56 protein-coding genes and 1 pseudogene (2 of these 57 only partly in view) are annotated in these 57,470 nt (G+C 64.4%); 33 read left to right on the top strand and 24 right to left on the bottom strand.

All coding sequences use genetic code 11. From position 1 onward, the window contains the following. Window positions 1–109 carry the 5' portion of a DUF485 domain-containing protein gene (locus CH283_RS24435; RefSeq protein ID WP_032378306.1) on the bottom strand. It extends 191 nt beyond the left edge of the window, so the window shows 109 of its 300 coding nt (coding positions 1–109); its start codon is at window positions 107–109; its stop codon lies off the left edge, out of view. Window positions 110–327: 218 nt separating this feature from the next. Continuing rightward, window positions 328–2,070, bottom strand: coding sequence for a sodium/solute symporter (locus CH283_RS24430; RefSeq protein WP_068283549.1), 1,743 nt, complete (start codon window positions 2,068–2,070; stop codon window positions 328–330). A 20-nt stretch (window positions 2,071–2,090) separates the two neighbouring features. Here CH283_RS24430 and CH283_RS24425 point away from each other — a divergent pair, with 20 nt between their 5' ends. After that, window positions 2,091–2,858, top strand: a complete 768-nt coding sequence (locus CH283_RS24425; RefSeq protein WP_094639504.1) for a GAP family protein — start codon at window positions 2,091–2,093, stop codon at window positions 2,856–2,858. Window positions 2,859–2,871: 13 nt separating this feature from the next. On the opposite strand, the gene CH283_RS24420 is transcribed toward CH283_RS24425, so the two are convergent. The 8 genes from CH283_RS24420 to CH283_RS24385 all read right to left on the bottom strand — a co-directional run bounded on the left by CH283_RS24420 (window position 2,872) and on the right by CH283_RS24385 (window position 11,910). After that, the gene (locus CH283_RS24420; RefSeq protein WP_231893895.1) at window positions 2,872–3,177 is read right to left on the bottom strand and encodes a hypothetical protein; all 306 of its coding nucleotides are present in this window, start codon (window positions 3,175–3,177) and stop codon (window positions 2,872–2,874) included. Between the two features lie 67 nt (window positions 3,178–3,244). After that, complete coding sequence (locus CH283_RS24415; protein WP_094639503.1) at window positions 3,245–4,054, bottom strand: LytR/AlgR family response regulator transcription factor; 810 nt, start codon at window positions 4,052–4,054, stop codon at window positions 3,245–3,247. Beyond that, window positions 4,051–5,223, bottom strand: a complete 1,173-nt coding sequence (locus CH283_RS24410; protein WP_094639800.1) for a sensor histidine kinase — start codon at window positions 5,221–5,223, stop codon at window positions 4,051–4,053. The genes CH283_RS24415 and CH283_RS24410 overlap by 4 nt, the downstream gene beginning before the upstream one ends. Further along, complete coding sequence (locus tag CH283_RS24405; RefSeq protein ID WP_255183326.1) at window positions 5,220–6,413, bottom strand: alpha/beta hydrolase; 1,194 nt, start codon at window positions 6,411–6,413, stop codon at window positions 5,220–5,222. Before CH283_RS24405 ends, CH283_RS24410 begins: the two co-directional genes overlap by 4 nt. A 28-nt stretch (window positions 6,414–6,441) precedes the next feature. Continuing rightward, the gene (locus tag CH283_RS24400; protein ID WP_094639501.1) at window positions 6,442–8,070 is read right to left on the bottom strand and encodes a Na+/H+ antiporter; all 1,629 of its coding nucleotides are present in this window, start codon (window positions 8,068–8,070) and stop codon (window positions 6,442–6,444) included. Window positions 8,071–8,147: 77 nt separating this feature from the next. Beyond that, window positions 8,148–8,336 carry an antitoxin gene (locus tag CH283_RS24395; RefSeq protein WP_068051116.1) on the bottom strand — a complete coding sequence of 63 codons (189 nt, stop codon included), beginning with the start codon at window positions 8,334–8,336 and terminating at the stop codon, window positions 8,148–8,150. A gap of 42 nt (window positions 8,337–8,378) precedes the next feature. Further along, entirely contained in the window at window positions 8,379–10,775 is a 2,397-nt protein-coding gene (locus CH283_RS24390) for an HAD-IC family P-type ATPase (protein WP_094639500.1), read from the bottom strand. A 19-nt stretch (window positions 10,776–10,794) separates the two neighbouring features. Beyond that, on the bottom strand, window positions 10,795–11,910 hold the full coding sequence (locus CH283_RS24385) for an MBL fold metallo-hydrolase (RefSeq protein WP_094639799.1): 1,116 nt from the start codon (window positions 11,908–11,910) through the stop codon (window positions 10,795–10,797). A gap of 94 nt (window positions 11,911–12,004) precedes the next feature. Between CH283_RS24385 and htpG the strand changes: the two genes are divergently transcribed. Together htpG and CH283_RS24375 are read left to right on the top strand one after the other, a co-directional pair. Further along, on the top strand, window positions 12,005–13,930 hold the full coding sequence (htpG, locus tag CH283_RS24380) for a molecular chaperone HtpG (protein ID WP_094639499.1): 1,926 nt from the start codon (window positions 12,005–12,007) through the stop codon (window positions 13,928–13,930). A gap of 81 nt (window positions 13,931–14,011) precedes the next feature. Further along, window positions 14,012–14,812: a crotonase/enoyl-CoA hydratase family protein gene (locus CH283_RS24375; protein ID WP_094639498.1), complete on the top strand. Its 801-nt coding sequence runs from the start codon at window positions 14,012–14,014 to the stop codon at window positions 14,810–14,812. Between the two features lie 62 nt (window positions 14,813–14,874). On the opposite strand, the gene CH283_RS24370 is transcribed toward CH283_RS24375, so the two are convergent. Together CH283_RS24370 and shbA are read right to left on the bottom strand one after the other, a co-directional pair. Continuing rightward, window positions 14,875–16,521: a purine-cytosine permease family protein gene (locus CH283_RS24370; RefSeq protein ID WP_094639497.1), complete on the bottom strand. Its 1,647-nt coding sequence runs from the start codon at window positions 16,519–16,521 to the stop codon at window positions 14,875–14,877. Between the two features lie 114 nt (window positions 16,522–16,635). Next, entirely contained in the window at window positions 16,636–17,217 is a 582-nt protein-coding gene (gene shbA, locus CH283_RS24365; RefSeq protein ID WP_094639496.1) for an RNA polymerase sigma factor ShbA, read from the bottom strand. Window positions 17,218–17,418: 201 nt separating this feature from the next. Here shbA and CH283_RS24360 point away from each other — a divergent pair, with 201 nt between their 5' ends. After that, entirely contained in the window at window positions 17,419–18,378 is a 960-nt protein-coding gene (locus CH283_RS24360; protein WP_094639495.1) for an alpha/beta fold hydrolase, read from the top strand. Window positions 18,379–18,451: 73 nt separating this feature from the next. Here the strand turns inward: CH283_RS24360 and CH283_RS24355 are convergent, their stop codons facing one another. The 3 genes from CH283_RS24355 to CH283_RS24345 all read right to left on the bottom strand — a co-directional run bounded on the left by CH283_RS24355 (window position 18,452) and on the right by CH283_RS24345 (window position 21,380). Next, window positions 18,452–19,126, bottom strand: a complete 675-nt coding sequence (locus tag CH283_RS24355) for a hypothetical protein (protein WP_094639494.1) — start codon at window positions 19,124–19,126, stop codon at window positions 18,452–18,454. A 191-nt stretch (window positions 19,127–19,317) separates the two neighbouring features. Beyond that, entirely contained in the window at window positions 19,318–20,652 is a 1,335-nt protein-coding gene (locus tag CH283_RS24350; RefSeq protein ID WP_068051099.1) for an ammonium transporter, read from the bottom strand. Continuing rightward, window positions 20,649–21,380 carry an enoyl-CoA hydratase gene (locus CH283_RS24345; RefSeq protein ID WP_068051097.1) on the bottom strand — a complete coding sequence of 244 codons (732 nt, stop codon included), beginning with the start codon at window positions 21,378–21,380 and terminating at the stop codon, window positions 20,649–20,651. The genes CH283_RS24350 and CH283_RS24345 overlap by 4 nt, the downstream gene beginning before the upstream one ends. Window positions 21,381–21,442: 62 nt before the next feature. On the opposite strand from CH283_RS24345, the gene CH283_RS24340 reads away from it, so the two are divergent. Beyond that, window positions 21,443–22,510 (top strand): NAD(P)-binding domain-containing protein, encoded by a 1,068-nt coding sequence (locus CH283_RS24340; protein ID WP_094639493.1) that lies wholly within the window; start codon window positions 21,443–21,445, stop codon window positions 22,508–22,510. Here the strand turns inward: CH283_RS24340 and CH283_RS24335 are convergent. Next, a complete protein-coding gene (locus CH283_RS24335; protein WP_094639492.1) occupies window positions 22,507–23,328 on the bottom strand; it encodes a uroporphyrinogen-III synthase in 822 nt (273 codons plus the stop codon). The two genes, CH283_RS24340 and CH283_RS24335, sit on opposite strands and share 4 nt — an antisense overlap. A 23-nt stretch (window positions 23,329–23,351) precedes the next feature. Next, window positions 23,352–24,200 carry an aldo/keto reductase gene (locus CH283_RS24330; RefSeq protein ID WP_094639491.1) on the bottom strand — a complete coding sequence of 283 codons (849 nt, stop codon included), beginning with the start codon at window positions 24,198–24,200 and terminating at the stop codon, window positions 23,352–23,354. 89 nt (window positions 24,201–24,289) lie between these two features. On the opposite strand from CH283_RS24330, the gene CH283_RS24325 reads away from it, so the two are divergent. Next, window positions 24,290–25,921: an ABC-F family ATP-binding cassette domain-containing protein gene (locus tag CH283_RS24325; protein WP_094639490.1), complete on the top strand. Its 1,632-nt coding sequence runs from the start codon at window positions 24,290–24,292 to the stop codon at window positions 25,919–25,921. 60 nt (window positions 25,922–25,981) lie between these two features. Here the strand turns inward: CH283_RS24325 and CH283_RS24320 are convergent, their stop codons facing one another. Then, window positions 25,982–26,812: an alpha/beta fold hydrolase gene (locus CH283_RS24320; RefSeq protein WP_094639489.1), complete on the bottom strand. Its 831-nt coding sequence runs from the start codon at window positions 26,810–26,812 to the stop codon at window positions 25,982–25,984. Between the two features lie 81 nt (window positions 26,813–26,893). On the opposite strand from CH283_RS24320, the gene CH283_RS24315 reads away from it, so the two are divergent. The 7 genes from CH283_RS24315 (at window position 26,894) to CH283_RS24285 (ending at window position 33,031) form a co-directional block, all read left to right on the top strand. Beyond that, complete coding sequence (locus CH283_RS24315; RefSeq protein ID WP_094639798.1) at window positions 26,894–27,349, top strand: MarR family winged helix-turn-helix transcriptional regulator; 456 nt, start codon at window positions 26,894–26,896, stop codon at window positions 27,347–27,349. A 64-nt stretch (window positions 27,350–27,413) separates the two neighbouring features. Further along, window positions 27,414–27,686, top strand: coding sequence for a helix-turn-helix transcriptional regulator (locus CH283_RS24310; protein ID WP_032372936.1), 273 nt, complete (start codon window positions 27,414–27,416; stop codon window positions 27,684–27,686). Continuing rightward, on the top strand, window positions 27,683–28,234 hold the full coding sequence (locus CH283_RS24305; protein ID WP_094639488.1) for a hypothetical protein: 552 nt from the start codon (window positions 27,683–27,685) through the stop codon (window positions 28,232–28,234). The genes CH283_RS24310 and CH283_RS24305 overlap by 4 nt, the downstream gene beginning before the upstream one ends. A gap of 16 nt (window positions 28,235–28,250) precedes the next feature. Then, window positions 28,251–29,144 carry an ABC transporter ATP-binding protein gene (locus CH283_RS24300; protein ID WP_094639487.1) on the top strand — a complete coding sequence of 298 codons (894 nt, stop codon included), beginning with the start codon at window positions 28,251–28,253 and terminating at the stop codon, window positions 29,142–29,144. Beyond that, a complete protein-coding gene (locus CH283_RS24295; RefSeq protein ID WP_068051078.1) occupies window positions 29,141–30,340 on the top strand; it encodes an ABC transporter permease in 1,200 nt (399 codons plus the stop codon). The genes CH283_RS24300 and CH283_RS24295 overlap by 4 nt, the downstream gene beginning before the upstream one ends. 24 nt (window positions 30,341–30,364) lie before the next feature. Further along, the gene (locus CH283_RS24290) at window positions 30,365–31,849 is read left to right on the top strand and encodes a carboxyl transferase domain-containing protein (protein WP_094639486.1); all 1,485 of its coding nucleotides are present in this window, start codon (window positions 30,365–30,367) and stop codon (window positions 31,847–31,849) included. A gap of 99 nt (window positions 31,850–31,948) precedes the next feature. Beyond that, on the top strand, window positions 31,949–33,031 hold the full coding sequence (locus CH283_RS24285) for an IS110 family transposase (protein ID WP_426374983.1): 1,083 nt from the start codon (window positions 31,949–31,951) through the stop codon (window positions 33,029–33,031). 248 nt (window positions 33,032–33,279) lie between these two features. Here CH283_RS24285 and CH283_RS24280 read toward each other — a convergent pair whose 3' ends face one another. Further along, window positions 33,280–34,137: an ArdC-like ssDNA-binding domain-containing protein gene (locus CH283_RS24280; RefSeq protein ID WP_255183325.1), complete on the bottom strand. Its 858-nt coding sequence runs from the start codon at window positions 34,135–34,137 to the stop codon at window positions 33,280–33,282. A gap of 145 nt (window positions 34,138–34,282) precedes the next feature. Between CH283_RS24280 and CH283_RS24275 the strand changes: the two genes are divergently transcribed. From CH283_RS24275 to CH283_RS24255, 6 genes are all read left to right on the top strand, one after another. After that, window positions 34,283–34,606: a hypothetical protein gene (locus CH283_RS24275; protein WP_037190622.1), complete on the top strand. Its 324-nt coding sequence runs from the start codon at window positions 34,283–34,285 to the stop codon at window positions 34,604–34,606. A 148-nt stretch (window positions 34,607–34,754) separates the two neighbouring features. Further along, window positions 34,755–35,219 carry a VOC family protein gene (locus CH283_RS24270; protein ID WP_052047650.1) on the top strand — a complete coding sequence of 155 codons (465 nt, stop codon included), beginning with the start codon at window positions 34,755–34,757 and terminating at the stop codon, window positions 35,217–35,219. Between the two features lie 77 nt (window positions 35,220–35,296). Then, window positions 35,297–35,890: a hypothetical protein gene (locus tag CH283_RS28920; RefSeq protein WP_230593440.1), complete on the top strand. Its 594-nt coding sequence runs from the start codon at window positions 35,297–35,299 to the stop codon at window positions 35,888–35,890. Further along, a complete protein-coding gene (locus CH283_RS28915; RefSeq protein WP_255183324.1) occupies window positions 35,887–36,429 on the top strand; it encodes a tyrosine-type recombinase/integrase in 543 nt (180 codons plus the stop codon). Before CH283_RS28920 ends, CH283_RS28915 begins: the two co-directional genes overlap by 4 nt. Then, window positions 36,429–36,776, top strand: a complete 348-nt coding sequence (locus CH283_RS24260) for a helix-turn-helix domain-containing protein (protein WP_032400201.1) — start codon at window positions 36,429–36,431, stop codon at window positions 36,774–36,776. The genes CH283_RS28915 and CH283_RS24260 overlap by 1 nt, the downstream gene beginning before the upstream one ends. A 125-nt stretch (window positions 36,777–36,901) precedes the next feature. Then, a complete protein-coding gene (locus CH283_RS24255; RefSeq protein WP_141215153.1) occupies window positions 36,902–38,176 on the top strand; it encodes a hypothetical protein in 1,275 nt (424 codons plus the stop codon). Here CH283_RS24255 and CH283_RS24250 read toward each other — a convergent pair. After that, window positions 38,152–38,379, bottom strand: a complete 228-nt coding sequence (locus tag CH283_RS24250; RefSeq protein WP_032400203.1) for a hypothetical protein — start codon at window positions 38,377–38,379, stop codon at window positions 38,152–38,154. The two genes, CH283_RS24255 and CH283_RS24250, sit on opposite strands and share 25 nt — an antisense overlap. A 648-nt stretch (window positions 38,380–39,027) precedes the next feature. Here CH283_RS24250 and CH283_RS24245 point away from each other — a divergent pair. Next, a complete protein-coding gene (locus CH283_RS24245) occupies window positions 39,028–39,672 on the top strand; it encodes a hypothetical protein (protein WP_094639485.1) in 645 nt (214 codons plus the stop codon). Between the two features lie 134 nt (window positions 39,673–39,806). Next, window positions 39,807–40,838 carry a hypothetical protein gene (locus CH283_RS24240; RefSeq protein ID WP_032400205.1) on the top strand — a complete coding sequence of 344 codons (1,032 nt, stop codon included), beginning with the start codon at window positions 39,807–39,809 and terminating at the stop codon, window positions 40,836–40,838. Window positions 40,839–41,971: 1,133 nt separating this feature from the next. Here the strand turns inward: CH283_RS24240 and CH283_RS24235 are convergent. After that, window positions 41,972–42,409 (bottom strand): DUF6924 domain-containing protein, encoded by a 438-nt coding sequence (locus CH283_RS24235; protein ID WP_052061463.1) that lies wholly within the window; start codon window positions 42,407–42,409, stop codon window positions 41,972–41,974. 14 nt (window positions 42,410–42,423) lie between these two features. Beyond that, on the bottom strand, window positions 42,424–43,008 hold the full coding sequence (locus tag CH283_RS24230; protein ID WP_094639484.1) for a recombinase family protein: 585 nt from the start codon (window positions 43,006–43,008) through the stop codon (window positions 42,424–42,426). Between the two features lie 103 nt (window positions 43,009–43,111). On the opposite strand from CH283_RS24230, the gene CH283_RS24225 reads away from it, so the two are divergent. The 5 genes from CH283_RS24225 to CH283_RS24205 all read left to right on the top strand — a co-directional run bounded on the left by CH283_RS24225 (window position 43,112) and on the right by CH283_RS24205 (window position 49,471). After that, window positions 43,112–44,794 carry a Mu transposase C-terminal domain-containing protein gene (locus CH283_RS24225; RefSeq protein WP_032389201.1) on the top strand — a complete coding sequence of 561 codons (1,683 nt, stop codon included), beginning with the start codon at window positions 43,112–43,114 and terminating at the stop codon, window positions 44,792–44,794. Between the two features lie 4 nt (window positions 44,795–44,798). Next, the gene (locus CH283_RS24220; protein WP_230074848.1) at window positions 44,799–45,764 is read left to right on the top strand and encodes a TniB family NTP-binding protein; all 966 of its coding nucleotides are present in this window, start codon (window positions 44,799–44,801) and stop codon (window positions 45,762–45,764) included. Further along, the gene (locus tag CH283_RS24215; protein ID WP_052047645.1) at window positions 45,761–47,002 is read left to right on the top strand and encodes a TniQ family protein; all 1,242 of its coding nucleotides are present in this window, start codon (window positions 45,761–45,763) and stop codon (window positions 47,000–47,002) included. The genes CH283_RS24220 and CH283_RS24215 overlap by 4 nt, the downstream gene beginning before the upstream one ends. 190 nt (window positions 47,003–47,192) lie before the next feature. Further along, window positions 47,193–48,359 (top strand): site-specific integrase, encoded by a 1,167-nt coding sequence (locus CH283_RS24210; RefSeq protein WP_032364181.1) that lies wholly within the window; start codon window positions 47,193–47,195, stop codon window positions 48,357–48,359. 368 nt (window positions 48,360–48,727) lie between these two features. Beyond that, window positions 48,728–49,471: a recombinase gene (locus CH283_RS24205; RefSeq protein ID WP_230591063.1), complete on the top strand. Its 744-nt coding sequence runs from the start codon at window positions 48,728–48,730 to the stop codon at window positions 49,469–49,471. A gap of 137 nt (window positions 49,472–49,608) precedes the next feature. Here the strand turns inward: CH283_RS24205 and CH283_RS24200 are convergent, their stop codons facing one another. Continuing rightward, complete coding sequence (locus CH283_RS24200) at window positions 49,609–50,637, bottom strand: helix-turn-helix domain-containing protein (RefSeq protein WP_052047647.1); 1,029 nt, start codon at window positions 50,635–50,637, stop codon at window positions 49,609–49,611. Between the two features lie 109 nt (window positions 50,638–50,746). Between CH283_RS24200 and CH283_RS24195 the strand changes: the two genes are divergently transcribed. The 6 genes from CH283_RS24195 (at window position 50,747) to CH283_RS24170 (ending at window position 56,839) form a co-directional block, all read left to right on the top strand. Continuing rightward, window positions 50,747–51,067: a 2Fe-2S iron-sulfur cluster-binding protein gene (locus CH283_RS24195; RefSeq protein ID WP_024793405.1), complete on the top strand. Its 321-nt coding sequence runs from the start codon at window positions 50,747–50,749 to the stop codon at window positions 51,065–51,067. Window positions 51,068–51,091: 24 nt separating this feature from the next. Continuing rightward, window positions 51,092–52,480 carry a cytochrome P450 gene (locus tag CH283_RS24190; protein WP_032364182.1) on the top strand — a complete coding sequence of 463 codons (1,389 nt, stop codon included), beginning with the start codon at window positions 51,092–51,094 and terminating at the stop codon, window positions 52,478–52,480. Beyond that, window positions 52,477–53,685, top strand: coding sequence for an NAD(P)/FAD-dependent oxidoreductase (locus CH283_RS24185; RefSeq protein ID WP_032370840.1), 1,209 nt, complete (start codon window positions 52,477–52,479; stop codon window positions 53,683–53,685). The genes CH283_RS24190 and CH283_RS24185 overlap by 4 nt, the downstream gene beginning before the upstream one ends. Window positions 53,686–53,754: 69 nt before the next feature. Continuing rightward, window positions 53,755–54,495, top strand: coding sequence for a transglutaminase-like domain-containing protein (locus CH283_RS24180; protein ID WP_032370982.1), 741 nt, complete (start codon window positions 53,755–53,757; stop codon window positions 54,493–54,495). Window positions 54,496–54,891: 396 nt separating this feature from the next. Further along, the gene (locus CH283_RS24175; protein ID WP_032364247.1) at window positions 54,892–55,728 is read left to right on the top strand and encodes an SDR family oxidoreductase; all 837 of its coding nucleotides are present in this window, start codon (window positions 54,892–54,894) and stop codon (window positions 55,726–55,728) included. Between the two features lie 46 nt (window positions 55,729–55,774). Next, the gene (locus CH283_RS24170; protein WP_032382558.1) at window positions 55,775–56,839 is read left to right on the top strand and encodes a BtrH N-terminal domain-containing protein; all 1,065 of its coding nucleotides are present in this window, start codon (window positions 55,775–55,777) and stop codon (window positions 56,837–56,839) included. A 55-nt stretch (window positions 56,840–56,894) separates the two neighbouring features. Here CH283_RS24170 and CH283_RS28910 read toward each other — a convergent pair. Further along, window positions 56,895–57,014, bottom strand: a pseudogene (locus CH283_RS28910) (transposase); the annotation flags it as partial. A gap of 242 nt (window positions 57,015–57,256) precedes the next feature. Between CH283_RS28910 and CH283_RS24160 the strand changes: the two are divergent. Beyond that, window positions 57,257–57,470, top strand: partial view of a PaaI family thioesterase gene (locus CH283_RS24160; RefSeq protein ID WP_032364186.1) — the 5' end (the start) only. The gene runs 341 nt beyond the window's last position; 214 of the gene's 555 nt are visible here — the first part of the coding sequence; it begins with the start codon at window positions 57,257–57,259; its stop codon lies beyond the right edge, outside the window.

Raw genomic sequence — 57,470 nt, 5'->3', positions numbered from 1 at the left:
TGCTCAGCAGCACGTAGATGACGTACCAGACCAGGAAGAACCCGGCCATCGGGAACACGAAGCTACGCAGACGACGCCGAAGTTCCTGGAACTCTGGACTGGCCTGCATGTCGACGAACGCTTGCGCGTCCGGTGGCGAATTGGTTTCCGGTGCGGTCACCTTGGACTCCTGAAGTAGATGTGAGCTGTAGCTGACTCGGAACAGTAATGAGAGTCAGGTCACAAAATCAGGAGGTGGTGTCGATCACACGATGGGAAGCGGGAGTGTGCGACAAGCGGTCGAGAATGGCAGTTGAGCGGTGGAGCCTGCGGAATGACCCAGCGGTCTCAGAGCTCGCGCTCGCGATCTTTGCCCATGTCGAGGCCTTCGGGCAGGTGCAGTCGCGCGAAGATGCGGGAGATGTCGGGCGGGACGGTTTTTCGGGTGGCGAGGCTGACGGCGATCATCGCGGCGAAGGCGACGGGCACGCTGACGGCGGCGGGGTAGCCGAGAATCGCTGCTGCCCAGCCGCCGAGGACGCCGTCGGAGATGGGGGTGACGACGGAGATCGACGCAGCGACGAGAGAGATGCCGCCGCCGAGGAACAGTCCGGCTGCCGCTCCCGCCGCGGTGAGTCCGCGCCACCAGATGCCCAGTACCAGCAGGGGGCACAGGGTGGATGCGGCGACGGCGAAGACGAGCCCGACGGTGCGCGAGAGGTCAAGGGAGACAACGCCGATCGACAGCGCCAACGGAACGGCGCCGGCGAGAATCGCGGCGACGCGGAAGTCTCGGACCTTGCCCGAGAGGACGTCGGTACTGAGCACCCCGGCGATGCTGACCAGCAGACCGGATGAGGTCGACAGGAAGGCCGCGATGGCACCGGCGGCCACCAGCGCGGCCAGCAGTTGGCCCGGTATTCCGGACAGCACCGAGCCGGGCAGCAGCAGCACTGCGGCGTCGGATGCTCCGGTGATCAGCAGTTGCGGCACGTACAGGCGGGCGAAGACGCCGAGCACCGTCGGGAACAGGTAGAACATGCCGAGCAACGCCAGGACGGTGAGCGAGGTCAACCGCGCCGCTCGGCCGTCCGGGTTGGTGTAGAACCGCACCAGCACGTGCGGCAGGCCGAGGGTTCCGAGGAACGTGGCCAGAATCAGCGAGTAGACCTGATAGAGGGGATGCGCTCCGCCCAGTCCCCCGCCGGGCATCGCCCACGCTCGGTCGGTGGTCGGCGCGCCTGCGACGACGGGAACAGGCGATCCGGCGTCGAGCGTCAGCAACGTGCCCGAGCCCAACCGGTGTTCACCTGCGTCCAGTAGCACTCGCCCGTCGACGCTCTCGTCGTCGAGGGTTCCCACCACCGACACGACGATCGGCGAATCGACCTGCACGAGAACGTCGGTGGTGATGTCGACGACGGTCTGCTCGGACACGGTCGGCGGGGCGGGGCTGCCGACGCTACGGTCGTCGGCGAAGAAGTGCACGGCCAGCACCAGTGCCGGGATGGCGATCGCGGTCAGTTTGAGCCAGTACTGGAAGGCCTGGACGAAGGTGATCGAACGCATGCCACCGCCGACGACGTTCGCGATGACGATGAGTCCCACCGCCAGGGCCCCGACCCACCCCGGCACCCCCAACAGAATGTTCAGCGTCAGGCCTGCGCCTTGGAACTGCGGCACCAGGTACAGCGCGCAGATGACCACGACCACGAGCATCGCCACGGTGCGCAACCATGGTGCGCCGAGCCGGAATTCGACGAAATCGGGCACCGTGTACGCGCCGCTTCGACGCAGCGGTGCGGCGACGAACAGCAGCAGACCCAGGTAGCCGGCGGTGAACCCTACCGGGTACCACAGCGCATCGGCTCCGTACTTCGCGATGAGCCCCGCAACCCCGAGGAACGATGCAGCAGAGAGGTATTCACCACTGATGGCGGCGGCGTTCCAGCGTGGACCGACGCTTCGCGAGGCGACCAGGAAGTCGGAGGTGGTGCGTGCCAACCGAACTCCGTAGATACCGATGCCCACGGTGGCCACGGCGGCCGCCAGCAGCGCGATCACCGTCGCGATCGGAATGGACCCGTTCACCGAATCCGCCCCTTCTCGCCATGCCCTGCACGGGAACGGCGCACTTCGCGGACCGTAGCGAAATCGACGACATCTCGGGTCGTGCAGTGGGACGATCTACCGATGCAGTGGACGAGCGCCACCTGATGTCCGTGACGGCAGCCGTCTCTGCGTGTCTTCCGTTGGCGGCCGGGGCGCTGATCGCGCACCTGCCCACCACGGCGATGGCTGCTGCCCTGGCCACACTCAACACCGGTTCCGTACTCGCTCGGTTCACCGCCGGATGGCTGGTCGGCGTCACGGTCGTCGGGACGGCAGGCTTGGTGGTCGTGGACACCGCGGTGGTGGCCGCGGACTCGTCCGCCTGGGTGCGGTGGTTGAGAATCGCGCTCGGCGTCGCTCTGCTGATCCTGGGTGCCCGCACACTGATCGGGCGCGTACGACACGGCCCGGCCCGCGAGGAACCGGGATGGGTGGACAGAGCACGTCGCCTCGACGGTGGCAGGGCATTCGCGACCGCGTTCCTCCTCGGATCGGTCAATCCGAAGAGTGTGGTCATCGCACTGTCGGCCGTGGCGGTGATCGTGGACGCGTCCTCGGCCGTGGCCGTCCAGGCGGCGGCTCTCGTGGTGTTCGTGGTGGTGTCCAGCCTCGGCGTCGCGGCACCCGCACTCGCGTTGCTCGGCTTCCGCGACCGTGCCCGCCGGCCACTGAACGCGATCGTCGACGGATTCATCGCGCACAGTGGCCTCGTTCTGGCCGTGATCCTGTTGGGCCTCGGCACGTACATGACACTGAACGCCCTCTGATCCCTCGGCGACGTCAATCATCGGTCAAGGCGGTGAAGTCCTGCTCGTTGCGTTCGGCTCGACGCGTGTACACCCAGCCGACACCGAACAGCAATGGATAGATCGCCACCCCCAGCACCAACCACGGCAGACCGATACCGAACGGCGCGACGTCGGTGAAGCGGGCGAGGAGCATGCCCAGCAACGGAATTGCGAACAGAATCGACAGCGTCATCACCGCCAGGCGCACCGACAGCAACAGCTGCGCGCGAACCAGGCTACGAACCAGAGCGTCGCCGACCTCGGTCTGCTCCTGCACTTCGACGCGGGTGCGCACCATCCGTGCGCCGCGACGTTGCGAGAGCACCACCCGCTGTCGGTGCGGCTGGCTCACTGCCGATCCCTCGTCACCGAGACGACCACGATTGCAACGGACCGCGGACCAGTCTGTCCTTGAGTTCTCTGGCGTGCCGTCGGCTCACCGGCAGTTCGCAGGCAGCGAGGTTCCCGCTGGCCCGCAGGCACACCACCAGACCCGAACCGACGCTGCGGATCCCCGTGACCAACCGCAGCGAGACCAGGTAGGAGCGATGCACGCGCAGGAATCCGGCATCGGCCCAACGACTTTCGAGGGCCGAGATGGGTATGCGCACCAGGTGTGAGCCGTTGGAGGTGTGCAGTCTCGCGTAGTCGCCATCGGCTTCGACCCACGCGACCGACGACCGATGCACCAGGGTGGTGGTTCCGCCGAGTTCGACGGGAATGACCTCGTCGGCCGAGGTGTCCGCGGACTCGGCTGGTCGACGCCGCGCGAGCAGCACCCGGCGCAGCGCCTCGGTGAGCCGATCCTCCCGCAACGGCTTGAGCAGATAGTCGACGGCACCGAGATCGAAGGCAGCCAGTGCCCGGTCGTCGTGGGCGGTGACGAACACGACCGCGGGTGGCCGCGCGAATGCCGACAGGATGCCGGCCAGTTCGAGACCGTCGAGCCCGGGCATGTTGATGTCGAGGAAGACCGCGTCCACCACTGGTTGCCCCGGGGCGGCGGTGTTCTGGATCTGCCGCAGGGCAGTGGTGGCGTCCTGCGCTGTGAACACCTCGGCGACGGTCTCCTGCTGGCGCAGCAGGAAGGCGAGTTCGTCCAGCGCCGGGCGCTCGTCGTCGACGGCGAGGACGACCAATCCGCGGCCGGGGTTGTCTTTGGCAGCCTGCGTCATGCCCGCACTCCCGGCCTGAATTTGGGCACCCGCATGCTGACTTTGGTGCCTGCGCCCGGTGCGGTGTCCACTACGAGACCGTAGTCGTTTCCGAAGGCTGCCCGCAGCCGATCGTCCACGTTCGCCAATCCGACATGGGCCGCGTCCTCGGTGTGCAGGCTTCCCGAGCGCAACACCTCGGGGTCCATCCCCACACCGTCGTCCTCGATACTGATCACTGCGTCGGTGCCCTCGTCGGCGGCGATGATCGTCACGCGGCCGCCGTCGGCCTTACCGGACAGGCCGTGCCGGACGGCGTTCTCGACGAGCGGCTGCAGCGCGAGAAACGGCAGTGCGACGCCCAACACCTCGGGCGCGACCTGCAACGTGACTTGCAGGGAGTCGCCGAAACGGGCGCGTTCGAGCGTCAGGTACCGATCGATGTTGCGTAGCTCGTCCGCGAGCACTGTGAACTCTCCTGCGTTGCGAAACGAGTATCGGGTGAAGTCGGCGAACTCGAGCACCAGCTCCCGCGCCCGATCCGGGTCGGTGCGCACGAACGACGCGATCGTGCCCAATGCGTTGTAGATGAAGTGCGGGCTGATCTGTGCGCGCAGGGCCCGAACCTCGGCTCGGTCCAACCGCGCTCTCGACGCATCGAGTTCGGCGAGCTCGATCTGCCCGCACGCATAGCGAGCGACCTCGGCGATGGCACCGAGCATGCCCGGTCCTGGCTCGGCCACGACAGCGGCTCCCAACACCCCGACCACCGGAGATTCGTCGACGACCAACGGCTGCACCACGAGCGCTCTCACCTCGTGGATCGACCCGAGCGGCAGACGCACCAGGACGCGCCGCTGCCCGTCCACCGCCCGCTTCGCCGCCTCGACGAATGCCGGTGTCAGCTCGTCCCACGGCCCGTCCCAGGCCAGCAGCGAACCGTCGGGATCGCAGATGCCCAGAGCATCCGCACCCGTCAACACCCGCAGATGCGGCGCGGCGGCGGCGGCCGAACGAGCGTCGAGACCGTCGCGCAACGGCTTGGCCGCCAGCGAGGCGGTGTGCAGGGTGGCGTGGACGGCCCGCTCGGCAGGTGTGGTGAGGTCACGTCGACCGCGCAGGCTGATCACGGCGATCACCGAGACGATCACGGCCACGATCACCGCCAGTGCCGCCAGTGCCGCGGTCATCGCGCGCACGTGGTCGAGGTGGGCACGTTCAGGAAGCGTTCGACGAGCCAGTCGACTCCGATGCCGTTGGCGGCCAGTTCGGCATGGCCCTGCTCCGGTTCGGAGCGAAGCTCGACATCGTCGCCGAGTGCGCAGGCCCGCGCTACCGCGTCGCGGGTCCACCGGGGATCGATGAGGTCGTCGCGTTCGCCGACCAGGACCATCAGCGGTACCCCGGTGCGAGTGGTCGGTAGCGCCTCCGATTCGAGCCACCGCGTCATCCGATTCGAAGCCTCCTCGGAGTCCGGGAGGGCATCGGCCGGATCGAGGACGGCTCCGGCGTCGGCCTTGGAGAAGCCGAGCAGATCACTGCAGGCGGTCAGGGCAGTCACGTTGTCGGCGAACGTGCCGCGGATGTAGTCGGAGCGTTCGGCACTCGGATCCGCGGTGCGCAGACCCTCGTAGAGATACGGCACCAGCAGCTGACGCGGCACACTCTGCTCGGTCTCGGGCGCGAAGAAACGCGTCAGATCGGCCGTGGGCGAGAGCGCCGCGGCTCCGACCAGTTGCAGACCGTCGCCGTAGTCGCCGTTGCGCTCGGCTGCCGCCCAGACTGCTTGTCCGCCTTGGGAGGTGCCCACCGCGCCCCACCTGGTGCCGACGTCGGGAACCACGTTGCGGGCCGCGCGGACCGCGTCGATCACGTCGTACGCTGCGGCGTCCCGGTCGAGGTAGGCGGGATCTCCGGCCGTTCCCAGGCCCTGGTAGTCCGTGACCACGACCACTGTGCCGCGTTCGAGGAAGGGCGTCACCAGGCCGATGGTGCCCAACAGGTTCGGGTACAGCGAGGGCGCACACTCGTCGGTGACACCGGTGGTTCCGTGCCCGACCGAGACGATCGGCCAGCCTCCCGGCGGCGCAGACCCCTTGGGCACGAACACCGTTCCCGAGGTCTCCGTGCCGCCTCCGGTGACCCCGTCGGTGGTGCGGTAGACGATTTTCGTGGCGGTCGCGCCGAGGTAGGCGACCCCGATGTCGACCTGACCCAACAGCATCGACGACACGATCTCACCGCGTTCGGAGCCCTCGGGTGCCGGAGCGGAGCCTGCGGACTGCACGGGGTCCGGGTCGACCGATTCGGCGGCGGGAGTGCTGCACGCGGCAAGGGCGAACACCAGTGCCGCGGCGACCACCGATCCGGTCGACCTCACTGTCTCTGCGCTCCTACATTGCGTTCGTCTACGTCGTGCGTCGTGCGATGCGGGCTTCCGCCGCAATTTCTTCCACGTCCAAACCATTCAACACTGCCCGCAGAGCTTCGTCCTCCAACTCCCCCGAGTCGCGGGCCGCGATGAGCGCCGCCCGCTGCGCGACCAGGACGTTGTGCCGCAGCGAATCGAACAACGCCCCTGCCGCCGCGATCCGCTTCTCGCGATCCTCGGTCTCGTCGGCATCCAATCGAGCGCGCACCGAGCGTCGGACGCGCTCGATCACCTCCGCGACACGTTCGCTGTCCACTCCTGCAATTCCGTCCTTCGCCGCACGCTGGAGATAGTCCTCCGCCGCGGTACGGGCGATGGCCTGCGAGAGCAGCCGCTGATTGTCGTTGCGCTGTTGCTCGAGTGGATCTGCGACGTCGAGTCGACGGATCAGCAGCGGAAGCGTCAACCCCTGCAGCAGCAACGTCCCGACCGCGACGACGAAGGCCACGGCCTGAATCACTGCGCGGCCGGGGAATTCGTCGCCGAGCACGGTGGTCAGCGGCACACCGGCCGCCGCAGCGAGCGTGACCACCCCACGCATGCCCGCCCACGAGAGCACGAGGTTCTGCTGCCACGTCAATCCCGCTTCACCGGTCGCAGATCGCCGAAACAGCTTACGAAGCAGTATGTCTCGACCGGAATTTGCGAAGATCCACGCTGGACGCACCGCTATGACCGCGACGAGCACCAGCAACGCATAGGCGAACACGTGGTGGACCGGCAACCCCTCACGCTGGACCTCTTCGATGACGAACTTCAGCTGTAAACCCATGTAGGCGAACACGAATGCTTCGAGCAGAAGATCCAGCGTGGGCCACACCTGCCGTTCCTGGACCCTCGTGGACACCGAGACGTCGGCAGTGACGCGGCCCAGAACGAAGCCTGCCGTGACGACGGCGAGCACACCGGAGGCATGAATTTCCTCGGCCGCCAGATAGGCCGCGAACGGTAGGACGAGTCCGAGCACAGTTTCCAGCGCCGAGTCCGCGATGCGATTGCGGACGAAACGAACGAGGCGCGAGAGGACGAATCCGACCAGAACACCGCCCACGATCTCGTACAGGAAGAACAGCACCGGTGAGCCCAGTTCGATTCGACTGCCCGTCACCGACGCGACGGCCAGGGTGAACAGAGTCAACGCGGCCGCGTCGTTCACCAAGGACTCGCCGGTCAAGATCGCCATCATCCGCGCGGGCAGACCGAGTTTGCGGCCGACGGCGACGGCGGACACCGCGTCGGGCGGGGCGACGACGGCACCGAGGACCAGAGCCGCACCCAAGGTCAGCTCCGGAATCAGCAGATTGGCGAACCAGCCGACGGCCACCGTCGTCACGATCACCATGACCAGTCCGAGCCGAAGGATCTGACCGAGATTTCGCCGGAAGGTGACGAACGAGAAATCCAGCGCGGCGGAGTACAGCAGCGGCGGAAGCACCACGCCGAGGATCAGCTGAGGCGACAGGCTGACGTGCGGGACCCCGGGAACGAACGAGGCAATGGATCCGACGGTGACCAGGACAAGCGGGACCTGCAGATCGATACGCCTGGCGAAACCGGCGACTGCGATCGCGAAGATGACTACGAGAAGAAGAATCGGTCCGTCCACCCCGACGATTGTGCCGTCAGCCGCACCCCGGGGTACGACCGACGGCCACGATCACCGATGCGGAAGACCGAAAGGTCCTACTTGTCCGGAATCGCCTTCTTGACTGCGTCCTGAACCTTGTCGACCTTGTCGGAGTACTTCCCGCCGGTCTTGTTGTCGATGAAGTCCCCAGCCTTCTCCACGACGTCGTCGATCTTGTCCGAGTTCTCGGCCGCAAGGTCCTTGCCCTTGTCGACCATGCCCTTCAAATTGTCTGCGAAGCCCATGAAACTCTCCTGCCGGTCGGGTGCAACGGAACACCCGGAAGCCTACGTTTCGTTCTGCCGATTGCGTAGTACCGATCCGAATCGATGAGCCACCTCGACGAGCGCGATACCGATGCCGCCGATGATCAACGCACTGGTGGTGGCTCCGACGTTCGACGGATCGAGCTTGAAGAAGGTGCGGCAGAACGGGATTGCGAACAGCAGCAGATAGCCACCGACCGACCCACCGAGCAGCAGGATCTTCCACCAGTTGTAGGGCCGCGCGACGACGGCCAACACCCACAGCGCGATCATGATCAACGTGATCAGCGCGGTGGTACTGGCCTGCGTCACCTGGGTCTCGCTGGCGTTGGGGCCCGCGTAGACCAGCAGGTAGGAGACGAACGTGCACGAGCCGACGATCAGACCGGACGGGACGGCCAGCCGCATCACCCGCGAGACGAATCCGCTGCGCGCCCGCTCGTTGTTGGGCGCGAGCGAGAGAACGAACGCCGGGATGCCGATGGTGAACCATGCCGCGATCGTCACGTGCCGGGGCAGGAACGGATACGGAATCGGCTCGAAGTGGAAGATCTGCGAGAGCACACCCGAGAGCCCGATCAGAAACGCCAGCAACACCGAGTACACGGTCTTGGTGAGGAACAGATTGGAGACACGCTCGATGTTGCCGATGACGCGTCGCCCCTCCCCCACGACGTAGGGCAACGTGGCGAACTTGTTGTCCAACAACACGATCTGCGCGACGGCTCGGGTGGCCGCACTCCCCGAACCCATCGAGACGCCGATATCGGCGTCCTTGAGTGCGAGCACGTCATTGACGCCGTCGCCGGTCATCGCGACCGTGTGGCCGCGAGATTGCAACGCGCCCACCATCGCCCGCTTCTGATCGGGCCGGACCCGACCGAACGTGGTGGAGGACGCCACGGCGTCGGCCAGCTTCTCGGAGTCCTCGGGCAGATCACGCGCATCGATCGGGGCGTCGCCGCCCGGCAGGCCGAGCGAACCCGCGACCGCACCGACCGAGACGGCATTGTCGCCGGAGATGACCTTGACCTCGACGTGCTGGCTTGCGAAGTACTCCAACGTGTCTCGGGCATCCTCGCGCACCTTCTGCTCGAGAATCACCAGCGCACGCGGTGTCACCACACCGGGTGCCTCGTCGTCGTCGACCGAGCGGTCCGAGCTGGCGAGCAACAACACCCGGAGTCCACGCGAGCCTGTTTCCTCGGCGCGACGAGCAATGTCGGAGGAGGCGTCGAGCAACACGTCCGGTGCACCGAGCAGCCAGTTCCCGTGGTCGCCGTAGGACAGTCCGCTCCACTTCTTGGCCGAGGAGAACGGGGCCACGGCGCTCTGCGTCCACCCGGGCGCGTCCGGATACGCTTCGCCGACGGCCTGCACGCTCGCATTCGGCCGCGGATCGTCGTGCGCCAGAGATGCGAGAGCCGCTGTGACTGAGTCGGAATCGTGCTCGTCCATCAGCATCAACTCGGACAGCCGCATACCGTTCTCGGTGAGGGTTCCGGTCTTGTCCGCACACACCACGTCGACGCGGGCGAGGCCTTCGATCGCAGGCAGCTCCTGGACCAGGCACTGCCGTTGACCGAGTCGGATCACACCCACCGCGAATGCGATGGACGTCATCAACACCAGGCCTTCGGGCACCATCGGAACGAGCGCGGCGACCATACCGTTGAGGGCCGGCTTCAAAGCCTGACCGCTGGAGAACAATTGGTTGTAGATGATCAGCGCGCCCGCCGGAATCATCAGGTACGTGATGAACTTCAGGATCTTGTCGATACCGCTGCGCAGCTCGGACTTGACCAGCGTGAACTTGCTCGCCTCCTCGGCGAGCTTGGCCGCGTACGCATCTCGGCCCACCTTCGTCGCACGGTACGCCCCACTGCCTGCGACCACGAAGCTTCCCGACAGCACCTGCGTCGCTTCGAGTTTGTGCACCGTGTCGGCCTCGCCGGTGAGCAACGACTCGTCGACCTCGAGGCTTGCGCTCTCGATCACCTCACCGTCGACGACGATCTGATCACCGGGACCGAGTTCGACGATGTCGCCGAGCACGACCTCGTCGGGGGGAATCTGCTTCGAGACGCCCTCGCGTCGAACCTGAGGCTTGTTCTGTCCGACGATGGCCAGCCGATCCAGCGTGCGCTTCGCGCGAATCTCCTGCACGATGCCGATGCCGCTGTTCGCGACGATCAACAGCCCGAACATGCCGTCGATCACCGAGCCCGTCGAGAGCACGATGATCAACAGCACACCGAGGATCGCGTTGATTCGGGTGAACACGTTGCCGCGGACGATGTCGCGAACCGACCGAGAAGCACGGGCCGGAACGTCGTTGGATTTTCCCTCGGCCCTGAGCCTGGCGACGTCCGCCTCGGTCAGCCCGGTGTCCCGCTGAGCATCGGCCTCGATAGACATGCGTGCAGCTTAAACCCGCTCAGCCGAGCCGAGACCACCAGCGATCGTCGTGCAGGGTTCGGGTGCCGTCGATGCGCTGGCCCGGCATCGGTACCGCCACCTGCACACCGACGTCCTGCGCAGCGGCATGCAGCCGCACGATCGGCTCGGACCACGGATGGAAGGCGAGGTTGAACGTGGCCCAGTGAATCGGAACGAAGATGCCCGACGCCGTCAGGTCGATGTGCGCCGTGACCGCTTCCTCGGGATTCATGTGGATGTCCGGCCACCGGGCGTCGTAGGCCCCGACGGGCAGCAGCGTCAGGTCGAAGGGGCCGTAGTTGCTGCCGATCTCGGCGAACTTCGGTGTGTAGCCGGTGTCGCCGCCGAAGAAGACGCGTCGAATCGGACCGGCGAAGGCCCAGGACGCCCACTGCGTCGAGTCCCGGGTCAGACCGCGGCCGGAGAAATGCCGAGCCTCGGTGCACGTGACAGTGAGGCCGCCGATGTTGGTCTGCTCGTCCCAGTCCAGCTCGATGATGCGCTCGTCGGGCACCCGCCACTTACGCAGGTGAGCGCCGATGCCGAGCGGCACGACGAACGGAGCCGACTGTGTACTCGCCAGCTTCTGCACCGTCGCCTTGTCGAGGTGGTCGTAATGATCGTGGGAGATCACGATGGCGTCGACCGTCGGTAGGTCGACCAACTCGACCGGCGTCGGATGCAGCCGTGCCGGGCCCACCACCGAGGACGGGGACACCCGGTTGCTCCACACCGGATCGGCGAGGACGCGATAGCCGTCGACCTCGACGAGCACACTCGAGTGGCCGTACCAGGTGACGGCCAGCTCGCCCGCGTCCACCGGCGCGATGGGCGGCGCCAACGGAATCGGGCGTTGCGGCCTGCCCTTGCCGCGTTCGGTGACGAGCGAGACGAACATGTTCTGCTGTCCCTTCTCGCCGCGCCCCGGTACGTAGCTCGAGCTCGGGTCGGAGTTGTGGAACCGGCGATCGCGGTATCGCGGAGACCCGGCGGCATACGGAGTGATGTGCACGCGTCGGGCACCGATGGCCGACGGCAGACCCCACAGCGCACGCGCCAACCAGGCCCCGCTCAGTGCTGCCGTTGCTCCCAGAACGAACTTCGTCTTCGTCACGGCCACCACAGTAGGCGGCGCCGACGTCTTCGCAGCTCACCCGTAGTCTTGCCGTAGAATATTCGCGTCGGTTTTGCTGCTAGAAGGGGAGACATTGAGTACCGAACAGCTCGAATTCCAGGCGGAGACGCGTCAGCTCCTGGATCTGATGGTGCACTCCATCTACTCCAACAAGGACAGCTTTCTCCGTGAACTGATCTCGAACTCCTCGGACGCGCTGGACAAGCTGCGCCTGGAGTCGTACCGCAACAAGGACCTGGACGTCGACGTCTCGGATCTGCACATCGAGATAGACATCGACGCTGCGGCCCGCACGCTGACCATCCGCGACAACGGCATCGGCATGTCGCGCGCCGAGGTCATCGACCTCATCGGCACGCTGGCCAAGTCCGGCACCGCCGAGGTTCGCAAGAAGCTCAAGGAAGCCAAGGACGCGGCCGCCTCCGAAGAACTGATCGGCCAGTTCGGCATCGGCTTCTACTCCACGTTCATGGTGGCCGAGAAGGTCACGCTGCTCACCCGCAAGGCGGGCGAGAGCACGGCCACCCAGTGGGAGTCCACCGGCGAGGGCACCTACGAGATCACCGACGTCGACGACGCCCCGCAGGGTTCGTCGGTGACGCTGGCCCTCAAGCCCGCCGACGAGGAGGACCACCTCCACGATTACGCGTCCGAGCGCAAGATCAAGGAACTGGTCAAGAAGTACTCCGACTTCATCGCCTGGCCCATTCGCATCGACGTCGAGAAGCGCGTCAAGAGTGAAGAAGAGGGCGGCGAGGACACCGTCACGATCGAGACGGAGACGATCAACTCTCAGAAGGCTCTGTGGACCCGCTCCAAGGACGAGGTGTCCGAGGAGGAGTACAAGGAGTTCTACAAGCACGTCAGCCACGCCTGGGACGAGCCGCTCGAGGTCATCCCGTTCAAGGCCGAGGGCACGTTCGAATACCAAGCGCTGCTGTTCATTCCGTCGCAGGCACCGTTCGACCTGTTCATGCGCGAGAGCCAGGCCGGCGTGCACCTGTACGTCAAGCGCGTGTTCATCATGGACGACTCGCAGGAACTGCTGCCCGAGTACCTGCGCTTCGTCAAGGGCGTAGTCGACGCAGCGGACCTCTCGCTCAACGTCTCTCGCGAGATCCTGCAGCAGGACCGGCAGATCCGTGCGATCCGTCGACGCCTGACCAAGAAGGTGCTCTCCACGGTCAAGGAACTGCAGAGCGAGCAGCCCGACAAGTACAAGACGCTGTGGTCGCAGTTCGGCACGGTCCTCAAGGAGGGCCTGATCTCCGACGCCGACAACCGCGAAACCCTCTTGGGCATCTCCTCGTTCGCGTCCACCAACTCCGAGGAGGGTGTGACCACCCTCGCCGAGTACGTGGACCGGATGAAGGACGGCCAACAGCAGATCTACTACATGACGGGTGAATCCCGTCAGCAGATCGAGAGCTCGCCGCACATGGAGGCCTTCAAGGCTCGCGGGCTCGAGGTGCTGCTGCTCACCGATTCGGTCGACGAGGTGTGGGTCGGCAACGTCACCGACTTCGACGGAAAGTCGTTCCAGTCCATCGCCAAGGGCGAGGTGGACCTCGACACCGAAGAGGAGAAGAAGGAGTCCGAGGCCAAGCGCGAGGAGCAGGACAAGGAGTTCGCCGACCTGCTCACGTGGCTGACCGAGACCCTCGGCGAGGACGTCAAGGAGGTGCGCCTGTCCACCAGGCTCACCACGTCCCCGGCCTGCGTCGTCGGCGACGAGTTCAGCTTCTCCCCGCAGCTCGAGAAGATGTACAAGGCGTCGGGACAGTTCGTGCCGACCTCCAAGAGGATCCTCGAACTCAACCCGACCCACGACCTGGTGACGGGACTGAAGAAAGCTCGCGAGGATCGCAGTGACGATCCGCACCTCGCCGAGACCGCCGAATTGCTCTATGCGACGGCCCTGTTGGCCGAAGGCACCGAGCTCAAGGACCCGGCGAAGTTCTCGCGTCTGCTGGCCGATCGATTGACCCGCACCATCTGAGTGCCTGCGGCAGTGGTGTGGTTGTGTGCCCCAGGCGGCACTCAACCGCGCCACTGCGGCCAAGCAACGAAAGGCCCGACCGTGAGAGAACCTGTTCTTACCGAACGACAAGGCGACGTGGTCGTCTGGACGTTGAACAACCCCCAGGCCCGTAATCCCATCTCCGAGATGGAGACCATCGACGCGCTCGAGGCCGCGATCGCCGACGCGAACGGGGATCCATCGATCAGGGTTGCCGTCCTGACCGGTGCCGGTTCGGCATTCTCGTCGGGCGGGAACGTCAAGCACATGCGGGACAAGCATGGAATGTTCGGTGGTAGCCCGGCCGAGTTGCGGCAGGGCTACCGCCACGGCATCCAACGAATCCCGAAGGCGTTGTATCACTGCGAGATTCCCACGATCGCCGCGGTCAACGGCCCTGCCATCGGAGCAGGCTGCGATCTGGCCTTGATGTGCGATCTCCGAATCGCCTCGACCACTGCGACATTCGCCGAGAGTTTCGCCAAGGTGGGCATCATTCCCGGAGACGGTGGGGCCTGGCTGCTCCCCCGGGCCATCGGTATGGCACGGGCGAGCGAAATGGCGTTCACCGGCGAGGCCATCGACGCCGCTACGGCATTGGAATGGGGCCTGGTCTCTCGGGTCGTCGAGCCCGAGGATCTGCTCGACGCTGCCCACGCACTGGCTCGGCGTGTGGCGGCCAACCCACCGCAGGTACTGCGTATGACGAAGAAGTTGTTGCGCGAGGGCCAGCAGCAGAGTCTGGAATCCTTGCTCGAACTCTCCGCTGCCTATCAGGCCATCGCACACCACACCGAGGATCATTCCGAGGCTGTCGACGCGATGCTCGAGCGTCGCGATCCCGAGTTCCGAGGACGCTGACTCGCCAGGTGAGTGGAAACTCGGGCCCCACTACGAGTTTCCACTCACCTGCGACGAAGTCGCTACTGCGGGGGCAGGATGTGCTCCCCCGTCTTGTCGGTGCTCAGCGACAGTGAACTGATGTACTGCTTCTCCCCGTTCGGCCCGGGCACGTTGGACGCGATCATGTCGGGTCGCTCGAATTCCATTCCGCTGACGTGGCACATCACGAGTGCGTCGGACGGGTTGCCGTGCTCGTCGAACATCGGCAGATCGATGCCGTCGTCGGTACGCCGCAGGTAGTACTTGCCCTTGGTTGCCACCGCCAGGATGGGCGGAAGTATCAGTGCCAGAACGAGAGCCACGATCGGCGAGTACGGTTTGATCGCCGGTCCGAATGCTCCGAAGAACACCAGAATCGACAGGATGGCCGACACCGCCATAGATCCGAAGCCGACCGGATTGATGTTGTAGAGCATGCCGCGTCGAAACTCGGGGACCTTGGGTGAGAGCTTCAGGATGTACTTGTTGAAGACGATGTCCGACGCCACCACGGCGATCCACGCGATACCGCAGTTGGCGTAGAAGCCGAGGATGTCGTTGAGGAAGCTGAACATGTTGGCTTCCATCAGGATCAGCGCGATCGCGAGATTGAAGAGCACGAAGACCATGCGCCCCGGGTAGGTCTTGGTGATGCGGGTGTAGGAGTTGGTCCACGCCAGCGACCCGGAATACGCGTTGGTGACGTTGATCTTGATCTGACTGATGACGACCAGGATCACCGCGAGGGTCATGGCGAGCCAGCCCGGCATGAAGTTCTCGTAGATCTCCAAGAACTGGTGCACCGGCTCGTTGGCGATGGTGGATCCGTCGACCACGTTGGCGATCAGGTACACGGCGAGGAACAGTCCGACGACCTGCTTGAGCGCACCGAAGATGACCCAGCCCGGACCGGCGAGAAGCACTGCGGTCCACCAGCGTCGGGAATTCTCGGGAGTCTTGGGCGGCATGAAACGCAGGTAGTCGATCTGCTCGGCGATCTGCGCGATGAGCGACAGACACACGCCGGCCGCGAGCATCACCGATCCGATGTTGACCCCCTTGCCGTCGGCACCGTCCTGACCGCCGTAGGCGAAGAACTCGCCGACCGAATCGGGATTGCTGAACACGAGGTAGACGAACGGCAGCACCATCAGCACCAGCCACAGCGGAGTGGTCCAGACCTGCAGCTTGGCAAGGGCTTTCATACCGTAGATGACCAGCGGGATGACCATGATCGTGGACACCGCGTAGCCGATGGGCAACGGAACGCCCAGGCCGAGTTCGAGTCCCTGCGCCATGATCGAGCCTTCGAGCGCGAAGAAGATGAACGTGAACGTCGCGAAGATGACGTTGGTGACAACCGATCCGTAGTATCCGAAACCGCTTCCCCGCGTGATCAAATCGAGGTCGATGTTGTAGCGGGCGGCATAGTAGGCGAGCGGAAGTCCCGTCAGGAAGATCACGACGGCGAACACCAGGATGCCCCAGAGCGCGTTGCCGGTTCCGTAGGAGATTCCGATGTTGGCACCGATGGCGAAGTCCGCGAGATACGCGATGCCGCCGAGGGCGGATGTCGCGACGACTCCGGTTCCCCACTTGCGGTAGCTACGCGGCGCGAAGCGCAGCGTGTAGTCCTCGAGCGTCTCTTTGAGCGCGGTGTCTGTCGGCGCAGGCTGTACGGCGGTCATGGGTCAACAACGTAGAACCGCCACGTTGCCGAAGTGTCTTGAGAACATGTAGCTCCGGTTACTCAGTCCGGCGATTCGGACATTCGTCCCCGTAGCCCTGCCCGCGAGGTGTTGTCAGGCGACTGCGCGCGCCGCCAGCAGCGAGAAATTCGACAGCTCGGCGCGCAGCATGTTCATCGCGCGATGCTGGGCCACTCGCACGGCTCCGGCCGTCATTCCGAGTGCTTCGCCGGTCTGCGGTGCCGTCATTCCCCACACGACTCGCATCAGGATGATCTTGCGGTACTTCGTCGGCAGGGTGTCCATCAATGCCTGGGTGTGGCTACGCAGTTCGTCGCCGAGCGCGAGCTGCTCCGGCCCGGCATCGGTGGACTGCTCCTCCGGCATCTCGTCGATCGAGAACGACTGCCGCAGTATCGATTTACGGCCCGCGTCGGCCAGCTTGTGCGCGGCGATCCCGTACACGAACGCCATGAAGGGCTTGCCCATGTCGCGGTACTTGGGGATGGCGGTGACCAGTGCGAGACAGACCTCTTGCACCACATCGTCCGCGGCGACGTCGAGATTCCCGATGCGAGCTGCGCAGTATCGACGAACCGGTGGCTGGATCAACACCAGCACCTGTTCGAGAGCGAGTCGATCTCCCGCAACGGCGCGGGGCACAACGTCCTCGAGCCTGTCCATGCCGAAACTCATGGCCGATCTCCTCACTGGCAACGCGCGTCCTCTCCTGAACGCTCACCAGTACTTCGGTGCCGATTCCCACCCGGCTTGGTCCGAGTGGGTACCACACCGAACAAAAATTGTGATTCAGGTAACACGGCGTGTCGACGAAGCGAAGTACCGGACGACACCGTCGTCGCAGCACGTGACACTCACACCCGCGGAGCGCCGCCCATGAATACCAACGAGATCACCAGCGAGCAGAGCCATCAGGTCGGTCGCCGCAGCACCGTCGCTGCCGGCGACGGCACCGCTCTGGCGGTTCGCGAGTTCGGGCATCCGAATGCGCCACTGACCGCGGTGTTCGTGCACGGACACTGCCTGCGGATGCAGTCGTGGACCGACCTGCGTGCACAGGTGGAACACGCCTGGGGAGACGACGTGCGGATCGTGATGTACGACCACCGCGGGCACGGGGAGTCGAGTGCGGCCGCGCCGGAGAGCTGCACCATCGATCAGCTCGGTGAGGACCTGGCGGACGTCATCCGTGCGATGGTCCCGTCGGGACCGTTCGTCGTCGTCGGCCATTCGATGGGGGGAATGACGGCGCTCTCCTACGCCCGTCAGAACCCGGAGGCCATCGGCACGCGCCTGGTCGGAGTCGGTTTGATCGCGACGTCGGCGGGTGGAATCACCGACGACGGACTCGGCAGTGCCCTCGCACATCCCGCGGTGTCGGTGTTCCAGGCCGCTGTTCGACGCGCCCCTCGACTGATGTCGGGTGCCAAGAGACTCAGTCGCGGCGTGTGGGCACCCATCGTCAGGACCGCGGGCTGCGGATCCCGAAGAGTCGGTCCGAGGGTGGTGACGCTGGCGACGGCAATGCTGGGCGAGACGTCCATCGTGACGTTGGCCGGCTTCCTCGGGGCATTCCGAGGTCTGGACGAGGTGGCCGGCCTGGCTGCGCTCGCCTCGATCCCCACCCTGGTGTTGTGCGGCTCGGACGACCTGATGACACCGATGCGTCACTCGGAAACCATTGCCGAACATCTGCCCGACGCTCGCCTGGTGTGCGTCGCGGAGGCCGGGCACATGGTGATCCTCGAACGAGCCCGCGAAGTGGCCGATGCCGTCGTCGAACTCGTGACGGCGGCTCGCCGTGCACACGTGCGAGATCTCGCCCTGGCTCGCTAGCGACAAGAACCTGCCGACGACTGTGGCCCGCAACGGAGGATCCGATGCGGGCCACAGCACTGCTGTACGAGAGTTACTTCTTGACGGCGGGAGGAGCGTTGAGGAGCTGGATGAACTGCCCTGCGTTGCCGGCGATGGCACCGAGACCACCGATTGCGGTTCCGGCGAGCGAAGCACCCGAGCCGAGAAGCAGTGCGCCGCCGACGCATCCGGCTACCGGTGCTGCACCGAAGAGCAGCAGGGCAGGCGCGGAGACGGTGCCGGCGGCGATGGCTCCGAGGAAGCAACCGGTGACCAGACCGGTTGCGGCTCCGAGGAATCCACCGACCGAAGCGGACAGGCTGATGTTGTCCTTGACGCCGGAGACCGCGGCGGGCAGGTCGACCTGCTGCAGACCCGGGAGAGAGGCGGAGACCGGCGTTGCCGCAGCAGGCGAGGCGTCGGCGGTCAGGGTGGCGCGGTTTCCGTCGATGACGGCGGCGACGGGGTGCGAGAAGCCGTCTGCGGCAATGGCCAACGGCACCGAGTCGACCAGCACACCGTTGGCGTCGCGCACGACGAGGTGGTTGTCCTCGTTGCTCAGGGTGCCGGCCGTCGTGTCGACGAGGACCTGGTTGCCGGCCTGGGTGACGTTCCACCCGACGGCAGCGGCGGGAGCCGGTGCCGGATCCGCACAGGCGGTGCCCATGGCGGTCGTCATCGCTGCAATGACCAATGCGGACGTTGCCGCGAATCGAGTCAGCTTCATGTTCCTCAGTCTTTCGTCGTGTCCATCACTCGATGCGAGCAGCGAAAAACTATGGGTGGAACACGCGGGTCAGGAGAACCGAAGATGAACGATCGGGGTCGAACCGAACAACGATTACACGCATCGACTCATAAGGGACAGAACGGGTTTCGAAGTCCAAACCGTTCGTAAACGACACGCGCGGGTTGTCTCTACTTACCGAAAAGACCCGGCTTGTTGCTGCCTCCGTGGCTCACCCCGAAGTCGTAGGCGGACTCGGCGTGCTCGTGCTCGTCGAGACCGTCGGCTTCGTGTTGCGCGTCGGCGCGCACTCCCATGACAGCCTTGATCGCGAACGCGATGCCGGTGGTGACGACGGCGCAGTAGGCGAACACCGCAGCCACCGCGACCGCCTGTACCCACAGCTGATGCAGCCCGCCGCCGTACAACAGACCGTCCACCCCTGCCGGCATCTTCGCACTGGCCACGAGTCCGATCATCAGCGTGCCGACGATGCCACCGACGAGGTGCACACCGACGACGTCGAGCGAATCGTCGTAGCCGAAGCGGTATTTGAGGCCGATGGCCAGAGCACACAACGCACCCGACGCGATGCCGATCGCCGCGGCACCGATCGGGGTGACCGCCGTGCACGAGGGTGTGATGGCCACCAACCCGGCCACGACGCCCGAGGCCGCGCCGAACGACGTCGCATGGCCGTCCCGCAGCTTCTCGACGACGAGCCACGCCGCCATGGACATCGCTCCTGCACCCATCGTGTTCACCAGAGCCACCGCGGCGACGCCGTCCGCGGCCAACGACGACCCCGCGTTGAACCCGAACCAACCGAACCACAGCAGCCCGGCTCCGAGCATGACGGCCGGAAGGTTGTGCGGGCGCATGGGATCTCGCGGCCAACCCCGCCGCTTGCCGACCACGAGCGCGAGAACGAGGCCGGCGACGCCTGCGTTGATCTCCACCGCAGTTCCGCCGGCGAAGTCGATGGCACCGAGCTTGTTGGTGATCCACCCACCGAACTCACTGGTGAGCCCGTCGAGCGAGAACACCCAGTGCGCCACCGGAAAGTAGACGAGTGTGGACCACAGCGCCGCGAACAGCACCCAGGGTACGAATCGCATTCGGTCTGCGACGGCGCCGGAGATCAGCGCCACCGTCACCATCGCGAAACCTGCCTGGAACGCCGCGAACACCAGCGCTGGAACGGTTCCCACCAACGGAATCGATACCGTCCCTGCGGCCGAGGTGTACACCCCGCCCAGCAGACCCTCGAAACCGGCGTACTGCAACGGGTTTCCGATCCACCCGCCGATCACGTTGTCGCCGAACACCATCGAGAATCCGAACGCCAACCACAGCAGCCACACCACTGCGATCGCCGACAAACTCATCATCATCATGTTCAGCACACTCTTCGAGCGCACCATGCCGCCGTAGAAGAAGGCCAGGCCGGGAGTCATCAACAGCACCAGCGCGGTACTGGTCAGCAGCCACGCCGTATCGCCCGCATCGGGCGCGCCGACGATCACCTGCCCACGAACTTCGGCTTGCGCTTCTCGGATCGTGCGCGGCGCGCTTCTTTCATGTCCTCGCTGCTCCACGCGGCCTCGAACGCAGCGACCTGCTCCGGCGTCGGAACATCCTGTGCTCCATCGTCGTTGAAGACGAGCTTGAGGTGACGCAACGCCAAGGGAGCGAGTTCGGTGATCGACTGCGCCCACTGTGTCGCGACGTCCAGGTCGCCGAGCTTGTTCGCCAGCCCGCAGGTGAACGCCTGCTCGGTGTACACCCGCTCACCGCCGAGCAGGATGGTGCGCGCAACACCTCCGCCCGCGAGCGAGGCCAACCGCCGGATGGTCCAGTTGCTCACCGCGATACCGAGCCGGGTCGACGGTATCTCGAAGAAACTGCCCGGCGCAACGACTCGCAGATCGCACGCGACGGCCAACTGCGTGCCGGCACCGACAGCCGGTCCGTTCACCGCGGCCACGACCGGAATCGAGGCCCGCTGGATTGCCGTCAGCATCTCTTCGAGGATCTGCCCGAAATGCTCGGGAAACGCGTCCCCCGTCAGGTCTGCACCCGCACAGAAGCTGGTGCCCTGGCCGGTGACGACCACGACCCGCGCGCCGTCACGCTCGGCTTGTTCGACTCCGCGATGCACCGCCAGGCACAACTCGGAGTTCAACGCGTTCCGCCGATCCGGCCGCTGCAGTTCGAGGGTGACGACGTCGCCGTCACGAGAGAGTCCGATCACGAGAGCAGAGGTTACCCACCAGTACAGAAAATGACAGTGCGGGGCCTGATCTACTGGTCTCCATGATCGACACTCGGGTCGCCGTCATCGGCGCCGGCCAAGCCGGACTCTCGGCCGGTTATCACCTGCACCGCACCGGACTCACCGCAGGCGAGGGCTTCGTGATGCTGGATCGCTCCCCCGGGCCGGGCGGCGCATGGCAGTTCCGCTGGCCCTCGCTGACGCTGAGCACCGTCAACGGCGTCCACGACCTGCCCGGTATGGCCTTCGCGGACACGCTCGGAGACGAGCCGGCCGAGACCATCGCCGCCGCCGACGCCGTCCCCCGGTACTACCGCGAGTACGAGGAACGCTTCGAACTGCATGTTCGACGCCCCGTCACGGTGACCGTCGTGTGCGATCGGGAACCCCGATTCCGTGTCGAAGCCGGCGAGACCGTCGTCATGGCCGAGGGGCTGATCAACGCAACCGGCACGTGGGAGAAGCCGTTCGTTCCGCACTACGACGGAGCCGAGACGTTCGCAGGCAGGCAACTGCACACCAAGGACTATCGGACGGCCGACGAGTTCGCAGGCAAGCACGTCGTCGTGGTGGGCGGCGGCATCTCGGCCGTCCAACTGCTCGACGAGATCTCGCAGGTCACGTCCACGACATGGGTGACGCGTCGACCACCGGTGTTTCGGGACAGCGAATTCGATCACGATGCCGGCCGCAAAGCCGTCGCCATGGTCGAGGAACGTGTGCGGGCGGGCCTGCCACCCGGCTCGGTCGTCTCGGTGACCGGACTGCTGCTGACTCCGTCGTTGGCTGCCGCCCGCGAGCGCGGGGCTCTCGAACGCAAGCCGATGTTCTCGTCGATCACCGCCGATTCCGTGGTGTGGGAGGACGGGTCGAGTCAGCACGCCGATGTGATTCTGTGGGCCACCGGTTTTCGGAGCGCCCTCGACCACCTCGCGCCGCTGCGCCTGCGCGGACACGGCGGCGGAATCGTCATGGACGGCAGGCTCACCACCCGCGTGGCCGCGAACCATCGCGTCCACCTGCTCGGCTACGGGCCGTCCGCCAGCACCATCGGGGCGAACCGAGCCGGGCGAGCCGCGGTGACGGAGTTGCTGGAAACTCTGGGCTAGGAGAGCTGCTCGGTCACGAATTTCGCCAGCGCGCCCAGTCGCGCCCGGCTCGGCATCGAGGTCGGAACGCCCAACGCGTCCAACGGTGCCGACGTCACCGGCCCGACGCAGATCGCGGCGACAGGTCCTCGAAGCGCGTCGAGGAAGGCGTCGAGCAGGCCGTTGTCCTTGGCGGTCGAGAGCAGGGACGCGACCGCGGGGGCGCTGGTGAACGTCACCGCGTCCACCCGATGGTCGATGATCTGTTCCAACAGGTCGACCAGTGGAGCCTGATCCGCGGGGCGAATCCAGCGGTACACCGGGATCGGTCGGACATGCGCGCCGAGTTCGGTCAGCGCATCACTGAGGTGAATGGTCGGCTCCCACTCGGTGATCACCCCGTGCAGCTGAACTGCGATGTCTACCCCGGCAACACCCTCGGCCTCGAGATGGTCGGAGACTTCCTGTGAGGCCTCGGTGGCCGGCGACCACTCCTCGCGGAGCCCCGTGCCACGAATTGCCCCGCGCGCCTTGGGACCTCGCGCAAGGATTCGCGTGTGCCCCAGCGCTGTCACGAGTTCTTCGCGCATACCCCAGTCGGCGGCCGCGTCGAGCCAGCCCCGAAAACCGATGCCGGTACTGATCACGACGATCTGCGGTGGGCGTTGGACGATGCCCTCGGTGGCGGACCTCAGATCGGAGTCGTCGATCAGGGGCAGAACGTGAATCGCCGCGGCGTGAACGATGTTCGCGCCGCGGCGTTCGAGCATGGTGGCCAGTTCGTCTGCACGTCGCTCGGCAGTGAGGGCAACGGTCTTGCCTGCGAGCGAATCGGACATGCGTACAGACTAGGCCCCCGGTGTCAGCTGCTGAACTTGTCCGGGTCCGGGCCGGTGCGGCCGTCGGCGGAGTCCAGCGCGTTGATCTGCTGGATCTCGTCGTTGCTGAGCTCGAAGCCGAACACGTCGAAGTTGCTGGCGATGCGCTTCGGGGTCACCGACTTGGGGATCACCACGTTGCCGAGCTGAATGTGCCAGCGCAGGATGACCTGGGCCGGAGTGACGCCGTGCGCGTCGCCGATCTTCGCGAACACCGGCTCGTCGAGGATGGTGCCCGAGCCGAGCGGACTCCAGGCCTCGGTGGCAATGCCCTTCGAGGTGTGGAACGCGCGCAGCTCCTCCTGGATCAGCCGCGGATGCAGCTCGATCTGGTTGACCGACGGTGTCTCGCCTACCGCGTCGATGAGCTTCTCCAGGGTGGGGATGGTGAAGTTGGAGACGCCGATGGAGCCGATGCGGCCGTCTGCCTTGAGCTTCTGAAATGCCTTGAACGTGTCGATGTACTTGTCGCGGTCGAGCTGCTGCCAGTGAATGAGGTACAGGTCGAGGTACTCGAGTCCGAGGCGATCCATGCTCGCGTCGAATGCCTTCAGAGTGGAGTCGTAGCCCTGATCGTCGTTCCACAGCTTGGTGGTGATGAACAGCTCGTCACGGGCGATGCCGGACTCTGCGATTGCGCGGCCGGTGCCGGTCTCGTTCTCGTACACCTTGGCGGTGTCGATGCTGCGGTAGCCGACCTCGAGCGCCTCGGTCACTGCGGCCTGGGCACCGTCGTCGGGCACCTGCCACACACCGAACCCCAACTGGGGAATGGACGTGCCGTCGTTGAGCACGATGGTCGGGACAGTACTGGTCTCGGCTGAATACGTCATACGAATGGCAACGGCGGGTGGGGTGGTGTTGTTCCCGGGCAGGAGTGGAGCCTGCGGAACGACCAGAAGTCGCAGCTTAGAGTTTCGGTGTGACCGCAACGCTTCGTATCGATGATCTCGCCGCTTTCCACGGCGATCGAACCCTGTTCTCCGGACTCGATCTGACGGTTGCCGAGGGTGATGTGATCGGGCTCGTCGGAGCGAACGGTGCAGGCAAGTCGACGTTGTTGACCCTGCTCGCGGGTGTGGGGACGGCCGATCACGAGGGTGAGATCTACACCAGCCCGCCCGACGCGACCGTCGGATATCTGGCGCAGGAGCCCGAGCGGATCGCCGGGGAGACGGTGTTGGACTTCCTCGGTCGGCGCACCGGGGTGACCGAGGCCGAACTCTCCATGAACGCCGCCGCCGAGGCGTTGGGGTCGAGTGATGACGACCTCTACACCCCGGCGCTGGAGAAGTGGCTGGCACTCGGCGGCGCGGATCTGGCGGAGCGCACGGCGAAGGTGCTTGCCGATCTCGGTCTGGATGTCGACGGGTCTGCGCTGATGACGGCGCTGTCCGGTGGGCAGGCTGCCCGAGCGGGGCTCGCCGCGATTCTGCTCGCTCGCTACGACATCCTGCTGCTCGACGAGCCCACCAACGACCTCGATCTGGCGGGACTCGAGCAACTGGAGCAGTTCGTCGTCGCGACGCGGGCGGCGATCGTCGTCGTCAGTCACGATCGCGAATTCCTGGCGCGGACGGTGACGGGCGTCGTCGAGCTCGATCGGGCGCAGCGTCGTATCGATGTGTACGACGGCAGCTACCAGTCCTATCTGGCGGAGCGCGAAATTGCGCGCCAGCACGCCAGGGAAAAGTACGACGAGTTCGCAGACACCAAGTCCGCGTTGGAGTCTCGCGCGCAGATGCAGCGAAACTGGATGGAGTCGGGGGTGCGTAATGCGCGCCGGAAGGCCACCGACAACGACAAGATCGCCCGCAAGACCCGCGCCGAGTCGACCGAGAAACAAGCCGCGAAAGCTCGTCAGACCCAGCGACGCATCGAGCGACTCGAGGTGGTCGAGGAGCCTCGCAAGGAGTGGGAGCTGCGGATGGAGATTGCGGCGGCTCCACGCAGTGGCACTGTCGTCGCAGTTCTGGGCGGTGCCATTGTCCGGCGATCCGGGTTCACCTTCGGACCGGTGACGACGCAGATCGAGTGGGGCGATCGGATTCTGATCACCGGACCGAACGGCTCCGGCAAGACGACGTTGTTGTCGGTACTACTGGGCCGGTTGGACCCGGACGAGGGCTCGGCATCGTTGGGTTCGGGTGTGGCGGTCGGTGAAATCGACCAGGCGCGAGCATATTTCGTCGGCGAGGGCACAGTGTCCGACGCCTTGAGCGCAGCGGTTCCCGACTGGCCCGACGCCGAAGTCCGTACCCTGCTGGCCAAGTTCGGCCTCCGCGGCGACGATGCACTGCGGCCGGCGTCGTCTCTCTCGCCCGGTGAGCGAACCCGCGCGGCACTCGCGCTGCTGCAGGCCCGCGGAGTCAACCTGCTGGTACTCGACGAGCCGACCAACCACCTCGATCTACCTGCCATCGAACAACTCGAACGTGCGATGGAGAACTTCGAGGGAACACTGCTGCTGGTCACCCACGACCGCAGAATGCTCGACACTGTTCGCAGCACTCGCCACTGGACGATGAACGCTGGACAGCTGAGCGAGAAGTAGATCGCACTGAATCGGGTGCAGCTGACCGCGGTGAGCGCGGTCAGCTGCACCCGATTCACATCAACTGAGGAGAATGTCGTTGACCTCGGCGGCAGGGTGCATCGGCAGCCCGTGGTGGGTGGCTGCGTCGAGTATCGAGATTCGCGCGTCAGGTAACACGGCTCGGACTGCCGCTTCGATGTGAGACGCTCTGTGCACCTTGCCTTCACCCGCCAACACGACTGTGGTGTCGATGTCGAAATCAGCGAACGCAGCGGGCTTCGGCCGCTTCGGAACAATGGTCTTTGCCGTCGGGAAATGTGCGGCTCCGAGCGCGAGGACGTCGAGCCAGTCGGGATCCAAAGCCAGGCCATCGGTCTCCCACCCTATGAAGCGTCGCTGCCGGTTTTCGTTGGGCCGCAGCAGCATCGGTAGCGCATGCATCAGGTACCGCGGACTCATGGAGCCGAAGCAGGCATTGGGATCGAGCAGAGTGAGCGCATCGACGCGGCCTTCGTTGCGCAAAGCGAACGCCAGGGCGATCATCGCGCCGTATGAATGTCCGCAGAGTGCCGCAGTTCGGAGGTCCAGTGCATCGAGAACCGCCGTCACCCAGTTCAGCAGCTCGTCCACGGAGTCGATGGACCGGTCACCTGGAACGCTGCGTCCGACGTCGCCCATGAGGTCGACCCCGTACAGCCGATATCGCTGCGAGAGTGCCTCGACGTTGGCGAACCACACGGTGGACGTGGCACCCGCCCCGGGGAGCAGCACCAGCGCCGGGCCGCCGACGGGTCCGCAGACGTTGATTCGTGTGGTGCCGTGCACCGTGTTCACGTCGATGGCTTGGGTATCGGCCGGCCACTTCTGCAGCACCCGGTCGTAGGCGGAGAAGAATTCGTCCAGCGACATTGCAACCCTCCATTCTCTCGATCATCGAGATAGTAGACAATGGAGAGACCGCTCGTCCAGCATCTTCCGAGGGATCAGCACATGACCGAACCTGTCGCCGCCGTGCATCAGCTGCGAGCACTCACCGTCGAGCTCGATCTCCTCGGCGCAGACTTCGCCCAGGAGCACTCACTTCACCCGACCGACATCCGCGCGCTGATCTGCCTGCTGGATGCGGACCGAGCCGGAACGCGTGCCACACCCGGCTGGCTCGGCGCGCAACTGGGTCTGGAATCGGCGTCTGTCACCGCCCTGATCGATCGAATGACCAAGCGAGACTTGGTGCTACGCGAACCCGACCCATCCGATCGCCGGCGAGTACTGCTGCGTGTGACCGCGCATGCGTCGGAACTCGGCACGACGTTCTTCGGCCCCGTCATCGGTCGGGCCGTCGACGAACTCGCGCGCTTCACCCCCGATCAGCGGGCAACGATCGACGAGTTTCTGACGACAATGCGCGCCATCGTTGCCGACACCCGGGACCAACAGGCAACGTAGTCAACGGAAGCAATCTGTTATTAAATGTTGACAGATCGTTGGGTTTATACAACACTTCATTGTCATGAGCCCCGTCAAGCGCGGTACCGCGCTCCCGATCTTCAACAGGGTGGGTGTTCTGCGGGCAGAACGGAAGATGAGCCGCGCGCAACTGGCCGAACTCGTCGAAGTGAATCCCCAGACGGTGGGTGCCCTCGAACGAGGCGACCACTACCCGAGCCTCGACCTCGCGATGCGCATCTGCGACGTCTTCGATCTGCCGATCGAAGCAGTGTTCTCGCGCACCGAACTCGGACCACTCTCGGCCGAACTCTTCCGAAGGGAGAAGGATCGATGAACACGCCCAGCTCCGACCTCCTCACCCGCTACCAGGCGTATCGAACTCGACGATTCCTGGAGCACGACGCGAAAACCCGTCACTGGCTTCCGAACTGGCGCACCCAGAAACGTCGACGCGTACTCGCAGTCTCCGTGATGGCGTCCTTGCTCATCCTGCTGGTAGTTGCCGTGTGGTCACTGTTCTCCCGGTGGGCACCGATCGCATGGATCCCGGCCACTGTGATGTTTCTCGTCACGTGGACGATGTTGCAAACAGTGTCACGTCGGCACAGCGATGCACCGATGGGTGCACTCGACGAATGGGAAGTGCAGCAGCGCAACGAAGCACGCTCGATCGGTCTCACCGTCACTCAGGCCCTGGTGATGGTGGCAGTTCTGGTCCTGATCGTGCTGTCGGGAACGTATGACAACGAGAACCTGGCTTACGCCGGAGCTTTGTGGACGCTCGCTGCTCTGTTGGCCGGCGGATGCGCACCGGCAGCGATTCTCGCCTGGATCACCCCCGACCCCGAACTCGAAGACACCGAAGATTTCGACCCGAAGTAACGACCGAAAGGGCACCATGAGCACCCTCACGATCGACTCCGTCTCCAAGAGATACGGCGACAAGATCGCCCTGGACAACCTGAGTTTCGACGTCCGCCCGGGCGAGCTGTTCGGCTTCGTCGGCAGCAACGGCGCAGGCAAGACCACCACGATGCGCATCGCGCTGGGAGTCCTGTCGGCAGATTCCGGCCAGGTTCTGTTGGGCGGTAAGCCCGTCGACCTCGACGTCCGCCGCACCATCGGTTATATGCCCGAGGAGCGCGGCCTCTATCCCAAGATGAAGGTGGGCCCGCAGTTGGCCTACATGGCCGAGCTGCACGGCCTGTCGTCCAAGGACGCCAAGGCCGCGGTGATCCGCTGGACCGAACGACTCGGCATCGACCAGCGCGTCAACGACACCGTCGACGCATTGAGCCTGGGTAACCAGCAGCGCGTGCAGTTGGCGGCCGCGCTGGTGCACGACCCCGCGGTGCTGGTCCTGGACGAGCCGTTCTCCGGCCTCGACCCGATCGCTGTCGACGTCATGAGTGAGGTACTGCGCGAAAAGGCCGCTGCCGGAGTGCCGGTGGTGTTCTCAAGCCACCAGCTCGATCTGGTGCAACGCCTGTGCGATCGCGTCGGCATCATCGCCGCGGGCTCGATGAAGGCCGTCGGCACCGTCGACGAGCTACGCGGATCGGGAGATGCGCAACTGCGCGTCCATGCACCCCACGCCGCACCCGGATGGGCGTCGGGCATCGCTGGGGTGAGCACCCTCGGCCACAGCGACGGCGTCACCGTCCTGGGCTTGGCACCCGGGGCCGACGATCAAGAAGTCCTCCGAGCCGCACTGGCGACCGGTCCGGTACACGACTTCTCCATCCAGAAACCTTCCCTGAGCGACCTGTTCCGAGAGGCGGTAGTGTCATGAGCTCCCAACTGAACTCCTTCAGCGCAGTGTCCCTGATAGCCAAGCGCGAGTTCACCGTTCAGGTGATGAAGAAGAGCTTCGTCATCAGCAACGCGATCATTCTCGCCGTCATCGTCGGCGGCATCATCGCGTTCTCGATCTTCTCCGGCAGCGGCGACGAAGAGCGCGACGTCGTCGGCGTCGCCGGAGACCAGTCCATCGCAGCCGTGGTGGAAGCAACCGGGGACGCCGTCGGATCCCCGGTCGAGGTGCGCGAAGTCGCCGACGCGGCAGCCGCACGCAGCGGCGTCGAATCCGGGGATCTCGACGTGGCGCTGGTTCCGGACGGAACCGCGGGTGCGTACACCGCCGTCACCGAGTCCGATCTGACCGGAACGTTGAGAGCCGTCGTCGAAGGCAGTGTCGCGACGCAGGCAACGAATACTGCACTGGCGCAACAGGGTGTCGATCAGAACGAACTCGGGGCAGCGACGAGTGCCGCGACGGTCACCGTCGACGCAATCGATCCACCGGATCCCGAGGCCGGTCAGCGTACGGCTCTTGCCCTGTCCGCAGTGTTCCTGCTGTACGCACAGATCATCGGCTTCGGCATGTATGTCGCGATGGGCGTCGTCGAGGAAAAGTCCTCGCGTGTGGTCGAACTGTTGCTCTCCACCGTCCGCCCCCTGCAGTTGCTGTGGGGAAAGATCCTCGGTATCGGCGCGGTCGGCATCCTGCAGCTTGCTCTGTACGGAATAGCCGGTGTGGGAGCAGGATTGGGCACGGGGGTACTCACGATCACCGGTGCCGCGGTGAGCGTCTTCGCGGCAACGCTGGCGTGGTTCATCCTGGGGTTCGCCTTCTTCGCGGTGCTCTACGCCGCCGGCGGCTCGATGGTCTCGCGCCAAGAGGACGTCAACTCGACGACCATGCCGCTACTCATCCTGATCATGGCGATGTTCTTCGCGGCCTTCTATTCCGTCAGCGATCCGGAGAGCACCCTGGCCAACACCTTGAGCTGGATCCCCCCGTTCTCCGCCATCATGATGCCGCTGCGCATCGCTGCCGGGGTGACCTCACCGGTACAGATCGTCGGTTCGGCAGTCCTGATGGTGATCACCACCGCGATCCTGGCGATGGGCGCAGCGAAGATCTACCAGCGTTCCATTCTTCGGATCGGCAAGACCGTCTCGTGGAAGGAAGCGTTTGCTCGCTAGGGTTCGCTGCGTAGGCTCCCCGACATGAGCCCACGAACATCCGCCGCCGAGATTCTCGATTCCGTTCTCGACGGCGGATCGTTCGTGTCCTGGGACTCCACGCCGGTCGACGTTCACCCCAACGACTCCTATCAGCGCGACCTCACGAAGGCGCGGGAGAAGAGCGGGGTCGACGAGTCGGTGCTCACGGGCGAGGGCACCATCGACGGCCGGCGAGTGGTGATGATCGCGTGCGAGTTCGCTTTTCTCGCCGGTTCGATCGGCGTTGCTGCGGCCGAGCGCATCACCTCGGCCATCGAGCGCGCCACCGCGGAGGGCCTGCCGCTCATCGCCTCCCCCACCTCCGGCGGCACGCGCATGCAGGAGGGAACATTGGCTTTTGTGCAGATGGTCAAGATCGCCTCCGCCGTCACCGCACACAAGGCGGCGCACCTGCCGTACCTGGTGTATCTGCGCAACCCCACGACCGGTGGGGTGTTCGCGTCCTGGGGATCGTTGGCGCACGTCACCGTCGCCGAACCCGGTGCGCTCATCGGATTTCTCGGTCCGCGGGTCTATCAGGCGTTGTACGACAAGCCCTTTCCGGACGGAGTGCAGACCGCCGAGAATCTCTACCAGCACGGCGTCATCGATGGCGTGGTGCCGTTGGATCACCTGCGCCACCTACTGATTCGCACACTTCGAGTAATCCTCGACGCCACCGTGTGGCCCGATCTCACCGACGACGTACAGGCCGAGATACCGGAGCAGTCTGCCTGGCATTCGGTGCAGTCGTCGCGTCGCGCGGACCGGCCCGGCATTCGGCAACTCATCGAACACGCTGCCAGCGAACACGTTCCACTGAGCGGCACCGGTCAGGGCGAGGCCGACACGTCGACCCTGCTGTCGCTGTGCCGAATCCGAGGGATCTCTTGCGTCCTGTTCGGCAACGACCGAAGCAGCAGCACCGCCACCGCCACCATGGGTCCGGCGGCACTGCGAGAAGCGCGACGCGGCATGCGCCTCGCCGAGGAACTGCGCCTACCACTGGTGCTGGTGATCGATACCTTCGGCGCGGCACTGTCCAAGGAAGCCGAAGAAGGCGGCCTGGCACCCGAGATAGCGCGCTCGATCTCCGATCTCGTCACCGTCGATACCCCGACCGTCTCGGTTCTGCTCGGCCAGGGCACCGGCGGTGGAGCGCTCGCGCTTCTCCCCGCCGACCGGGTGCTGTGCGCCCAGAACGCCTGGCTAGCACCGCTTCCGCCCGAGGGTGCCAGTGCCATCGTGCACCGCGACACCGCCCACGCCCCGGACATGGCCGAGGCCCAAGGCATCAGGTCGGTCGACCTCGTGCGCGACGGCATCGTCGACGCCGTCGTCCCCGAACTCCCCGACGCCGCCGATGAACCGGCTGCGTTCTCCGGCCGCATCGCCGACGCCATCGTCCGGGAACTGCATGCGCTGTCGATCGTCGATCCCGCCACCCGGACTCGAAACCGACTCGGCCGCTACCGCAATCTCGGATAGACGGTATGGAGGTCTTGGCTGGGGCCCCTCCGCATGTAAGCGTGGGTTGCCGACAGGAGTGGGTCCTGGCCGGTAGAGCCACAGATGTGGGAGGCCCCAGTGAAGAATCATCGTACGAGTGTTGGTTTGGATGTGCACGCACGATCGGTGGTGGCGTGCGGTTTGGATGGCGAGACGGGCGAGTTGTTCGAGCGTCGCATGTCGCCTGATCACAAAGAAATCCTGGAGTGGATTCGTTCGCTGCCAGGACTGGTGCATGTCGTCTACGAGGCGGGCCCGACCGGTTTCGGTCTGGCCCGTTTTCTGTTGGCCGCCGGTGTCGATTGTGTGGTGGCGGCACCGTCGAAAATTCAGCGTCCCCCTGGTGACCGCATCAAGACCGATGCCCGTGATGCCCGGCATTTGGCTCGGTTGCTTCATTTGAGTTCTATTGTGCCGGTTCTGATTCCGAGTACCGAGCAGGAGTCCGCTCGTGATCTGGTGCGAGCAAGGGAGGACTGCCGCGGCGATCTGGTGTCCGCACAGCATCGCCTGACACATGTGCTGCTGCGTCAAGGGATCATCTACAGCGGCGGCAAACCCTGGACCGCAGCCCACGATCTGTGGTTACGTCGCCAGCGGTTCGATTCACGTGCACTGCAGATCACCTACGACACCGCCTACGAGACCGTCATCGCCACCACCGAACGCCGGAATCGTCTCGATACCGCCATCGCGGACATGGCTGCGCATTCGTCGTTCACTCCGGTGGTGACCCGGCTGGGGTGCCTTCGTGGGGTGGCGACGTTGACAGCGTTCGGTTTGGCGACGGAGATCGGTGAGTGGGACCGGTTGACCGGCCGCTCGATCGGTGCGTTCGTCGGGTTGATCCCGACCGAGCATTCTTCCGGTGAATCCCGGTCGCAGGGCGGTGTCAGCAAAACCGGCAATGCTCACGTACGCCGACTGCTGGTCGAGGCTGCCTGGCATCATCGCAAGCCGTATCGGCCGGGGCGTGAACTGGTGGCACGGTGGAAGGCGTCGACTCCCAAAGCCAAAGCGCGAGGACATCAAGCGAACCGGCGGCTGCACGCACGGTGGGAACATTTCGACGAACGCGGTAAACGTGCGGTGGTCGCCAATGCCGGGATCGCACGAGAGCTGGCCGGCTGGTGCTGGTCGTTGGCCACGCTCGAGGAATGACTGAAGCTCCGACGCCGAAGTAGCGATCTGCGTCGGGATAGATGTCCGGAATGAACGGTCGACGACGATGTGGGATGTGGCCGAGCGTCTGGGAGTGACCCGCTAGCCGCCTATGAGCAATCCTCAACTGCGCGTTGGGATCACGCTCGACTCATAGACTTGCGATCCACTCCAGCCGAAACAGTCCGTCCTGCGGTAACCAACCCGCGTATATGAGAGTTGACGACGCGTCGAACACTACGACACGCTCACCTCCCACTCGCATCGATCACCATCCCGGCAACAGGAAGCGGTGGCACACACGACGGTGCGTGCCACCGCTTCACCATGCCGTCGTTGACAGGCCGACCTCCATATGAGGCGGCTGCCCCGGTCCCGGTGTCCTCGCCGTCGTCCGACTCGGCGTCGGCAGGATCGAGGGCGTCGGCCAGATCGTGGACTGCGGTCAGTACTGCTTTCGCGGTGGCAGTGACCTGCTCGAGGTCTCCTGCGGCCCATCCGGCGATGTAGCCGACGCTGTAGGCGCTGGTGTCGAGTCGGAGCATCCCGGCCAGCACGTAGGCGACGGATTCGGCTTCGACCTCCATCCGGCCGCGATGCAGGTCCTTTCGGGCTTCGGGTCCGATGAGGTCGGGTGCGTGCATGATCGCGTGCGCTGCCTCGTGGATCATCGTTTTCGCGGCCGCTGCGGGTTCGAGGGCTGCGTCGACGACGATCCGGTGGGAGCCGTCGGTGGTGGTGTAGCCGTTCGCGCTGCTGGGGATCGCCTCGCGGGTGACGGTCCAGCCTCGGCCGGTCATGACCGCTGCCACGCGGTCGTAGATCGCATCCGGATCGGCGCCGGTGAGCAGCTGGGCGATTTCCTCGGGCTGCGGGTGTCCCTCGATCGGGTCGGTCTGGGAGTGGTCGAACACCGACAGAATCGGGAACGTGGGCACCTTGCGGGTCTCTTCGTCGCCGGTGTCGGGATCGGTCTCGGTGACGATGCGGGAGCTGTAGCCGTAGATCCGGATCGCCCTCTGCCCCTTGCGAACCTGCCGCCCGCGCTGTTGCCAGGCACGGAATCCGGCGACCTGCGTTGCCTCGGGCTTCTGGGCGAGGATCAACAGGACATTATTGAAAAAGGATGCGGAATAGCATCAGATGCACGATCGCCGCCCCGCCCGTTGCAGCCGACACGATCTCACCATGAACCGACGCCCGTTGTGGCCGCACCGGCACGCCATCCGATTCGAGGGCAGACTCGCTCGTATGAAGGTGGAAATCTTGTACTTCGACGGGTGCCCGAACTGGCAGGAAGCTGCGGACCGGGTTCGCGCTGCGGCCAGCCTGATCGGACAGTCGGACATCGAGATCGGTCACCGGCTGATCTCGTCCGACGCCGAGGCAGCGGCGTCGGCCTTCGCCGGCTCACCGACCATCCTTGTCGACGGCGTCGATGCCTTCGACGATGCCGTGCAACTGACCGAACTCGCCTGCCGCGTCTACTCGACCGACCGCGGCCTGGCGGGTCTGCCGACCGTCGACCAACTCGCCGCGTCGCTGCAATCGAAAGGCGAAGCGCTGCAACGATGAACGCAGCGAAGGGTCGCGTCCCGCCGCCCCGGTCGAACACTGAGCGGTAGCGCCCGCGCGGCGACCAGTGAACCTCGACCTGCACGCACTCCCCTAAGGCACGGCAGCGTTCACTCCCTCGTGGCGTTCGCCGGCGTTAGTGTTGCCCATGGCTATGTCCAGAGCGGTCCCCGCGCTGCCGGTACGGCACATCGAGACCGCGATCGCCGTCTACACCCGCGCCTTCGGCTTCACGGCGCAGTACTCCGATCCCACCTTCGCCAAGCTCACTCGAGACGACGTCGAGATCCACCTGTGGGCCTCCGACGACGACAGCTGGACCACCCGCACCGACCCTGCGCCGTGGCCGGTGTGCAGCGGAGCGGAGACCTTCCTCGCCGGAACGGCCAGTTGCCGCATCACCGTCGACGAGATCACGGAACTGTACGACGAACTCTCGCGCGCGGGCGTTCTGCACCCGGCAGACGCCGGCCACCCCGTCGCGACGGACTGGGGGACGACGGAATTCGCGACCGTCGACGGCGATGGGAACCTGCTCACGTTCTCCACGAACACTATTCGGACCGAAAGCCCGGTCGTCGACGGTGACGGTGACGCTGTCACCACTTCCTGACCGGCGGAGCCGTTGATCACCACGCATCCATCGGCGTCATCACGAAACTTGCATTGGATGCATGATACGTTCATGCGATGTCGGCCATGGATACCGTCGGGTCCGGCGCTTCTCGCGCCGGGGGGTCGGCAGATCACCTGATGCGAGACGGTCTGTCGCTGCTCGCGCCCGAGGAGACCGTGCTCGCGGCGATGATCGAAGGGTGGGAGCAACAGCAGCGCTCGCGGATGCTCGCGAACCTGACCATCGAGCGGCGGACACAGATCGTGCGCCGGTTGGTGGTCTTCACCAACGACTACCCGTGGCAGTGGTCGTCGGCGGACGTCGAGGAGTGGACGACGCATCTGGTGGAGTCGGGAGCCGCGCATTCGACGGTGCGGCTGTATCAGATGGCGGCATCGCTTTTCTGCAGCTACATCTCCGACGTCCGCTACCGGTGGCACGAGGTCTGTGAGCGGCACTTCGGGGTGCACCCGGTGCAGATCTTCCACGAGTGGAACATGGTCGTGCACCGCAGCGACTATGAAGGGCGACCCGGCAATCGGCCGCTGACCCGCGACGAGCTGCAGGCGTTCTTCGACTACTGCGACACCCGGGTGAACCGGGTCGGCGCGCCTCCGGCCGCAAAGGATGGCTGGCGAGCTATCGCGACGCCACGCTGTTCAAGGTGATCTACGCCTGGGGCCTACGCCGCCGGGAGGCCTCGATGCTCGACACCGTCGACTGGACCGCCAACCCCGCGGCCACCGAGTTCGGCCGCTACGGGGCGCTGTCGGTGCGCCACGGCAAAGCCCTCTCCGGCGGACCGCCGCGGCGCCGCACGGTCCTGACCACCATGGAATGGGCCGCCGAGGCCGTCGACGAGTGGGTCACCGAGATCCGGCCCCTCTACGACTCCGACCAACTCGCCCTCTGGCCCACCGAGCGCAGCGCACGGGTGGGAGCGGTGTCGATCTCCCAACGGTTCGCCGAGTACCGCGACGCCGTCGGGCTCGAGAAGCACCTCGGCCCGCACTGTCTGCGCCACTCGTATGCGACACATCTGCTCGAGGACGGGTTCGATCACCTCTTCGTCCAACAACAACTCGGACACTCCTGGGGATCGACCACCGCGATCTACACCAGCGTCGGCACCGATTACAAGAACAACGCCCTCCGACGAGCACTGAGTCGGGCGTTCACCACCGCGAGCACCGACGAGGAGAACTGATGCCGCACCCGCAGCTGAACTACCAGTGGCATCTGCGCCGCCTCCTGGCCGACCAGGGCATCTTCGCGACCACCGGACTCGGACCCCTCCTCGCCGAACGGGGCATCACACTCTCCGAAGCACAGGTGTATCGCCTGGTCACCGGGACACCCGAACGTCTGAGCCTGCGCACGCTGATGGCACTGTGCGACATCCTCACCTGCACACCCAACGACCTCATCGAACCGATCGCCGAACCCGCCACAGGGACCGCGACCGGAACATCGACACACCGCCCCGACACCGCTGCCGCGACCACCCGCGCCAAGACCCGCACACCACGACGCGCCGACATCCGGCGACAGTGATCGCAGGACGGTGTCGCATCTGCACCACCGCCGAGGTTCGCGGCATGACGGTGTGCGACCGCTGCAGAAAACGAGCCACGCAGCACCGCGGTACGTGCGCCGGCTGCAGAAAGCCGGACAAACTGTTGGACGACGCCGACACCTGCCGGTGGTGCCGCCAGAAGGCGCGTCGCACCTGCACCTGTTGCGATGCAACAGGATCAGCTCTCACCGGCGCCGAAGGCGACACCCTCTGTCACCGGTGCACACTGACCCGCCGCCTCGACGCGATAATCCCTCCTCATGCCGACGGCCCCCTCGCACCGCTGCGGCAGCCGCTCCTGCACGCCGAACCCGTCACCACCCGCCGGTGGCTGATCCGCACCACACCCCTGCTGCTCTCCATCCAGGACGGAAGCACAGCCCTCACACACACCTCGTTCGACACCCTCCCGCACCCGAAGTCGGTCGAGCACCTGCGCTCACTCCTCGTCGCCACCGGCATCCTCGGCCCGGACCTCGACCGCAGCCTGCGCCGCCTCGAAGCCCAACTCCCCCAACTACTGAGCAGCCTGACCCCGAACCACCGCGCACTCCTGACCCGGTGGACACAGTGGGCCGTACTCCCCAGATTGCGCGCGGCGACCGAGAAGCGGGAAGGCCATGTCGGCGCCCAGAACGCTCGCTCACAGATTCGCCAATCGGCACTGTTCCTCGACTTGCTGCAGCAGCGCTCGACAGAGCTCGGCGAGTGCACACAACACGACATCGACACCTGGTTCAGCGCGCCTGGAGCCGCCCACTGGCGCGTGCGGTCCTTCCTGACGTGGGCACGACGCAACCGGCACCTACCCCGCACACTCACCCTCCCCTCGAGCTACCGAGGCCGAGCGGAAGTCCCCACCGACGACGACGAGAGGTGGCAGATCTGCCGACGCCTCGTCCACGACGAGTCTCTGGACCCCGCCGACCGGCTCGCCGGCGCCTTGATCGCGCTGTTCGCCCAACCACTGACCCGTATCGCCGGACTCACCACTGCCCACGTCACCGAAACCGACGCCGGGGTGGAACTGCGGCTCGGCAGCGCCGACACGCTTCTGCTACCGGATCCGTTCGCCCAGATCGCACTGCAACTACCCCGACCACGACGCGCAGGAACCGCCGAGCAGATACCTCAGACATGGCTCTTCCCCGGTCACCGTGCTGACATACCACTCACGGCGACGGCGCTCGGTAACCGGTTGCGTCGCATCGGTATCAGTCCGCAGGCCCTGAGACTGTCCGCCATCGCCCACCTCACCCGAGAGCTCCCACCGAGCGCACTCGCCGCGATGCTGGGTCTGAACGCACACACCGTCGCGCAGCACACGCTCCGAGCCAGCGGCCAATGGGCGAACTACGCCGCCGACCGCCACTCCTGAGTCTCGCTATTCGCAGGGTCGAATACGGCAACCCTGCCAGTGCTGTAGGAGTGGAAGGAGGCCACGTGGTCGAGGTAGGCGCGCCACGTGTCGGAGCTGGTCAGCTCGGCTACCTTCTCGGTGATCGAGGTGTGCAGTGATGCCGCCAGCTCGCGGCGTGCTTCGGCTTTGTCCGCTGCGCTGGTCTTGGTTCGTGATGCCATGACTGGCCCCTCTCCCTCGTGACCGGTCCCCCGGCCTGCTGTTGCCAATTTCTTTTCGCCGTCATCTGGCGTGAGGAGAGACAGCAGCGCACGTGGACGACGGGGCAACGCCGCGGCTGGACAGTTTTCGTGGGAGCGCAGCGAGTGCGGGACGAAAAGTGTTCGGAGCCATGGGCCGTAGCGCAGCGGAGCGAGGGGTTGAGGCGGCGGGCACGGGTGATGCAGTATCGCCGGGAGCCAGATGTGCGACAAGAAATCGAATGCTTTTTCGCGGTGCGGAGCGCAGCGGAGCTCGGTTCGGGGGACGCCCGCAGGGTGGCCGGCACCGCCGAAGGCGGAACACCGATCGCTGGTCGACGCCGCCGACGTGGCCACTTCGCGGCCGCGGAGCTCGCAACGTGATTGTGCGGGAGCGACGGAGACCGGCAACGCTCGGTGTCGCGGTAGCGCTGGTTGGTGGAGGCGAGACCTGGGTTGAGCACCGCTCCGACATCGCTTTATGGGTTTGCTGGTGCAGCTACTCTGGTTGGACTACAACATGATCGAGTTAGGAGCCTTGTCTTGGCGTCTTCCGTGTGCAACCGCTGCGCTGACGCAGACAAAGCGGTTCGTTTGACTCCGGGTTTCCGATTTCAGGTGGGTCTCAAAGTGGTCGCCTCCATGCAGGAAGTGTTGGAACGCAACGCTTATGAGCTGCGGGAGCACTTGTACGTCGAGGACTATACGAATATCAGCGAGAAGATGACAGGTGAGTTCGTTCAGGAGACTGTGCGGTTGTTGATCAACTACTGCTTGGCTCGGTCCGCGTTGGTAGACACCACCCGGGCCAACATCACGAAACTGAGCGAAAAGGCCGGCGGCGAGCCAGCGCGGTGGGCCAAGAAAGAGTGCGCCGAGAAGACGAAGTTGCACTTCGATAAGCCGGAGTACAAGTTCCTCCAGGACCTCCGAAACTACTGCTGCCACTACAGTGTTCCGACGTTGAATGCCTCCCTCAAATGGCCTGTCGGCGAGGGGTCCGGCGATCTGCGGCATGAAGTGACGCTCATGGCGGAACCCATGTTGAAGTGGTCCAATTGGTCGTCGCCCGCGTGGGCCTACATCGAGCAGAACATCGCTGAAGGTATTGCGGTAGTTCCGTTGGTCTCGGCGTACCAGGACGATGTCCTTGCGTTCTACGATTGGTTGCCCGCCGACGCAGCTGAAGCCTTCACCGACGAGCTTTTGGCGACGGGTCGGCAGTGGGAAGAGCTTGAGGAGCTAAAGGCCACGTGTCGGTCGAGCCATCTCTGATCTGCTGGGCCCGTGAGCTGGCGAATCAGGCCGAATCGAGCATCGTCTCGTGCCCGCTCCACCGCGTCACCCACAATAACTTCTATATATGGCGTCTTGGATGCGGTGAAACGTAATTTTGCGATACTCGACGTGTGGACAAGTCCGAGTACGTCGAGCTCGCTGTGGAGCGCGTCCGGGCCGTCCTGGCGGACCACCACGCGGTGGTCCATTCCGAGTTGGAGAGCCGGATCGCCGAGGCCAATTGGGCGGGTTCGGCCGGCAACGTCGACCCCCACCACATCACGACAGCACTGCAACAGCTAAAGCGCGATGAGGAGATCGTCTGGGAAGAAGGCCGGGCAACCCGCGGCCGCAGGCAGATTGCCACCATTCAGCCCGTTGACCGGCGTCGACGAGCAACGAAAATTGATCGGTCGGCTGCCCGGAAGCGGCTGCTGTACTCGCGGTATCAGGGATGGGCACAGGGCACTAAACGCTATCCGCAGGGCTTGATCGGCCCAGCCGGAGAGACAGCCGTTCGACTCGCTGTGATTGAGTCCGGTGCGCTACAGCCCGCGGTTCCTGGTGCCGGAGAAGCATCGACACTGCTGGGTGTGCAGCTCAGCGGGCCAGTCGATAGCGCGGGGTTCATGGTGCCATTGAAAAATGGACTACCTATGTCGCCGGTGACGGTGCTCATCGAGGTCAAGAACATTCGCGGCTGGATCTATCCCAATTCCGTTGAGCTGTACCAGCTACTCGGTAAGGCAAGCCGTTTACAAAATAGCCGTCCTGACCAGCTCATCTTACCGATCCTGGTATGCAGGAAAACCCACCCGACGACTTACTGGATGGCCAAGCAACTCGGGTTTTTCGTGATCGAGACTGGACGTCAGTTTGCTGGCGATGTCGACGAGGATGCGCTGCTCGAGGTTCGGAACGAGCTTCACTTTAACGACCTGTTCAAAGGAGCCAATCCGAGCGTGCGGGTACGGGAGCGGTTGAGTAAGACAATCCCTAAATACGCTTCGGCTGCCGCTGAGCAGTGGCGCGAGACGAGCGCAGAATTGGAGGCGACCTTCAGCAGTCTTGGTCGAAAGCGTCTGTCCAACAGCACGAGACGGATCATGACGAACCGTCTGCGCGAACAGAGTGCAGAACTGGGGCACCCTGGGGGCTGGTGAAGACCTGACCAACCGTCCCGACGAGCATCGAGACCGCCGACGCGGGTCGTTGCTCGGTCGGCCAAGACAACAGCGCCACGCATCCTGCGCACAGCGGTTTCCGACCGTGCCGACATTTACTGAGTCGTCTCGTCGGGTGCTACATCGTCCTTGCGAACCCTGCATCTGTTCTTTGAGATCGCGAGCGCAGCTGAATAACAGGTTCCGCATGAAGACTGTTCTGACATCGTGACTCGATCGGTGGTTCAATTTCGCGACACGCCGAAAAAATGCGCCTGTGGAGCAATCAGAGGCCTTTTAGGGGTGTCATCGTGCCCATGCTGTCGCAGCCACCCAGTAGTATGAGGGCGTGGTCCTGAACGCGACATCTTGTGGTTCGTAGCGTTGGTATCACGTAGTTCCAATTGAATAGCGAAAGTGGATCGGTGGGACGAACCTCCCGCCCTCTTTGCCCCCTAGGCGCGATGATGCGCCTTCCCTTTCGGCAGTCCTCCCACCGGGGATTGCCCTCCCGTCGGACCGTCCGTCGGGTGCAACAGGAAAGGGGGCGGTGATGGCTTCGACGCCTGATCCACCTGAAGAACCGAGGCCTTCGCGGGCCGAGAGCGTTGCGACTGCGTGTACGCAGGGTGCGATGTGTATGCGAGGGGTAGCAATGCTGCTTGTATACGGCAACAGCTCGACCACCGTGTTACTGGTGATCGAGCTGCTGGCTCTAGGACTCCAGTTGGCTGCTAGCTTGACCCGCCGGCGCTGACAAGAGGAGACCTCGGGCAAGGGGCGGCTATCTGGGTGTTAGAGCACCTTGGTAGTCGCCCTTTGTGGGCTTGTGTCCACTGTTTGCCTAAGTCCAACTGTAGACGCAGTTTCGAACCTTCACAATCACCGGGGCTATTAATCCCCAGCTCAGAGTTCGGATGCGCAGCTCGTGCATCATGCAGCTTTGGTAGACGAAGTGCATACGGTGCCTAGTTGGTGTCCACTGCTGTGCTCTAACGAGGCCGTCCCTCCTGGCAGTTTTCGGAGCGGTGTCCCGGGCGCACTTTGCAAATCTACGACGATCCTGAGTTCCAGTACGTGGTGTAGGTACGCGACGAATGGACGGGGACTGCAGCCGGTGACTTCACCTGCTCCTACGACGGCAGCCCACGGAACACTCCGTCCGCACCAGCACTTTCGGCATAGTCGATGAAGCCCAAATTGGCGATCGACAGATTGTTCTCAACGGAGGCGAGCTGGTCGGGGACCACCCGGAAACTGGTCGGCTCTTCGGGATCGCTGTCTTCCACCTGGTCTGTGTCCAGCACAAGAATGGGCCGTTCCGGATCCGCGAAGGTCCGCGCGTCAGCAACAAACAGGTACCCACTGTCGACGTCGAGGTCGAGCAGCATAGCGACTGTCCAACCGTCGAAGTCGCGGTTGTCCACCGGTGTGAGCACCGCCTGTGCATCGAACCCGGCTGTATCCGTGTGAACAGCCTGCGCGTCCTGCAGCAGCGCGCGCCATGCAGCGTCGTCGGTGAAGTCTGTCCGGACCAAGATCGACTGTCCTTGAGGAAGATTCGGCGACATTTCTCGATGGTAGTTCAATTCGGGGACCGATGGGCTGTGTTCGTGAAGTGGCGGTATAGGGTGCGTTTACTGACGCCGAGTGCGTCTGCGATGTCGCCGATTGTGTTGCCCTGATTGCGCATTCGAGTTGCTTCCCGCTTTTTGGTGACAGTAAGTGCGGGCGGGCGGCCGCCGACCTTTCCTCGTTCGCGGGCGGCGGCGAGGCCTGCGTGTGTGCGTTCGCGGAGTAGTTGGCGTTCGAAGCTGGCGAGTGCGCCGAAGATGTGGAAGACGAGTTCTCCGCCGGCGGTGGTGGTGTCGATCTGCTCGGTGACCGACGCGAATGCCACCCCCCTGGCCTTAAGGTCTGCAATGAGTTCGATCAAATGAGGGAGGTTGCGGCCGAGCCGGTCGAGTCGCCAGACAGTGAGCACGTCACCGGGCAGCAGGATCTCGAGCAGCTCCGTCAGTGCCGGCCGGGTGGTGGTGTATCCGCTCGCGGTGTCGGTGAAGATGCGTTCGCAGCCGAAAGCGCTCAGAGCGTCGCTCTGCAAATCAAGGTTCTGTTCGGCGGTCGAGACCCTTGCGTATCCGTTGTCAGTTTCAGAAGTGGGCGTCATGTTTTCCTGGGGTTTCACCTCCGATTGCAGTGGTCTTCTGACATTCTGAGTGCAGAAGTGGACTGCACAATCGGTCACCTGGGTCGGGTGTTCGGAGGCTGCAATGGATGCGGAGAAGTTCGACGTCGTCGAGGCTGGTGTCTTGACCGCGTCGGCCGAGCAGTGGGAGCAGGCACGGGCACGGTTCGCAGTGCTCAACGAGCTGATGAATCGATCCGCGATCGGTACCTCCGCGGTCGAGGATGCAGCGCAACAGTTGAGTGTCTCGCCCCGGCGGGTGTACGCGCTGCTGTCCATACTCCGGAATGGGGAAGGGGCGGTTACCGATCTACTGGTCTCCGCGCCCGCAGGCGGACGTGGACGCTCCCGCGTGCCAGACGAGGTGGAAGACGTGATCACCGAGCACATCAACCGTGAATTCCTGGCTCGTCAGAAACTCAGTGTCGCTGCACTACATCGTCGTATCGCGCAGGCCTGTCACCGCGCCGGACTCCCGATCCCAGCCCGCAACACAGTCAATGCCCGGATCGCAGCAATGCACCCGGGCCGTGTCGCACGCTCACGTGGCGGACCGGACGCCGCCAGGTCGCGGCAATCCGCGGGCGATGTCCCGCCGCCGGTGACGGCCGTTCTCCAGCAAGTACAGATCGATCACACCGTGGTCGATCTGATGATCGTCGACGAATACGACCGGGCGCCGATCGGACGTCCTTATCTCACGATTGCCATCGATGTCCTCAGCCGCTGCATACCTGGGTTCGTGGTAACTCTCGATCCGCCGTCCGCAGTGTCGGTCGGGTTGTGTCTGGGCCGGGTGTGCTCGGACAAAAGCGTATGGATCGACTCTCTGGGCCTCGGCGCGGATGTGCGGTGGCCGATGGCCGGAAAGCCGCACCGCCTGTACATCGACAACGCTTCCGAGTTCAAAAGTGAAGCGCTCCAGCGCGGTTGCGAGCAACACGGCATCGACCTCGGCTACCGCCCACCCGGCAGGCCGCATTACGGCGGGATCGTCGAACGCATCATCGGCACCGTCATGACCCAGGTCCACGAACTCCCCGGCACCACATTCTCGAACCCAACTCAGCGGGGCAGCTACGACTCGGATAGTAAGGCGGCGTTGACGTTACGAGAACTGGAACGCTGGCTGGTCCTGGCGGTCGCGGCGTATCACGCAGAGGTGCACACCGGCCTCCGGCAGAGCCCGGCTGCGCGGTGGACCAGCAGCACCGACGCTGACAGTGCTCTGGCGAGCTCGACGGTGGTGGACGAGACCGCATTCCTGGTGGACTTCCTTCCCGTCATCCGCCGTCGCCTGACGCGGACGGGGTTCGTCATCGACCACATCCAGTACTTCGCGAACGCTCTGAAACCGTGGATCGCCCGACGAGAGACCCTGGGCCAGTTTGTGATCCGCCGGGACCCACGAGATCTGAGCAGGGTGTGGGTCCTGGACCCCGACAGCGGCGGCGGATACATCGAGGTGCCGTATCGAACGATGTCACATCCAGCGGTGACCTTGTGGGAACATCGCGCAGCAGTGACACGACTGCGCGAACACGGCCGAGCACATATCGACGAACACGCCTTGTTCTCGATGATCGACAAGATGCGAGAGATCGCAACATCGGCGCAGAAGGACACCAGACGGGCTCGACGTAACCGCAGTCGTCGTGCGCACCTGAGCAGCGTCGTGACATCACCGAACGCGATGGGCCCGCCCGAGCTTGGCCCAGGCACCGACGACGTGTCGGTTCCGATCTTCGACGACATCGAAGAATGGTGAAACGGTGAACAACGACCCCCGAATCACGCCCGCAGGCGACGGCGACGACCGTAGCTGCCAAGACATCGACCCCGGTAGTGCGGACCTCAACCATCTGCGCAGTTCGGTCAGACCGATCGCGGTTCTCCCTGCCGCGCAACGCATCAGGCACATTCGCACGGAACGGTGGATCGGGTATCCGCGTGCACGGTCGGTGATCGAGCACCTCGAGACGTTGCTGGGGTGGCCGGATCGGCAACGAATGCCGAACCTGCTTCTGATCGGACCGACGAACAACGGCAAGTCGATGATCATCGAGAAGTTCCGGCGTGCGCACCCTGCGGTCACCTTGCCCGACCGTGAGCAGATACCGGTGCTGTGTATGCAGATGCCCCCGGACCCAGCACCCGGACGGTTCTACCTGGCGATGCTCGCGGCACTCGGAACGCCGATGCGCCCGCGAAGCCGCGTTCACGAACTCGAACAGCAAGCGGTTACGCTGCTGCGAGCGACCGGGGTGCGGATGCTGATCATCGACGAGCTCCACAATGTTCTTGCCGGCCGCGACAACGTGCGCCGAGAATTTCTGAACCTGTTGCGGTTTCTTGGCAACGAGCTGCGGATCCCTCTCGTCGGAGTCGGTACCCGAGAGGCGTACCTCGCTATCCGCAGCGATGGGCAGTTGGAGAACCGTTTTCACCCCATGACGCTGCCGATCTGGACCAACGACACCGACACCCGCTCCCTGCTGGCGAGTTTCACCGCCAGCTTCCCATTGCGTGCGCCCTCGCATCTGACATCGGCGGAGATGACCGACTACCTCCTCACCCGGTGTGAGGGCACCATCGGCGAACTGGCCACGCTGTTGACCGCGGCCGCAGTGACCGCATTAGAGGCCGGAGAGGAAGCGATCACCTCACAGGTGTTGACGCAGACCGTCTACTCCGGGCCTACCGAACGCCGCCGCCACTTCGAGCGGCACCTGGCATGACAATTCCATCCGATGCCCCTGCAGCGCACACAGCGCTCGCCCACAGTGCGTATCCGCGGTGGCCCCTTCACCCGCAACCACTACCTGGTGAGACTCTGATGTCGTGGCTGGCCCGGACCAGCGCACTGTATTCGTTGATCAATACAGCGGACCTTCTCGACGGGCTCGGCTTCGAGAGTCCGGGCGTGGACCTGGACCGCTACACACCCGAGCCGGTGCTGGACGCCCTCGCCCAGAGGAGCACCTGTGCGGCGGAACGGCTGCGTGAGATGACGCTAGCGGGGTGCACGCCCTGGCTCCTCGACAGCACCGACCCCGCCGAATGTGACTTCGACACCTACGCCCATCAGTTCTCTGTCCTACTACCGGCGGGTCTGGCGATGGCAGATCGACGTCGACGCGCACCGCCCGCCGGCATGTGGCTTCCCTGGGTGAGCAAGCTCGATACGCGGGCATGTCCCTTGTGTATCGACGACCTCGACACAGACGCCGATATCGCGGTCATGATGGCTCATCAGTACCCGATGCTGACCAGCTGCACGAAACATCACTGTCGACTGGAATTCTGCAGTGTCGTACCCGGCAGGCTGGTCTTCTGGGAGAGGACACCAGCAGGCTCGGACGATCACGCATCACCGATACCGGTACCGGCAGTCGTCGCAGAAATCGACCGGCGCACCGCCGCCGCATTGACGAGCGGGTCGGTCGAGCTCGGCGCGGGCCGTGTTCATGCCGCAGTGTGGTTCAGGCTGCTGCGTACCGTCGTCGACGAGGTATCGACGCCGCTGGTCCGCACCGGATGGTGGGCGAAGCCACTGAGCGCGATCTGGAAGTCCACCGGCCATTCTCGCCCGCTCCGGACATCATGGGTTCCGTTCGAGCAACTGCGGTGGGACGAGCAAGCGAAGGTTTTGTTTGCCGCCGCGACCGCGATCATCGCGGTGGAGAACGATGAGATGGCCGCGAGCGGTGCTGATGCCTGCTTGCTGCGGCCGCGACGGTACGAGCCGGTCGATCCGGGGACCGCTCCGACAAGGTCTCGCAGTCCGGTACCCGCCCGCAGCGCTTGGGACGGTGTGATTGCGGCGATCGATGCCGCTGTCGCCGCCGCCCGCGTCGACAGCGACGCCGCCCGATCTCTGTTCGGATTGGCGAGAACGGGTTGCCGCACCGAAGAAGACATCGATGAGCTGGCCTATGCCTTCGTCGAGCTCGGCATCCGACTGGACTGGGACTGAAGCGCGCATGATCACCCCACGTTTTTCTACGCCCGCTTTTACGCGGGAATCAATCGCCTCCTGTAGTCACCCACGGTCTGTGTGCGGTGACCGACGAGAATTTCCGTTCCCGCACCGTCTTCGTCTAAATCCCTGCTCAGCGCGTTTCAACTCGAAAGAGCTGTCGGGGGTGCTCGCTACAGTCCCTGTCATGGCAGATCGGCAGCTAGGTGAGGTCCTGGACACGGATTCAGTCGTCCCGGTGAGGAGTGCGGAGGTGTTTCCGGACCTGTCGGGCGAGGTCGCCGCTCGGATCGAACGGTCGATGGCGTCGGCACGGTCCGGTGCTACCCGCCGCGCCTACGATTCGGCGTGGCGACGCTTCGAGACCTGGTGCACCGTCGCCGGGCACCACGCGTTGCCGGCGCATCCCGCTACGGTGGCGGCCTATCTCGTTGCGGCTGCCGACACGCTCACCGTCGACGGGACGCGGGCGTATGCGCCGTCGACGTTCGGCAAATGGATCGCGGCGGTCGCGGACCGCCACCGCGCTACCGGCTACGACAACCCGTGCGGGCACGAGATGGTGCGCGCCACTCTCTCGGGTATTCGGCGGGATTACGCGTCTGCGGGGGAGCGGCCCCGTAACCCGCGCGCACCGCTGCTGACCTCCGACATCACTACGATCGTCGATTACGCGCGTCGAGGTGGGGCCGGGTGGGCGTCGGAGGTCCTCGAACGCCGCGACACTGCGCTGCTCCTGATGGGCTACACCGGCGCATTCCGCCGCAGCGAACTCGTAGCGCTCGAATGCCGCGATGTCCACCGCGACCGCCTCGACGGCGCGCACGTACGTATCCGCAAATCGAAGACCGACCAGGACGGCACCGGAACCGTGAAAGCACTCCCGTTCACCGACCGCCACGAGTCATGTCCGGTCTGCGCGTGGGTGCGATGGCTGCAGATCGTCGCAGCGTTCGACACCGGCGGCAGAGTTGCTGTCATCCGAATACTTTCCCGCGCAGTGGAATTCGACTCCCATATCTGCCGCGGCACCCTTCCTGTAGTCGAGAAACGGTCCCCTCTGTTTCGGTCCGTCCGCAAGAACGGCAACCTCTCCGACACAGCCCTGTCCGGAGCCGCGGTGCACGCGGCGATCCGCCGCCGCGCTACTCGAGCTGGATACGGCCCCGACACCGTCGCCCAGCTCGGCGGGCATTCCCTCCGTTCCGGCTTCGTCACGCAGGCCTTCCGCAACGGTGCCGACGCGCATGCGATCATGCGCCAAACCGGGCACACCACACCCGCAATGGTCGAAACATACGCTCACGAGAATGCGCCACTGGTCGGCAACGCCGTCACCGAGCTCGGCCTATGACCAGGCACCCGACCGAACCAGTGAGCGGCGACGGGACGACAGGGGTAGATGCTGACCACGACGACCGCCCTTGTCCGATACGTGCATCGGACATCACGAACACGTCGATACCGAGGCGGGATCGGCACACGTGGTCACTGTTCGAGGACTGGTGCACCGCCCATGGCGAACCCCCATTGGCGGCCTCTCCTGAGTCACTTGCTCGGTTCCTGTATGCGCACCCCGCCGCGCCGACGACCCAACGCCGCCGGATCGCGGTGATCGACTCCGCTCATCATCGGCATCTATTACCTCCTCCAGGGCGCGCTGAGACCGTCCGGGCTGCGCTGGATGGGGCCCGCACGTCGCGCCTGCAGGAGGTGGCAGCCGTGATCGGCGGAATCATCGCCCGACTCCCCGAATACGGTTGGCCGTCAGCGTTGTTCGCGCGCAGAGACGCGCTGATCCTCACGCTCGCTACGACAGGTCTGCCGTACACGCAGATCGCGGCCCTGCGGGCATGCGATGTCACCGCCGATGCGGGTCTCGACGCCCTTCGCATCGAGACAGGCCGCGGCGTTCATACCCTCACCTCCCTCGCGCTGGCGGGGACGGGCATTTCTCCGCGCACGGTGTACCAGCGCTGGTGTGAGGTGCTCGGCCATCAGGCCCGGTATCCGAGCACCCGAATGCTCGCCGACGCTTTCGATGCCGTGGACGGCACCGGGCTCGGCGGATACGACCGGTATTTCGACCCGGCCGGTCAACATCCGCTGTCGACTGCGATCGACCGGTGGGGCCACACCCCGTTGGCTGCGACCCCGCTGACCGCCCGTGCGGTAGCGGGCATCGTGCGAATGCACTGGGACGGAAGGGCACCCACCCACCTGCAGCCCACTGCGCGGTCACAACATCCGGAGCAGATCGCGGCACCGGATCCAGTACCGCGGGTTCTACTCGACCCCGGCTACTACGAACGCGGAACGCTTGCGCGTAGACACGCCCACGGTCTTCTCGACGACGTGGACTCTGTCCTGGCCGATGTCGAAACCCGCGCGGACAGCCTGTTGGAAGCTCTCGTCGACTTTCTCGAATCGGAGACCGCACGCGTGCCGGCCGACACCGTCGAGTGACTAGTGGTTGGTACTCGGGTTTGCACACACTCTTCTTCTCACGGCAGGGAGGCGGTGACGTCTCAGAAATCTCCGAGATGAAGATCGATCAGGCCGCGAACGAACGAGGCATCGATCTCGACCCCGTTCTGCGGGGTCTACGTCGAATCCGGGTCGTCTGAGAGTCGGGGATTTCGGAAATCTTTCGGAGAGCGTCCGGTCCAGCGTTTGAAGGCGTGAGAGAAGTTGGCGAGGTCGCTGTATCCGAGTTCGGTAGCGATCTCGCTGACCGAAACCGATCGGTCGAGGAGCCGTAGCATCGCGCGCTCGTACAGCAGCGAGTGGCGCACCTTGCTATAGGTGGTTCCTTCTTCGGCAAGCCGCCGTTTCAACGTGCTACTCGACATCGACAATGCTTGTGCAACATCATGGTTGGTTCGCTGTCCGAGGTCCTTTTCCAACTGTTGCCTCACCTTCTCGGCGGATGACATGGACCCACTCCGCTGGGCGAGTGTTCGCTGCAGATCAGCGATAGCGAGACGATATGCGAGGGGGTCCGAGAAGCGACAAGCCTTGTTGAGGGTCTCCTCGGGTACGTGGACGAAGGAAATCGGAGCGTCGAAGAACCGGCGATTCGCCCCCGGACCTTCGTCGTGGCTCACCTCGGCCGGCTCCGGCCAGCTCAGATGGAGTGTCACCGGCGATATGTCACCGGCGAGCATGTCCAGCAGTCGTAGTAACGCCGACCCACCGTAGGTGATGACCAAGCAGTCCAGTGCGGAATCGCCTGTGTGCGCAGTGAGCCCGACGATCAGACCGTAGTCGCCGGTGTGGAACTGCGACTTCAACGCCGTGGAGATCAATGGTAGGTATGTCAGGAGATCGACGATCTCGGCGACCGAACCAGCGCTGATCAAAGGTGAACTCAGAGGCCCGAACGATGTCAACTGGGCCTGCTCGGCAAACGCAAATCCGAGTCGAGTGGCCTGGGCGATATCGAGTTCGGGATAGACCTCCCGAAACCACCGTATCGGTGCCTGAACGTCATGCTGAATGAGCGTCGCTTCACTGGTTCCTTCGCGGTGCATGATCACACGAAGCCGCGCGGCGGCGTCAGGGTCGAGTGCGCGGCGTTCGAGCAACTGAACGAACGCAAGCGGTGGCACGCCCTCGTCGCTCAGCTTCACGGTGACCCCTTTGACCCGAATTCACAAGTTTATGACTCCACCGAACATAGCCGTCACCCGCGTTTGCGACGACACTTTCGTCAATCACGCCGGAAAACGAGGAGTTGACATGGCAGCTGTAATTTTCGTCGCCCACGATGGTGAGAAGCACGAGGCGGCTCTGGTCGAAGGTCGCTCGCTGATGCAGATTGCAACCGACAATGCTGTGCCGGGGATCGATGGAGACTGTGGGGGCGAAACGGCCTGTGGCACCTGCCATGTGATCGTCGACCCGCAGTGGTCAGGAGAGGTGGGTCTGTCCGGCGCCGACGAGGAGGAGATGCTGGCGATGAACCCCGAGCGTGAACCCACGTCTCGGTTGTCGTGCCAGATGGTGGCCTCGGAAGCGTGGGATGGCCTGATCGTTCGAACACCTGAATTCCAATTGTGATGTGCGAAAGGCAGGCACGACAGCATGAAAGTTTCTGAGTCGATCGCCGACAAGGTCCAGTCGACCATCCCGATAGGGCTGCAGATCCAGGGCGCTCATTTGTACGACAAGACCCGACGGTGGGTGACTGGCACGAATGGCAAGAAGATCTTCGTCGAAAGTCCCATCCCACCGGTCGAGGATGTCGAGCTCGCCGACATCGACCTCAGTAACCCCTTTCTTTACAGACAAGGGCGGTGGCAGTCGTACTTCGAGCGCGTGCGGAACGAGGCACCGGTGCACTACCAACCCAATAGTCCGTTCGGCCCGTTCTGGTCGGTCACGCGCCATGCCGATATCGTGGCCGTCGACAAGAATCACGCTGTGTTCTCGGCCGAACCGTTCATCGTCATCGGCGTTCCGCCCCGGTTTCTCGATATCGAGATGTTCATCGCGATGGACCCACCACACCACGACAAGCAGCGCGCTGCCGTCCAGGGGGTTGTCGCACCGAAGAACCTCCGGGAGATGGAGGGACTGATCCGATCGCGCGTACGGGAGGTATTGGACGACCTCCCCTTGAACGAGCCGTTCGACTGGGTGCAGAATGTCTCGATCGAGTTGACAGCTCGGATGCTCGCAACTCTTCTGGATTTCCCCTACGAACAACGCCGCAAACTCGTCTACTGGTCCGATTTGGCAACCTCGATGGAGCAAGCCAACGGTGGGCCCTCGGACAACGACGAGGTGTTCGAAGGCATGCGTGACATGGCCCGTGGCCTCAGCGCTCTCTGGCATGACAAAGCAGCCAGGAGGTCTGCAGGGGAAGAGTCCGGTTTCGATCTGATCACCATGTTGCAGAGCAACGAGGACACCAAGGATCTGATCGATCGTCCGATGGAATTTCTGGGCAACCTCGTCCTGCTGATCGTCGGTGGCAACGACACCACGCGAAACTCGATGAGCGGTGGCGTTCTTGCGTTGAACCAATTCCCCGACCAGTTCGAGAAATTGAAGGCCAATCCCGATTTGATCCCCAACATGAACTCGGAAATCATCCGATGGCAAACACCCTTGGCGTACATGCGCCGAATCGCCAAAGCCGACACCGTTCTGAACGGACAATTCATCCGCAAGGGTGACAAATTGGTGATGTGGTATGCCTCGGGTAACCGCGACGAACGCGTTTTCGAGAATCCTGATGATTTCATCATCGATCGTGCCAATGCGCGCAATCACATCGCGTTCGGATTCGGTGTGCACCGGTGTATGGGCAATCGGCTGGCCGAAATGCAGCTGCGGATTCTGTGGGAGGAGTTGCTTCCCCGCTTCGAGAACATCGAGGTCGTCGGCGACCCCGAGTATGTTCAGTCGAATTTCGTGCGGGGCATCAGCAAGATGATGGTGCGCCTGACGCCTACTTCCAGCGTATGACATCGCAACGGGCGATCATCGTCGGCGCAAGCCATGCTGGGGCACAACTGGCAGCTAGTTTGCGCCAAGAAGGTTGGACAGGCGACATCGTCCTCATCGGTAACGAGTCTGCCGCTCCCTATCAACGCCCCCCGCTGTCGAAGGCATACCTGGCGGGCAAATGCGTACTCGACGATATCGCCATTCGCAGCACGGACTTCTACTCCAAGCAAGGTATTCAGCTCCTGAACGCGCAGGTGGAGACCATCGTTCGGTCGGAAGGCAACGTCGTTCTCGACACCGGGGAGAAGCTGGCCTACGACAAGCTCGCGCTGTGCACGGGAGCCCGCCCTCGTCGGCTCACCGTTCCCGGGGCCGATCTCCACGGGGTCTACTACCTGCGCACCGCAGCGGACGTCGAGAGGATACGTATGGCCACCGGCCCTGGCCAGCGGGTGGTGATCGTCGGAGGCGGCTACATCGGACTCGAGACAGCGGCATCGCTGCGCGCACTGGGCGTACAGGTCACAGTCCTCGAGGCAACTGGGCGTGTGCTCGAGCGGGTCACTGCTCCCGAGGTATCGACGTTCTTCGAGCGGATACATCGCGAACAGGGAGTCGACATCAGAACGAACGCGATGGTTCAGGGCCTGTCCGGTGACCGTGAGGTTCGTGAAATCACCTTGGCCAGCGGAGAATCGATCCCCGCAGATCTGGTCATCGTCGGTGTCGGCGTCGAGCCGAACACCGACCTCGCCGCCGATGCGGGTCTTGTCATCGACAACGGCATCGTGATCGACGATCACACTCGGACCAACGACCCCGACATCATGGCGGCGGGGGACTGCGCGAGCCACGACATGGCCCGTTACGGCCGTCGACTACGGTTGGAGTCCGTCTCGAGCGCAGGAGAGCAGGCCAAAGTCGCTGCGTCGACCGCCTGCGGGAAGTCCAGAAAAATCGAAGCGTTGCCGTGGTTCTGGTCGGATCAGTATCACTTCAAGCTGCAGATCGCCGGCCTCAACACTGGATACGACGAAGTGGTTCTCAGCGGTGACCCCACCCGCGACAGTGATTTCAGTTGCTTCTATCTCCAGGCCGGTGAGCTCATTGCCGCCGACTGCATAGGTCGCCCGCGCGAGTTCATGTACAGCAAACGGGTGATCGCCCAGCGACTCCCCGTCCAACGCGAAGACCTGATGCTCGGCGGACTCGCGCGCAACTGACCGATCCTTCGGTCGTTGTGCACACAACAGCAACCGGTTTGCTCAGAGAAGGGAACATCAGCGATGACCATGACAGACCGCCCGCCCGGAGCACATACTACGCAGCCACCACACGCATACCTGGGAGCAACGGACTTCCTCGACATCGAGCACGAATCCGTGCGGGCGTTCACCGCCGCGGCAATCGGAGATGCGAGCAGCGACCGTGACAAGGCCAGACGCCTCTTCGCCGCCGTCCGCGACCGAATCTGGTACGACCCATACACCGTGTCGGACGATCCGGCCCACTATCGAGCGAGCTTCGTCCTCGAGGCCGGGCGCGCTTACTGCGTCCCGAAGGCGGTGCTGTTGACCGCAGTGTGCCGGGCGGCGGGTATCCCAGCACTGCTCGGCTTCGCCGACGTCCGAAATCACCTGCAGACCGAGACGTTGCGCACGCTGATGGGCGGCACCGACCTGTTCGTCTACCACGGCTACAGTCGCCTCTACATCGAGGGCCGGTGGTTGAAGGCCACGCCGGCATTCAATGTCGAGTTGTGCGCTCGTTTCGGCGTGCCGCCAGTGGAATTCGACGGCGATCGCGATGCTCTCATGCATGCCTTCACCGCAGACGGAGCCCAGCACATGGAGTATGTCCGCGAGCGAGGAGTCTTCGACGACCTACCCTTGAACGCGATCTTGACGGTGCTTCGGCACGCCTACGGCCCCACGATCTTCACGGGCGCTCACCCACTCGATGATGTTTTCACCGGCCGCACCCGGCCGGACGAAACTCCCGGGGATCGAAACCTTCCGCGGGAGTCTCGATGAACACAAGCGGTGAGAACATACGCGCCGAACCCCGTATCGCGGCCGACTGCCGATCGGTCGGAGCTCTCTCCGCGAACAATCGCGATCGTGAACACTCGGACCGCCTCGGACACCTTCGAATCGGGTGAGCCGATACCTGCTGGCAGAGCTGTGCCACATGACTGTCTCGTCGCCGCGGCCGTGGTAAGGCCGACACCGGAAGTTGCACCGAACAGACGAGACTCGCTCTGCCGCTGGAATTGCGGCTGCGGGCGATGAACGACCGATCCGAACGCCTCCCCGGGCACGAGACGACGCGCGATACCCATATCCCTCTCCCGTGTGCGCAGCCGCTACCGCGAGAGCGGGCCGACAGGCGTCTACCGATGTCTCTCATCTATGCAAGGAGCGCAGCAGATGACAAACAACGCACCTCACACCCCCGCCAGGACCGTGGCGATCACAGGTGGAGCTCGCGGCATCGGCTATCAGACAGCGAAGGAGTTGATTCGACGAGGCCACCGGGTCGCCATCGGCGACATCGACGAGGCACGTGCGAAGGAGGCCGCCGCCGAACTCGGGGTGAAGGTCGTCACCCGACTCGACGTCACCGAACCTGACTCGTTCACAACGTTTCTGGACCTGGTCGAACGTGAACTCGGACCCCTCGACATCCTGATCAACAACGCGGGCATCATGCCTACCGGCCACGCCCACGAAGAGGACGATGCAGTAACCCGGCGTCAAGTCGAGATCAACGTCCTGGGTGTCATCTTCGGGACCAAACTGGCTCTTCAGCGCATGCTGCCGCGCCGCACCGGACACATCATCAACACTGCGTCATTGGCCGGCGAGCTCGCGGTACCTGGTTTGGCGACCTACTGCGCTACCAAGTTCGCAGTCATCGGATTCACAGAGGCCGCACGACTGGAGTACCGCAAGTCAGGGGTTCGACTGTCCACAGTCCGCCCGACGTTCACCAACACCGAACTCGTCGCCGGAACCGCCGGCGCAAAGGGATTACGCAACGCCGAGCCGGAGGAAATCGCCCGCGCGACAGCAGATCTGATCGAGAATCCACGCCCCTTCGTCCGCGTCACCCGTCTCGCAGGCGCAATGGTCGCGGCGGTGAAATTCGTCCCCCGGCGGCTGGCGACCGGACTGGGTGCGGCCCTGAACACAGATTCGGTGTTCCTCGCGGACGTCGACATGACTGCTCGCCGAACGTATCTCGACAGAATCCAGAACAGCTGAGCATGCCGACACGCGCGCTCGACCAACCACCCGAAAGGCAGCCACAGTGACCCCCACGACTCTGATCGAGAACTATCCCCACCGGATGGGAGGGCACTGCGGGTCAGGTGCAATGCGAGACCTTCTCCAGTGGCACGGTCTGGGATGGGACGGACCACCCGACGAGGGGTTGGTGTTCGCACTGGGTGGTGATCTCGGTTTGTCCTACCTGCGATCGGACGACCTGGTCCCACCGATGTACCTGGTCGGCCGCGGTGCCGACTTCGAGATCGACTTACCGCGCAGGCTCGGCGGACAAGTCGAGGTTCTCACGACCGACGATCCCGGTGAGGGATGGTCATGGGTTCGCGACGACATCGATGCGGGAAGACCCAGTCTGGTCTGGGCCGATATCGCTGAGCTGCCCTACTTACGGGTGAAACTGCAGATGAGTCGCCACGACATCGTGGTGATCGGCTACGACGAGATCGGGGGGACTGCCTCGGTCGTCGACAACGATCGGGCCGACGTGCAGAAGATCCCGCTCGACGCGCTGGCTCGGGCGCGATCTTCCACCTCGTTCCCGCAACCGACACGTCACTGCACGTACCGAATCACGTGGCCGCAGACACTGCCGCCCGTGTCGACTGCCGCGGCCGCGGCCTTCGCCCGATCCGCCGCCAGCATGCACGCCCCATCGACACCGGGAATAGCCGACCACATACCAGCAGCCGGTGCCGACGGTTTGGCCGCGGTCGACCAGCTGGCAACCGACGTCAAGAGCTGGGTCGACCTTCCGCCCGATGACCTCGAGACGCTGCTGTTCAGTCTCGGTATCTTCATCGAAAAGGCCGGAACCGGAGGCGGGCTCTTTCGTCGGCTTCTCGCCGACGGCTGTACCGAGATTGCACGTCTGACCGGTGATCCCGCTACCGCAGACCTCGCGGTGGCCGCCGATCACTGCGCCCAGGCCTGGACCGAAACTGCCCGCGCCGGAACACAACGCGGTCTCGATGTACGAACACGCGCAGCTGCGGTGGCCGTGTCGGCTGCCAGACTGTCGGAACTCGAGCTGATCCTGGTGGAGTCCCTGGAGTCTGCTTCACGCTCGCTGTCCGCCATCACGAGATGATGCCCACCGTCGTTCGATGGCGCGCGGTACACGGGGCGCATCGCACTGTGCTGCAGCTGTCGTCGCCGACACCGTACGCCCTGGCGACCTCACTGATCGGCTTGGAAGAGTCGATGACCTCTCGGCACAGTTCGTCTTTGAACTCGGTGCTGAAAGATCGACGCGATCTGCTCATGCTTGTAGATCCCTATTCCAAGCGGGTCTAGTGTCCGAATCCCTGGGCCGATCAGATCACGACGCCAGCCACTGGGCTGCGGGGTGGATGACCCTCATCTGCAACCTCGCCGACGTTTTCAACGCGCGGTTCACTTCTGACATAGTGCAGTTTATCTATCGAAACTAACAGCGGTGCAGGCCGAGCGCACGATGACGCGACAGACTCGGCACAATTTTTTTTCACGACAGAGAGGTCCGACCATGAAAAGAGTTCCGGACGAGGTCAGCGGGTCGGCCGGCCCGGCTGTCGAGAACTGGGCGCGCTCGTTCTGGAGCACGAGTTTCGACTCGCCTGATCTACCGCCCCACCACCCCGACTGTCTTGGTTGTGGGCCGCAGAACCCGCACGGCCACGCCCTGTCGGTCCAGCGTGACGAGAACGGCGTGGTGGCTCACCATGTGTTCGATCAACGTC

Source organism: Rhodococcus sp. 05-2254-2 (assembly GCF_002259095.1).
Classification (GTDB): domain Bacteria; phylum Actinomycetota; class Actinomycetes; order Mycobacteriales; family Mycobacteriaceae; genus Rhodococcoides.
The sequence above is the reverse complement of the archived record's forward strand: the minus strand, read 5'-3'. Positions and strand labels throughout refer to the sequence as shown.

Excerpts from the sequence above, each read along its gene's own strand:
- CH283_RS24425 (WP_094639504.1), top strand. The coding sequence starts at position 2,091 with ATGCCCTGCACGGGAACGGCGCACTTCGCGGACCGTAGCGAAATCGAC.
- CH283_RS24420 (WP_231893895.1), bottom strand. The coding sequence starts at position 3,177 with ATGGTGCGCACCCGCGTCGAAGTGCAGGAGCAGACCGAGGTCGGCGAC.
- CH283_RS24415 (WP_094639503.1), bottom strand. The coding sequence starts at position 4,054 with ATGACGCAGGCTGCCAAAGACAACCCCGGCCGCGGATTGGTCGTCCTC.
- CH283_RS24410 (WP_094639800.1), bottom strand. The coding sequence starts at position 5,223 with ATGACCGCGGCACTGGCGGCACTGGCGGTGATCGTGGCCGTGATCGTC.
- CH283_RS24395 (WP_068051116.1), bottom strand. The coding sequence starts at position 8,336 with ATGGGCTTCGCAGACAATTTGAAGGGCATGGTCGACAAGGGCAAGGAC.
- CH283_RS24390 (WP_094639500.1), bottom strand. The coding sequence starts at position 10,775 with ATGTCTATCGAGGCCGATGCTCAGCGGGACACCGGGCTGACCGAGGCG.
- CH283_RS24370 (WP_094639497.1), bottom strand. The coding sequence starts at position 16,521 with ATGACCGCCGTACAGCCTGCGCCGACAGACACCGCGCTCAAAGAGACG.
- shbA (WP_094639496.1), bottom strand. The coding sequence starts at position 17,217 with ATGAGTTTCGGCATGGACAGGCTCGAGGACGTTGTGCCCCGCGCCGTT.
- CH283_RS24360 (WP_094639495.1), top strand. The coding sequence starts at position 17,419 with ATGAATACCAACGAGATCACCAGCGAGCAGAGCCATCAGGTCGGTCGC.
- CH283_RS24355 (WP_094639494.1), bottom strand. The coding sequence starts at position 19,126 with ATGAAGCTGACTCGATTCGCGGCAACGTCCGCATTGGTCATTGCAGCG.
- CH283_RS24340 (WP_094639493.1), top strand. The coding sequence starts at position 21,443 with ATGATCGACACTCGGGTCGCCGTCATCGGCGCCGGCCAAGCCGGACTC.
- CH283_RS24335 (WP_094639492.1), bottom strand. The coding sequence starts at position 23,328 with ATGTCCGATTCGCTCGCAGGCAAGACCGTTGCCCTCACTGCCGAGCGA.
- CH283_RS24330 (WP_094639491.1), bottom strand. The coding sequence starts at position 24,200 with ATGACGTATTCAGCCGAGACCAGTACTGTCCCGACCATCGTGCTCAAC.
- CH283_RS24320 (WP_094639489.1), bottom strand. The coding sequence starts at position 26,812 with ATGTCGCTGGACGAATTCTTCTCCGCCTACGACCGGGTGCTGCAGAAG.
- CH283_RS24315 (WP_094639798.1), top strand. The coding sequence starts at position 26,894 with ATGACCGAACCTGTCGCCGCCGTGCATCAGCTGCGAGCACTCACCGTC.
- CH283_RS24310 (WP_032372936.1), top strand. The coding sequence starts at position 27,414 with ATGAGCCCCGTCAAGCGCGGTACCGCGCTCCCGATCTTCAACAGGGTG.
- CH283_RS24305 (WP_094639488.1), top strand. The coding sequence starts at position 27,683 with ATGAACACGCCCAGCTCCGACCTCCTCACCCGCTACCAGGCGTATCGA.
- CH283_RS24300 (WP_094639487.1), top strand. The coding sequence starts at position 28,251 with ATGAGCACCCTCACGATCGACTCCGTCTCCAAGAGATACGGCGACAAG.
- CH283_RS24295 (WP_068051078.1), top strand. The coding sequence starts at position 29,141 with ATGAGCTCCCAACTGAACTCCTTCAGCGCAGTGTCCCTGATAGCCAAG.
- CH283_RS24290 (WP_094639486.1), top strand. The coding sequence starts at position 30,365 with ATGAGCCCACGAACATCCGCCGCCGAGATTCTCGATTCCGTTCTCGAC.
- CH283_RS24275 (WP_037190622.1), top strand. The coding sequence starts at position 34,283 with ATGAAGGTGGAAATCTTGTACTTCGACGGGTGCCCGAACTGGCAGGAA.
- CH283_RS24270 (WP_052047650.1), top strand. The coding sequence starts at position 34,755 with ATGGCTATGTCCAGAGCGGTCCCCGCGCTGCCGGTACGGCACATCGAG.
- CH283_RS28920 (WP_230593440.1), top strand. The coding sequence starts at position 35,297 with ATGTCGGCCATGGATACCGTCGGGTCCGGCGCTTCTCGCGCCGGGGGG.
- CH283_RS24260 (WP_032400201.1), top strand. The coding sequence starts at position 36,429 with ATGCCGCACCCGCAGCTGAACTACCAGTGGCATCTGCGCCGCCTCCTG.
- CH283_RS24250 (WP_032400203.1), bottom strand. The coding sequence starts at position 38,379 with ATGGCATCACGAACCAAGACCAGCGCAGCGGACAAAGCCGAAGCACGC.
- CH283_RS24235 (WP_052061463.1), bottom strand. The coding sequence starts at position 42,409 with ATGTCGCCGAATCTTCCTCAAGGACAGTCGATCTTGGTCCGGACAGAC.
- CH283_RS24230 (WP_094639484.1), bottom strand. The coding sequence starts at position 43,008 with ATGACGCCCACTTCTGAAACTGACAACGGATACGCAAGGGTCTCGACC.
- CH283_RS24225 (WP_032389201.1), top strand. The coding sequence starts at position 43,112 with ATGGATGCGGAGAAGTTCGACGTCGTCGAGGCTGGTGTCTTGACCGCG.
- CH283_RS24215 (WP_052047645.1), top strand. The coding sequence starts at position 45,761 with ATGACAATTCCATCCGATGCCCCTGCAGCGCACACAGCGCTCGCCCAC.
- CH283_RS24210 (WP_032364181.1), top strand. The coding sequence starts at position 47,193 with ATGGCAGATCGGCAGCTAGGTGAGGTCCTGGACACGGATTCAGTCGTC.
- CH283_RS24195 (WP_024793405.1), top strand. The coding sequence starts at position 50,747 with ATGGCAGCTGTAATTTTCGTCGCCCACGATGGTGAGAAGCACGAGGCG.
- CH283_RS24190 (WP_032364182.1), top strand. The coding sequence starts at position 51,092 with ATGAAAGTTTCTGAGTCGATCGCCGACAAGGTCCAGTCGACCATCCCG.
- CH283_RS24185 (WP_032370840.1), top strand. The coding sequence starts at position 52,477 with ATGACATCGCAACGGGCGATCATCGTCGGCGCAAGCCATGCTGGGGCA.
- CH283_RS24180 (WP_032370982.1), top strand. The coding sequence starts at position 53,755 with ATGACAGACCGCCCGCCCGGAGCACATACTACGCAGCCACCACACGCA.
- CH283_RS24175 (WP_032364247.1), top strand. The coding sequence starts at position 54,892 with ATGACAAACAACGCACCTCACACCCCCGCCAGGACCGTGGCGATCACA.